The organism is Mesorhizobium sp. B2-3-11 (assembly GCF_006442215.1).
Classification (GTDB): Bacteria; Pseudomonadota; Alphaproteobacteria; order Rhizobiales; family Rhizobiaceae; genus Mesorhizobium; species Mesorhizobium salmacidum.
Window position 1 is genome coordinate 1 of record NZ_VFVS01000008.1, and the last position, 55,303, is coordinate 55,303.

The 55,303-nt window shown below is 60.8% G+C and carries 59 protein-coding genes and 4 pseudogenes (1 of these 63 cut by a window edge); 32 read left to right on the forward strand and 31 right to left on the reverse strand.

What is annotated here, in order from left to right; genetic code table 11:
- Positions 1–983 precede the first annotated feature (983 nt).
- A complete protein-coding gene (locus tag FJ960_RS12840) occupies positions 984–2,450 on the reverse strand; it encodes a winged helix-turn-helix domain-containing tetratricopeptide repeat protein (protein WP_246672751.1) in 1,467 nt (488 codons plus the stop codon).
- Between the two features lie 155 nt (positions 2,451–2,605).
- On the opposite strand from FJ960_RS12840, the gene FJ960_RS12845 reads away from it, so the two are divergent.
- Positions 2,606–2,863 carry a hypothetical protein gene (locus tag FJ960_RS12845; RefSeq protein WP_140714343.1) on the forward strand — a complete coding sequence of 86 codons (258 nt, stop codon included), beginning with the start codon at positions 2,606–2,608 and terminating at the stop codon, positions 2,861–2,863.
- 313 nt (positions 2,864–3,176) lie between these two features.
- Here the strand turns inward: FJ960_RS12845 and FJ960_RS12850 are convergent.
- Positions 3,177–3,582, reverse strand: a pseudogene (locus FJ960_RS12850) (alpha/beta hydrolase); the annotation flags it as partial.
- A gap of 133 nt (positions 3,583–3,715) precedes the next feature.
- Here FJ960_RS12850 and FJ960_RS12855 point away from each other — a divergent pair.
- Positions 3,716–4,486, forward strand: a complete 771-nt coding sequence (locus FJ960_RS12855; RefSeq protein ID WP_246672753.1) for a LysR substrate-binding domain-containing protein — start codon at positions 3,716–3,718, stop codon at positions 4,484–4,486.
- 90 nt (positions 4,487–4,576) lie between these two features.
- Here the strand turns inward: FJ960_RS12855 and FJ960_RS12860 are convergent, their stop codons facing one another.
- Positions 4,577–5,005, reverse strand: a complete 429-nt coding sequence (locus FJ960_RS12860) for a nuclear transport factor 2 family protein (protein ID WP_181174224.1) — start codon at positions 5,003–5,005, stop codon at positions 4,577–4,579.
- 140 nt (positions 5,006–5,145) lie between these two features.
- Here FJ960_RS12860 and FJ960_RS12865 point away from each other — a divergent pair, with 140 nt between their 5' ends.
- Together FJ960_RS12865 and FJ960_RS29475 are read left to right on the forward strand one after the other, a co-directional pair.
- A complete protein-coding gene (locus tag FJ960_RS12865) occupies positions 5,146–6,087 on the forward strand; it encodes a LysR family transcriptional regulator (protein WP_246672797.1) in 942 nt (313 codons plus the stop codon).
- 240 nt (positions 6,088–6,327) lie between these two features.
- On the forward strand, positions 6,328–6,636 hold the full coding sequence (locus FJ960_RS29475; RefSeq protein ID WP_181174225.1) for a hypothetical protein: 309 nt from the start codon (positions 6,328–6,330) through the stop codon (positions 6,634–6,636).
- A 756-nt stretch (positions 6,637–7,392) separates the two neighbouring features.
- Here FJ960_RS29475 and FJ960_RS29480 read toward each other — a convergent pair.
- The 4 genes from FJ960_RS29480 to FJ960_RS12885 all read right to left on the reverse strand — a co-directional run bounded on the left by FJ960_RS29480 (position 7,393) and on the right by FJ960_RS12885 (position 10,423).
- The gene (locus FJ960_RS29480; RefSeq protein ID WP_181174226.1) at positions 7,393–7,623 is read right to left on the reverse strand and encodes a hypothetical protein; all 231 of its coding nucleotides are present in this window, start codon (positions 7,621–7,623) and stop codon (positions 7,393–7,395) included.
- Between the two features lie 585 nt (positions 7,624–8,208).
- Complete coding sequence (locus FJ960_RS29670) at positions 8,209–8,880, reverse strand: prolyl oligopeptidase family serine peptidase (protein WP_246672755.1); 672 nt, start codon at positions 8,878–8,880, stop codon at positions 8,209–8,211.
- Entirely contained in the window at positions 8,877–9,677 is an 801-nt protein-coding gene (locus FJ960_RS29830; RefSeq protein WP_246672756.1) for a hypothetical protein, read from the reverse strand. The genes FJ960_RS29670 and FJ960_RS29830 overlap by 4 nt, the downstream gene beginning before the upstream one ends.
- Complete coding sequence (locus tag FJ960_RS12885; protein ID WP_140714350.1) at positions 9,674–10,423, reverse strand: hypothetical protein; 750 nt, start codon at positions 10,421–10,423, stop codon at positions 9,674–9,676. The genes FJ960_RS29830 and FJ960_RS12885 overlap by 4 nt, the downstream gene beginning before the upstream one ends.
- A gap of 101 nt (positions 10,424–10,524) precedes the next feature.
- Between FJ960_RS12885 and FJ960_RS12890 the strand changes: the two genes are divergently transcribed.
- Positions 10,525–11,181 carry a TetR/AcrR family transcriptional regulator gene (locus tag FJ960_RS12890; RefSeq protein ID WP_181174227.1) on the forward strand — a complete coding sequence of 219 codons (657 nt, stop codon included), beginning with the start codon at positions 10,525–10,527 and terminating at the stop codon, positions 11,179–11,181.
- Positions 11,182–11,856: 675 nt separating this feature from the next.
- Here the strand turns inward: FJ960_RS12890 and FJ960_RS29835 are convergent.
- Positions 11,857–12,075 carry an SRPBCC family protein gene (locus tag FJ960_RS29835; RefSeq protein WP_246672757.1) on the reverse strand — a complete coding sequence of 73 codons (219 nt, stop codon included), beginning with the start codon at positions 12,073–12,075 and terminating at the stop codon, positions 11,857–11,859.
- Positions 12,076–12,482: 407 nt separating this feature from the next.
- Between FJ960_RS29835 and FJ960_RS29675 the strand changes: the two genes are divergently transcribed.
- The 6 genes and pseudogenes from FJ960_RS29675 (at position 12,483) to FJ960_RS12935 (ending at position 15,896) form a co-directional block, all read left to right on the forward strand.
- Positions 12,483–12,662, forward strand: coding sequence for a hypothetical protein (locus FJ960_RS29675; RefSeq protein ID WP_140714358.1), 180 nt, complete (start codon positions 12,483–12,485; stop codon positions 12,660–12,662).
- A gap of 218 nt (positions 12,663–12,880) precedes the next feature.
- A pseudogene (locus FJ960_RS29840) lies at positions 12,881–13,000 on the forward strand (ectoine/hydroxyectoine ABC transporter ATP-binding protein EhuA); the annotation flags it as partial.
- Positions 13,001–13,028: 28 nt separating this feature from the next.
- Positions 13,029–14,051 (forward strand): helix-turn-helix domain-containing protein, encoded by a 1,023-nt coding sequence (locus tag FJ960_RS12920; RefSeq protein ID WP_246672758.1) that lies wholly within the window; start codon positions 13,029–13,031, stop codon positions 14,049–14,051.
- A gap of 130 nt (positions 14,052–14,181) precedes the next feature.
- Positions 14,182–14,931, forward strand: coding sequence for an SDR family oxidoreductase (locus tag FJ960_RS12925; RefSeq protein ID WP_140714362.1), 750 nt, complete (start codon positions 14,182–14,184; stop codon positions 14,929–14,931).
- 68 nt (positions 14,932–14,999) lie between these two features.
- On the forward strand, positions 15,000–15,548 hold the full coding sequence (locus FJ960_RS12930; protein ID WP_140714651.1) for a flavin reductase family protein: 549 nt from the start codon (positions 15,000–15,002) through the stop codon (positions 15,546–15,548).
- Between the two features lie 63 nt (positions 15,549–15,611).
- Positions 15,612–15,896 (forward strand): Atu4866 domain-containing protein, encoded by a 285-nt coding sequence (locus FJ960_RS12935; RefSeq protein WP_140714364.1) that lies wholly within the window; start codon positions 15,612–15,614, stop codon positions 15,894–15,896.
- Positions 15,897–16,079: 183 nt separating this feature from the next.
- On the opposite strand, the gene FJ960_RS12940 is transcribed toward FJ960_RS12935, so the two are convergent.
- Positions 16,080–16,853: an SDR family NAD(P)-dependent oxidoreductase gene (locus FJ960_RS12940; RefSeq protein WP_140714366.1), complete on the reverse strand. Its 774-nt coding sequence runs from the start codon at positions 16,851–16,853 to the stop codon at positions 16,080–16,082.
- 83 nt (positions 16,854–16,936) lie between these two features.
- Entirely contained in the window at positions 16,937–17,545 is a 609-nt protein-coding gene (locus FJ960_RS12945) for an NADPH-dependent F420 reductase (RefSeq protein WP_140714368.1), read from the reverse strand.
- Positions 17,546–17,655: 110 nt separating this feature from the next.
- Here FJ960_RS12945 and FJ960_RS12950 point away from each other — a divergent pair, with 110 nt between their 5' ends.
- The 4 genes from FJ960_RS12950 (at position 17,656) to FJ960_RS12965 (ending at position 21,262) form a co-directional block, all read left to right on the forward strand.
- Positions 17,656–18,678 carry a LysR family transcriptional regulator gene (locus tag FJ960_RS12950; protein ID WP_140714370.1) on the forward strand — a complete coding sequence of 341 codons (1,023 nt, stop codon included), beginning with the start codon at positions 17,656–17,658 and terminating at the stop codon, positions 18,676–18,678.
- A 357-nt stretch (positions 18,679–19,035) separates the two neighbouring features.
- On the forward strand, positions 19,036–19,692 hold the full coding sequence (locus tag FJ960_RS12955) for a hydrolase (RefSeq protein WP_140607946.1): 657 nt from the start codon (positions 19,036–19,038) through the stop codon (positions 19,690–19,692).
- 121 nt (positions 19,693–19,813) lie between these two features.
- A complete protein-coding gene (locus FJ960_RS12960; RefSeq protein ID WP_140714372.1) occupies positions 19,814–20,782 on the forward strand; it encodes a zinc-binding alcohol dehydrogenase family protein in 969 nt (322 codons plus the stop codon).
- Between the two features lie 30 nt (positions 20,783–20,812).
- A complete protein-coding gene (locus tag FJ960_RS12965) occupies positions 20,813–21,262 on the forward strand; it encodes an ester cyclase (RefSeq protein ID WP_140714374.1) in 450 nt (149 codons plus the stop codon).
- 312 nt (positions 21,263–21,574) lie between these two features.
- Here the strand turns inward: FJ960_RS12965 and FJ960_RS12970 are convergent, their stop codons facing one another.
- Complete coding sequence (locus tag FJ960_RS12970) at positions 21,575–22,282, reverse strand: SMP-30/gluconolactonase/LRE family protein (protein WP_140714376.1); 708 nt, start codon at positions 22,280–22,282, stop codon at positions 21,575–21,577.
- Between the two features lie 36 nt (positions 22,283–22,318).
- Here FJ960_RS12970 and FJ960_RS12975 point away from each other — a divergent pair, with 36 nt between their 5' ends.
- Entirely contained in the window at positions 22,319–22,852 is a 534-nt protein-coding gene (locus FJ960_RS12975) for an ABC transporter permease subunit (RefSeq protein ID WP_140714379.1), read from the forward strand.
- A 110-nt stretch (positions 22,853–22,962) separates the two neighbouring features.
- On the opposite strand, the gene FJ960_RS12980 is transcribed toward FJ960_RS12975, so the two are convergent.
- Positions 22,963–23,994 (reverse strand): alcohol dehydrogenase catalytic domain-containing protein, encoded by a 1,032-nt coding sequence (locus FJ960_RS12980; RefSeq protein WP_140714381.1) that lies wholly within the window; start codon positions 23,992–23,994, stop codon positions 22,963–22,965.
- Entirely contained in the window at positions 23,995–24,924 is a 930-nt protein-coding gene (choX, locus tag FJ960_RS12985; protein ID WP_140714383.1) for a choline ABC transporter substrate-binding protein, read from the reverse strand.
- Positions 24,925–25,041: 117 nt separating this feature from the next.
- Here choX and betI point away from each other — a divergent pair, with 117 nt between their 5' ends.
- Complete coding sequence (gene betI, locus FJ960_RS12990) at positions 25,042–25,662, forward strand: transcriptional regulator BetI (protein ID WP_181166117.1); 621 nt, start codon at positions 25,042–25,044, stop codon at positions 25,660–25,662.
- A gap of 867 nt (positions 25,663–26,529) precedes the next feature.
- The gene (locus FJ960_RS13000; RefSeq protein WP_140714653.1) at positions 26,530–27,312 is read left to right on the forward strand and encodes an alpha/beta hydrolase; all 783 of its coding nucleotides are present in this window, start codon (positions 26,530–26,532) and stop codon (positions 27,310–27,312) included.
- Between the two features lie 661 nt (positions 27,313–27,973).
- Here FJ960_RS13000 and FJ960_RS30265 read toward each other — a convergent pair.
- From FJ960_RS30265 to FJ960_RS13025, 5 genes and pseudogenes are all read right to left on the reverse strand, one after another.
- Positions 27,974–28,400 (reverse strand): annotated as a pseudogene (locus tag FJ960_RS30265) (aminotransferase class I/II-fold pyridoxal phosphate-dependent enzyme); the annotation flags it as partial.
- A gap of 119 nt (positions 28,401–28,519) precedes the next feature.
- Entirely contained in the window at positions 28,520–28,693 is a 174-nt protein-coding gene (locus tag FJ960_RS29485; protein ID WP_181166115.1) for a hypothetical protein, read from the reverse strand.
- A gap of 32 nt (positions 28,694–28,725) precedes the next feature.
- Positions 28,726–29,853: a WD40 repeat domain-containing protein gene (locus tag FJ960_RS13015; RefSeq protein WP_140714389.1), complete on the reverse strand. Its 1,128-nt coding sequence runs from the start codon at positions 29,851–29,853 to the stop codon at positions 28,726–28,728.
- Between the two features lie 13 nt (positions 29,854–29,866).
- Positions 29,867–30,193: a hypothetical protein gene (locus FJ960_RS13020; RefSeq protein WP_140714391.1), complete on the reverse strand. Its 327-nt coding sequence runs from the start codon at positions 30,191–30,193 to the stop codon at positions 29,867–29,869.
- Entirely contained in the window at positions 30,190–30,666 is a 477-nt protein-coding gene (locus FJ960_RS13025; protein ID WP_140714393.1) for a hypothetical protein, read from the reverse strand. The genes FJ960_RS13020 and FJ960_RS13025 overlap by 4 nt, the downstream gene beginning before the upstream one ends.
- 564 nt (positions 30,667–31,230) lie before the next feature.
- Here FJ960_RS13025 and FJ960_RS13030 point away from each other — a divergent pair.
- The 10 genes from FJ960_RS13030 (at position 31,231) to FJ960_RS13075 (ending at position 41,589) form a co-directional block, all read left to right on the forward strand.
- Entirely contained in the window at positions 31,231–32,898 is a 1,668-nt protein-coding gene (locus tag FJ960_RS13030) for an aromatic/alkene/methane monooxygenase hydroxylase/oxygenase subunit alpha (protein WP_140714395.1), read from the forward strand.
- A gap of 52 nt (positions 32,899–32,950) precedes the next feature.
- A complete protein-coding gene (locus tag FJ960_RS13035; protein WP_140714397.1) occupies positions 32,951–34,012 on the forward strand; it encodes a 2Fe-2S iron-sulfur cluster binding domain-containing protein in 1,062 nt (353 codons plus the stop codon).
- A 50-nt stretch (positions 34,013–34,062) separates the two neighbouring features.
- Positions 34,063–35,121, forward strand: coding sequence for an aromatic/alkene monooxygenase hydroxylase subunit beta (locus FJ960_RS13040; protein ID WP_140714399.1), 1,059 nt, complete (start codon positions 34,063–34,065; stop codon positions 35,119–35,121).
- Between the two features lie 17 nt (positions 35,122–35,138).
- Complete coding sequence (locus tag FJ960_RS13045; protein ID WP_140714401.1) at positions 35,139–35,510, forward strand: MmoB/DmpM family protein; 372 nt, start codon at positions 35,139–35,141, stop codon at positions 35,508–35,510.
- A 72-nt stretch (positions 35,511–35,582) separates the two neighbouring features.
- Positions 35,583–36,605, forward strand: a complete 1,023-nt coding sequence (locus tag FJ960_RS13050; protein WP_140714403.1) for an amidohydrolase family protein — start codon at positions 35,583–35,585, stop codon at positions 36,603–36,605.
- Between the two features lie 5 nt (positions 36,606–36,610).
- Positions 36,611–37,408, forward strand: a complete 798-nt coding sequence (locus FJ960_RS13055) for an iron-sulfur cluster assembly protein (RefSeq protein WP_140714404.1) — start codon at positions 36,611–36,613, stop codon at positions 37,406–37,408.
- A gap of 78 nt (positions 37,409–37,486) precedes the next feature.
- Positions 37,487–39,118: a molecular chaperone GroEL gene (locus FJ960_RS13060; protein WP_140714406.1), complete on the forward strand. Its 1,632-nt coding sequence runs from the start codon at positions 37,487–37,489 to the stop codon at positions 39,116–39,118.
- Positions 39,119–39,149: 31 nt separating this feature from the next.
- Positions 39,150–40,193, forward strand: coding sequence for an NAD(P)-dependent alcohol dehydrogenase (locus tag FJ960_RS13065; protein ID WP_140714408.1), 1,044 nt, complete (start codon positions 39,150–39,152; stop codon positions 40,191–40,193).
- A 70-nt stretch (positions 40,194–40,263) separates the two neighbouring features.
- A complete protein-coding gene (locus FJ960_RS13070; protein WP_140714410.1) occupies positions 40,264–40,953 on the forward strand; it encodes an MIP family channel protein in 690 nt (229 codons plus the stop codon).
- Positions 40,954–41,091: 138 nt separating this feature from the next.
- Positions 41,092–41,589: a DUF1097 domain-containing protein gene (locus tag FJ960_RS13075; protein ID WP_140714412.1), complete on the forward strand. Its 498-nt coding sequence runs from the start codon at positions 41,092–41,094 to the stop codon at positions 41,587–41,589.
- A 102-nt stretch (positions 41,590–41,691) separates the two neighbouring features.
- On the opposite strand, the gene FJ960_RS13080 is transcribed toward FJ960_RS13075, so the two are convergent.
- The 3 genes from FJ960_RS13080 to FJ960_RS13090 form a co-directional block, all read right to left on the reverse strand.
- Positions 41,692–43,770, reverse strand: a complete 2,079-nt coding sequence (locus tag FJ960_RS13080; protein WP_140714414.1) for a sigma-54-dependent Fis family transcriptional regulator — start codon at positions 43,768–43,770, stop codon at positions 41,692–41,694.
- Between the two features lie 102 nt (positions 43,771–43,872).
- A complete protein-coding gene (locus FJ960_RS13085; RefSeq protein WP_140714415.1) occupies positions 43,873–44,346 on the reverse strand; it encodes a hypothetical protein in 474 nt (157 codons plus the stop codon).
- 189 nt (positions 44,347–44,535) lie between these two features.
- Positions 44,536–44,841: a ribbon-helix-helix domain-containing protein gene (locus FJ960_RS13090; protein ID WP_140714417.1), complete on the reverse strand. Its 306-nt coding sequence runs from the start codon at positions 44,839–44,841 to the stop codon at positions 44,536–44,538.
- 224 nt (positions 44,842–45,065) lie between these two features.
- Here FJ960_RS13090 and FJ960_RS13095 point away from each other — a divergent pair.
- Positions 45,066–45,462: pseudogene (locus tag FJ960_RS13095) on the forward strand (VOC family protein).
- A gap of 91 nt (positions 45,463–45,553) precedes the next feature.
- On the opposite strand, the gene FJ960_RS13100 reads toward FJ960_RS13095, so the two are convergent.
- The 10 genes from FJ960_RS13100 to FJ960_RS13140 all read right to left on the reverse strand — a co-directional run bounded on the left by FJ960_RS13100 (position 45,554) and on the right by FJ960_RS13140 (position 52,382).
- Positions 45,554–46,231 carry a hypothetical protein gene (locus FJ960_RS13100; RefSeq protein WP_140714419.1) on the reverse strand — a complete coding sequence of 226 codons (678 nt, stop codon included), beginning with the start codon at positions 46,229–46,231 and terminating at the stop codon, positions 45,554–45,556.
- A 157-nt stretch (positions 46,232–46,388) separates the two neighbouring features.
- Positions 46,389–46,838: an ATP-binding protein gene (locus tag FJ960_RS13105; protein ID WP_181174229.1), complete on the reverse strand. Its 450-nt coding sequence runs from the start codon at positions 46,836–46,838 to the stop codon at positions 46,389–46,391.
- Positions 46,835–47,032, reverse strand: a complete 198-nt coding sequence (locus FJ960_RS29855; protein WP_246672762.1) for a hypothetical protein — start codon at positions 47,030–47,032, stop codon at positions 46,835–46,837. The genes FJ960_RS13105 and FJ960_RS29855 overlap by 4 nt, the downstream gene beginning before the upstream one ends.
- Before the next feature lie 17 nt (positions 47,033–47,049).
- On the reverse strand, positions 47,050–47,700 hold the full coding sequence (locus FJ960_RS13110; protein WP_246672764.1) for a hypothetical protein: 651 nt from the start codon (positions 47,698–47,700) through the stop codon (positions 47,050–47,052).
- A complete protein-coding gene (locus FJ960_RS13115) occupies positions 47,688–48,818 on the reverse strand; it encodes a type IV toxin-antitoxin system AbiEi family antitoxin (protein WP_246672766.1) in 1,131 nt (376 codons plus the stop codon). Before FJ960_RS13115 ends, FJ960_RS13110 begins: the two co-directional genes overlap by 13 nt.
- A 58-nt stretch (positions 48,819–48,876) precedes the next feature.
- Positions 48,877–49,449, reverse strand: coding sequence for an HD domain-containing phosphohydrolase (locus FJ960_RS13120; RefSeq protein ID WP_246672767.1), 573 nt, complete (start codon positions 49,447–49,449; stop codon positions 48,877–48,879).
- Positions 49,450–49,899: 450 nt separating this feature from the next.
- A complete protein-coding gene (locus FJ960_RS13125) occupies positions 49,900–50,241 on the reverse strand; it encodes a hypothetical protein (protein WP_140714422.1) in 342 nt (113 codons plus the stop codon).
- Entirely contained in the window at positions 50,238–51,125 is an 888-nt protein-coding gene (locus FJ960_RS13130; RefSeq protein WP_140714424.1) for an NAD(P)-dependent oxidoreductase, read from the reverse strand. Before FJ960_RS13130 ends, FJ960_RS13125 begins: the two co-directional genes overlap by 4 nt.
- A complete protein-coding gene (locus FJ960_RS13135; RefSeq protein WP_246672769.1) occupies positions 51,122–51,604 on the reverse strand; it encodes a gluconokinase in 483 nt (160 codons plus the stop codon). Before FJ960_RS13135 ends, FJ960_RS13130 begins: the two co-directional genes overlap by 4 nt.
- A 22-nt stretch (positions 51,605–51,626) precedes the next feature.
- Complete coding sequence (locus FJ960_RS13140; RefSeq protein WP_140714427.1) at positions 51,627–52,382, reverse strand: SDR family oxidoreductase; 756 nt, start codon at positions 52,380–52,382, stop codon at positions 51,627–51,629.
- A gap of 77 nt (positions 52,383–52,459) precedes the next feature.
- On the opposite strand from FJ960_RS13140, the gene FJ960_RS13145 reads away from it, so the two are divergent.
- The 3 genes from FJ960_RS13145 to FJ960_RS13155 form a co-directional block, all read left to right on the forward strand.
- Positions 52,460–53,407: a 2-hydroxyacid dehydrogenase gene (locus FJ960_RS13145; protein ID WP_140714429.1), complete on the forward strand. Its 948-nt coding sequence runs from the start codon at positions 52,460–52,462 to the stop codon at positions 53,405–53,407.
- 73 nt (positions 53,408–53,480) lie between these two features.
- Positions 53,481–54,515, forward strand: coding sequence for an L-idonate 5-dehydrogenase (locus FJ960_RS13150; RefSeq protein WP_140714431.1), 1,035 nt, complete (start codon positions 53,481–53,483; stop codon positions 54,513–54,515).
- A 48-nt stretch (positions 54,516–54,563) separates the two neighbouring features.
- Positions 54,564–55,303, forward strand: partial view of a LacI family DNA-binding transcriptional regulator gene (locus FJ960_RS13155; RefSeq protein WP_181166113.1) — the 5' portion only. Its footprint extends 280 nt past the window's final position; the window shows 740 of its 1,020 coding nt (coding positions 1–740); the start codon lies at positions 54,564–54,566; its stop codon lies off the right edge, out of view.

Here is a 55,303-nt window from a genome sequence, read left to right on the forward strand (position 1 = left end):
TCGCTACAGCGCTCCTAACGGCGCGCTCGTGAGCGGCTTCGTAACCGCCGAGCTACACCACCTGATGGGACACGACCCCGATTGGCGTAAACTATCACCCCGTCAGTATTGAAAAGGAACGTCGGGATCGTTGTGTTTTCTACGAAATTGCGCAGCACCGCCGCGCCCCTGCCGAAACGGAAGGGTGTCACATCCGAATCATTCGAGTTAGTTTCTGTTGTTTCATTCACACCAAAACCATGTCTTATAAATCTTAAGAATGACTCACTTCCAACAGCCAATAGTTGGCGTTATACCGGTCGGCTGCGATGGTTTGGGTAAGACTCGCTTAGAAAGGTACTACGCCTGCCTGCAGCAGCCCTGCCGACCTTTGGCATGCAGCCTGCGCTCGCATTGCTGCCACACCCCGAAGCCCATAGCTCACCGCTTGCGGCCCGCCGGGTCCTGAACCTTTACCACCTGATCAACCGTGAGGAGGAGCGGGGAGATGCTGCCGCTGTGTCTGCGGAAGGAGTGGGAGCCATTCCCTGGTCGCCGCTCGCGCGTGGGCGCCTAACGCGCCCCTGGGCCGATGAACCTACGGTCGGATTTTCGGTGGGTATGAGCCCGCATCGCAATTCAGCCGCGAGTACAAACGCTTATTCGGGCGCGGACATGGTTCAGCCGATCGTTGACCCCGGACCTTAATGGCTGCTAAGGGCCTATGGGGTGCCAGAAGCCGACATTCTCTTGCCGGCCCCCAACGTGCCGGACCGCAATGGGCCCTCTTGTCGGACGTTGGGCAACTTTACTTTCGCTCGAAATCGGACGGTTTGCCGAAGGTAACATGAGTGCGTTGCACGACGATGGGCCTGATCCAGCAATGACCCCGCATGTCAGGTTCCTACAGTATGGCAGGTTGTCATGTCGATGATCATCGCCACCGTGTTCTTACTGCTCACATGCACCCAAATGCAGCGATGAGTTCTCGGACCGACTGGATCCTATAAAAAGCCGGCCTTTCTGAAGCCGGAGAGGAAGAGCTCGAAGGATGACGGGTCTGCGAAGGGAAGGTGGGCAAGGTAGCCAAGCGAGAGGTCCGGTTGCCGGCTCAGTGTGGCCTCGACTGCGACACGCGCGTTTTCCATCTCGCCCAGATGTGCGTAGGCCGCCGCAAGAAAGGCATGGATGAAGAACTGGTCGCCGGCCTTCCGATAAGCGTCGATGGCCTCGGCATATCGGCCCAGCAGGAAGAACGCGCTGCCCTTCACCTCCCAGAACCAGACCGGGGGCAACGGGTCGAGCAGTATGGCCCTTTCGAGGACCGCCAAGGACTGCTGAGGCTGGCCGCCGTAGTTGAGCCAGCTTGCATAGTCTCCGGCAATGTTGACGTCGTGCGGATTGAGCGTGCGGGCCTGCTGGAAATGCAGTCCGGCATCCCCATGCTGGCGCATATGTACAAGCACGAGACCCATGCTCTGGTTGCAGATGCCGTCATTCCGGTCGAGCAGGAGCGCCGTGCGCGCAGACTGCAAGGCACTTTGCAGCGTGCGAGGATCGCGGTCGTACCAGAATCGCGCAACCAGGCACTGCGCCAGATAGGCATGACCTTGAGCAAAAGCCGGATCGAGTTCGGCGCTCCGGGCGAACATGGATTCGCCCTTGTCCATTTCATACTGATGGTAGTGCGCGCGACCCTGCAAGTAGTAGTCGTAGGCGGCCCAATCGGCCGGCGGCGTTCGCCGCGAGCGGCTAGTCGCATCTGCCTCGGCGGCGCCTTGGACGGTTGAAGCCACGAGGGCCGCCACCTCCTCCTGAACCGAAAAGATGTCCTCAAGCGCCCTGTCGTAGCGTTGAGCCCACAAATGGAAGCCGCTGGCGCCATCGATCAGTTGCGCCGTGATCCGGATGCGGTTCCCGAGCCGTCGAACGCTGCCCTCGACGAGGTAGCGCGCGCCGAGTTGCCGGTGGACTTCCGCAGGGTCCAGCGCTGGCCCACGAAACTGAAAAGATGAATTGCGCGCGATCAACACGAGCGACCGGTATCGCGCCAGTTCGGTGATGATATCTTCGGTGATGCCGTCGCTCAGATATTGTTGGTCTTGATCGCCGCTCAAATTGGCGAAGGGCAGCACGGCAATGGTGGGTTTTCCGGACGGCGCGATCGGTCGCTGCACTGAACCTTCCACGCGCTCGACAGGAGCGGTGAAGCGGTAGCCGACGCGAGGCACGGTGGCGATCCAGTCGCCACCATGGTCGGTAGGGCCGAGCGCCTTCCTGAGCGTCGCAATCTGGACGGTAAGATTGCTTTCCTCGACCGCCAGGCCCGGCCAGGCGGCTTCCATCAGCTCGGCCTTGGTCAGGATGTCGCCGGGCCGGGCCGCAAGCGTGGCGAGCAGCGTGATGCCGCGATGCCCGATGGAGATCGGTATCTCTTGCCGCAGGAGCGTCCCCTTCTCAGGGTCGAGCACGAACGGACCAAAGGCGAGGTGAACCCGTTGCATCCCGCCATATTAGACGTTTCGGAATTTTTCGGAACAGTTTCGGCCGCGCTTTAGTACGCAGGTCCGCGCATCCGCCAAAGTAGCGTCATCGATTTTAGCAGCACCAACAAAGGACGAGCCAAATGAGCGCGCAGATTTTTCTTACCTCAAGGTTCTACCAGTCTTTCTGGAGCGAACAGCCGACGTGGACGACTGGACCGGCATCGGTCTGGGCGAGACTCATCGCCTTGCGCGGCCTGGTCGCGGTCTGGCGCGAGCGCATGTACTATCGCGAGGAGCTGAAGCGACTGGCGGAAGATGGGACTCAGCGGATCGACGACATCGGTCTCACCCTGGCTGCCGTCGAGGCGGAACTTCAAAAGCCATTCTGGCAGGCGTGATTTGCATCCATAGTTTGAACTATTATCTACCTGACTGTCAAAGCGCTTGCGGACTTCAAATTCGGGGCGCCGCACTCGAACTGCGGATGACCTCTTCGCGCGACGATATTGTTGTGCTGCGAGTTCGGGCTGGGGGTGACGGGCTGCCAGGTTTCGGGCTGCGAAGCCGCGAAAGCCGCCTTTCACCGAGTCATCGAGCTTCGACGGCAATGCGCCTAATATCGGTCTTAGAAGCCAGTATTCCAACTTCCTTGACCAGCCGTTCACAGCAACACGCGATTCGGTCATCAGTCCTTGAGCGTGGTCGTTTAGACTAGCTGGCCCGTCCTGCAGCTTCCAGGATCAGTTGGGTGATCTCGTGGGGATGAGAGATCAACGACAGATGACTTGACTTCACTTCGAGGTCTTTGCCCCCGTGCGCTTGGCCATGAAGCGTTCGAGGTCGGGATTGATCGTCCGGTCTTCGGTTGAAACGGCGTAGAAACTCGGTTTCGACCGCCAGGCCGCATGCGTGGTCTTGCCCGTGAGCAGAGCCTTTTGGAACGGCTCCTGGACTGCATAGAGCACCTTGGCCTTCGCTTCCGGCAGATCACCGGCGAAATCGCGCAGAAACGCGGCCTCGCTGAGGCGTCCTTCATCGCCATCAAAAACGATGCCGGCGGATGCTGGCGGCGGGGAAACGCCAAGGCCGTGTAGTCCTCGTTCGCATCCGGTGCCCGCATCGGGCAACCACCTCTCAGCCAGCAGATCAAGGATCTTGAGGTCGAGATCGGAACTCAGCTGTTTCACCGCGTCGCCCATGGCGCGGAGCTCACGCCGGCGGGTCAGGCCTTTCTTGAAGGCGTGAGGGAGATGCCGAAGCTCGCTGAATGGGCAGCAAAGGCGGCGCGCCGGGCATCTCGGGGCGAGACCGGCTCGATCCGCGTCGGCTTCATTCCATCTGCGGCTTTTAACGCAGTCGTACCGACGGCTGTCCGGACATTCGGCCGCGCATATCCCGACGTCGAAGTCACGTTGCAGGAGGCCAACACAAACGGGCTGGTGGCAGGACTACAGGACGGGTCGCTGGACGCCGCGTTCCTGAAGCCCAACGTCCCGGAATCGAGGCGTTCCATCTCCACGTTCTTTCCGAGGAGCCAATGCTCGTTGCGCTACCTGCCAGCCACCCTGCCGCCGCTCAGCAAGAGGTCGACCTCAACGTTGAGCAAGGAAACGTTTCTGCTGATGCCGCGCTGGTTCGGTCCGACATTCTATGACAGCATCATTGGCGCTTGCCGCAAGGCTGGCTTCGAGCCCGTGATCGGCGAGGTGGCGCCGGTGATCGGCTCGGTCGTCGTGCTCGTGGCTGCGGAACTCGGCGTGTCGATCGTGCCGGCATCGATGAGCCGGCTACAGGTTGCGGGGATAGCGTATCGACCGATTCGCGGCTGGCGCCCCGATCGACGCAGTAGCTCTGGTGCATCGGCGCCAGGAGATATCGCCGGTCGTGCGCAATTTCGTCGCGCGAACACTCGCATGAGCAGAATTCCCCGAGTTGAATATCTATCTACCCGCGGCAATGCCACCGGCCGGGCACTGCCGGATGTCCTTGAACTCGGAGCTGCTGGCGATTTGAAGTCTTGATTCAGTATCGCTAGAGAGGATGAGACGAGTGTCATGGATTGAGGGGGGCGAGTGGTGCGGCCCGAGGGCCGCCGGCCCGTCGCCGCGAGTTTAGGCCGTCACGATCTTGCCGTCCCACTCGCCACCCGAGGGAACCGAGGCGTGCTCATGGAACAGCTTCCAGCTGCCGCCGCGCCGCTTGAAGCAGTCCGTCTGGCGTACGAGCGCGTGCTTGGCGTCGCCGTTCTTGAGGACAATGTTGACTTCCTGGACCGTGCAGACCACGCCCATATCGCCGCTGATGGTGGCGTCTTCTTGCAGGATATTGATATCGCACGACTTAAACCCTTGGAAGACGCGATCGAACATCTGCATTGCCGGCTGGATGCCACGCGAGGCAAACGGCGGGATGTCGAACCACAGCGCGTCTTCCGCCCAGTGCCGCGTGCTTTGTTCGCCCGTCATGGACGCCGCCATCTCCTTCACGATCGCAATCAGAGCTTCCGTGTCGCCCTGCTGATTTTCAGCAGTCTTGGTCATTTTCATTCTCCTTCATCGAGTTGCTCGGGCTGCCTTCAACCTGATATGGAGAAGCTAGCCATCCCTTAGTGGATGGGTAGAACGGTGAATGGAATAGGATCAATTCCCAAATTGGAATGGTGGAGGTGCATTTGGATCGGATGGAGGCGATCAGGCTCTTCGTTCGGGTAGTCGAGAGTGGCAGCTTTTCGGCCGTAGCCCGCTCGCTCGGCGTCGGCCAGCCGGCCGTCAGCAAGCAAGTTGCAGCGCTCGAGGCGCACCTAGGTGCGCAGCTGCTGCAGCGCACCTCACGCAGCCTCACGCTCACCGAGGCCGGCCGCGACTTCTACGAATCCGGCGTTCGGCTGCTGGGCGACCTCGAAGCCGCTGAATCGCGGGTGGGCCGGGGTCGGGTGGCACCCTCGGGGCTGGTCCGCGCCACGGTTGTCCCGGTCTTTGGTCGCATCTACGTCGTGCCGCGGCTTGAGCAGTTTTTCGCCCGCTATCCCGACGTGTCGGTGGAATTGGTCGTGGCTGACCGGATGATGAATCTGATCGAAAACGGTATCGACCTCGCCGTGCACAACGGCGACCTCTCCGACTCCAGTTTGATTGCCAAGAGGATCGCGCAGACGCCGGTCGTAACCGTGGCGACCCCCGCTTATCTCGAGGCTCACGGCGAGCCGGCAATACCGGCCGAACTGGAACAGCATTCCTGTATCATATACGCGCCGCAGGGTTCGTCCCGCGTATGGGGGTTCCGGGATCGCTTTGGTCCCGTCATGCATAATCCCAAGTGCGCCTTCCGCACCAACGATGCGGAACAAATACGAGCCGCCGTCCTGTCCGGCATCGGAATCGCTCATGCTCCCGGTTGGTTGTTCGGAGCAGAGATAGCATCAGGCGCAGTGCGCGAAATCCTGACGGACTATGCGCCGAGGCCATTAGCAATCACAGCCGTGCGGCCAGCGGGCCGCTTCCTCGCTAGCAAAGTCCGGGTCTTCGCCGATTTCCTCGCCGAACTCTTCGCCCAAGAGCCTAGCCTTGCGCTCAATCGTGCCGGCACGGAGGGTGTGACCTTAAGTTGGTCTAGTCGTGATTAGTCGCTAGTAGACAACCCGTTGATATCGCCAGATTTTGTCGTAGCTATTCAATTGATCTGTCGGACGGCTCCTATTGGTTAGCACGGCACTGGCCAACTAACCAAAGGACCACTCCGCAATGGCAACCAAAATCGACACTCTCAACCGCGAACTCCGCAACCGCGTCAAGGCAGGCAAACCCAACCTTTGGTCGCACGGCAACGGCTTGTGCTTCGCGCTCGCCAAGAACGGAGCGGCGTCATGGTTATCCGCTACACCGTCAACGCCAAGTGCCGCGTGATGACTCGAACCGCATTCCGACCCGATCAGCGAACGCAAGCTGAAAGAACTGGAAATGGTCGCAATCGAGTATCGCGACAAAGTGAAAGCCGGGATCGATCCCCTTGCAAGCGCGAGGCAACCGCGAACCGATCGAAAAGCACTTCGGGCGACACCTTTGAAACTTTCGCCCGCGACTACATTGCGCAGCATGAAAGCGATTGGAAAAACGAGAAGCACCGCCAGCAGTGGGAAACACGCTCACCCAAAACGTTTACGCCAAGGGCGTAGTGACGATTTAACTACCTGAGCCAGATAGCGATAGCGGCAAGTTTGACAAAGCCCATGAAGTTGGCGAGCATCGTAGCCGTCGCTGGCCAGGCGCTCGGCAAAAGCTTTGCCGATTCCAGAGGATGCTCCGGTAATGACAGCGACGCCCAAAGAACTCCCGGTAGGGGTCACCTCCGTCCTCCCAATGTTTCGTGCCGATGAATTGACCCCTGAATGTCCAACAATATCGATCGGTTTTGTACTAACCAAATCTCGTCCTGAGCTCAGAGCGGTGCTGCTCCTTGAAGGCAAGATGCGGCTTTCTAGCGGGCATGCCGAAGGCGGATCGTTCGCTTCAAGCGGTCGAGGGGCCGTGGGGGAATGCCTTTGTGCGGGCAGGCATTAGAAGCTAGCTCCTAAAATGGGAGGGATGTCCTCTATTAGAAGAGTCAACTCACCACATTTCCCGAGTGCACACGCGCGCCTGACAGCACACCCGATCACGTCAAAATCAATTGCGGAATTCACACGCCTGTCGCACTGTCCGGGTTTCGTAGCTTTCGAGGAGGAAAGGCTATGTTGTACCCCGGTCAGTGCTTGGAGCCGTGCGAGATCGACATGCTCTCTCGCGTGTGCCGCATTGTATGCAACGAGAACGGCACTCCCCTTGAATCGCAGCAGGCCCAGCGCATCGCGTCCCATCTGCTCAAGCTGTTTATGAACGGCCTGATAACCGAGGAGGAACTACTGGACGCCGAGAGGAACCGGGCCGGACGGCTAAAGCAGCCGCTCCAGCATCAGCTTCCGCCCCGGAACGTTATGGCCGACAGCCGTTGCACCTCGGCTAGGAAGTTGCCCAGCTCCCCGGCCGGTGCCGCCTGCCTTTTCACAGACGGCGGCGAAGCAATTGAGGCAGAGTTTGTGAATGCTGGAGCAGGCGTTGAAGCCAGCCAGTTCACTGTTGCTGTCCTGAACGAGGCAATTGAGGTTGGTGATCTCGGAGCTCAAGTTCCGCACCCCGTCGAGCGAGAGCAAGGTAGCGCCCAAACTAAAGGTCTGGATGGACGTCCGCTCAGCCTTCCCACTGTTGGCCACGCGGCGCGGTGGTGCCGCGGTGCCCGCGACGGGCCGTAGGCGCCGAGGCTTTCCCCGTGCTATTTGCCTACGATCCAGTCCAACAATCGGGGATCTACGATCGGAGAGCCGGTATATACCCGGACAAGTTCCTCAGCGTATTTTCGCCACTCGCTCTCCGGGATGTTTTCTTCCAAGAGCGATTTTTGAAAGGTCGTCCTCAGAATATCCGCATCGAGTGCTGACAGTCCGTGTTTCGCCATGTTTTCCCTCGTGCCCCACGAGGGCGAAAGTCATTCCTCGTGCGCGGCCGCACGATAGCAATTGGAGATGGTTTGGCGAGTCAAAATCCCGTGCTGGCCTGTCAGTCGGCCCCGCAACGGACTTCCGCTGCAACCCAGCTTTGCGCCTCCATTTAAGACGTTCGGAAACCAAGAACGGGCGTTCGAATGCGGACATTGAACCCATCTGCATGAATGAGTTCCCCATTCGGCTCGGCCTTTGCGTTGCGAAGCAAGCTTACGCCTTCACCTGCTTGAAGAGCCAATCCCTCGCGGCGTTGATGTAGAAAAACTTCCGCGCGGAACCCATGTGGTCGACGCCTTTGAAAGTCAGAAATGTGATGTTGCCGTCTTCCGATAGGTAGCCGTCGATCTGATTGGTCAGCGCTTTCTGGTTATTTATTGGGAATATGAGCGTTGGGTCGAACTGCTCGGCAGGCCGGGTTACCTTGGCTCCGGCTTTTTCCCACACTGGCACGCACTTCTCATTCCAGGGTGTCGCCTTATTGTCGTCCGTGCCCGTGATGATCAGGACCTTCTGCTTGGCAAGGGTGACAACATCGCTGGGTCGCTGCTGGCCGGCGATGATGAGTCCCGCTGCAAAAGTTTCTGGATGTTTTGCCATCAGCCACAGGGAAGTCATGGCGCCCATTGACCACCCCGTGCAGTAAACCCTTTTGGGATCGATCTTCAGGACCTTGTCCCTCCGATCGTCTAGATTCGGGTTGCCATAATTCCAGGTGTTGCTGAGCAACGAATCGACCAGCCGATACGTATTTTCAACGTCGTACGTGTGCTCCCAATAATCGTTCATCGTGGTGCGCTCATAGCGCGGGGTGATAATCACGCACTCATGTTTGTCTTGCTCTTCCGGCAAGCTCCAGATGCTGGCGATGCATTGTTCAGTCAATGTCTGAGCGCAAGTACCGTCGTAGCTGGTTCCCGAATGGGTGATCGCGAGGAGGAGAGGGTAGGCTTTGTTTTCGCCGCCTTTCTCGAGGAACGACTTGGCAGGTAGATACTGTATTCGAGCCAGGCGGAACGCGTATCGTCCCACCACCAGTGGTTCTGTTCCCAGGCGTCCACACCGCGAATGACGACCCTGTTTCCGCGCCGGCCGGCATTGGTCCATACGGTTCCGGTTGCGGCGTAGACCGAGCCGCTTGCCGCTCTGACGCTCTTGTCCTGTGTCAGCGCGACCTTGTCGCTGTCTGCGGTTGGAAGGCTGAGGTCGGGGTCATGCTCGAATTCGGTGATAACGTACCGGCCGGCAACGCTCTTTTGGTCGGGACGCAGCGCAGGCTCGGCGTTGGTATAGATGGTGGCGATCGCCCGTGGCTTGGCGGGGCCGGTCATAGCGTTCTTGTCGGGTTCCTGCGGCATTCCCGGGAAAAATCCTTCGGCAGCCGGGAAGACGGCCGCGCCGTATGTGTCAGTCGCTAAACTGGCGGGATCGATATCGACGTCATACTCAACTGCAATTCCGTAAGCCTTCTCGCCACCACCAGTGACTTCGCAGAGCGCATAAATGTCCTGCAGGCCGGGACCTCTATGACCATCCGAGCTCACCGCATCGTCTGGCGCAGCAGCCGAAAAGCCGTTTCCATTCTCTGCATGGGCCTCCTTGACTCCGAGCGTCGCTACGGAGGCGGCTGCAGCCAAGGTCGTGCCGATTGCCACAAAATCTCGTCTCGATACGTTGGTCATGGAGTGTCCTCACAATGTAAGGCTGTGGCGTCCTGGGAAACGCGGGCCGAGTTGTCGGTTTCGATGGCATAGAAATAGATAAGTATTCCCACGAAAACGGCTCCCGTCAGCAACGTGCTGGGGACTAGACCAATCTTGTGGGCGAGGGCATCGCCAGCGCCGGTGCCGCCGGTGCGGATAAGGGCCAGGGTCGTCCAATAGGGTATCGGCTCGCTCAGCTTGCCGTCCTGCCTCCAAAGGGTCGTTACAAGCGCGACCAGGGCAAAGAACACGATCGCGGTACCAACTGGCGTAAGACCGAGTCTAAAAGATGCCGCGTCTCCGCCGATCGTCCCCAACACGCCCGCCAGAACCATGGTGATCCAGTATATCGGGTTGACGCCTAATGACGCAGACCCCGAACGTAGCCAATAGGTTCGATAAAGCAGCACGCTCACAACGTAGCAAACTAGGACAACGGGAAGCGAAATCGAGAAATCGATCTTGTAATCATGGAATGCGTCTCCGATGTTCGTCGCGCCGGTGCGAATTATGATAATTGCGGCCCAGAAGAAGAGCGCTGTTTTCCAGGGACTGGCACGTTCGGCTATAAATACCAGAACCAGAGCCCCAATAATCCAGGGAAGCCCGGCCACATGCCCAAGGCCAAGGCCGTCTGACATAAGGTCACCGGTGTTGGTTCCGAACGTACTGGCCAGCACCAGCGCGAGCCAGTATCGGCCGTTGAGTCTGGGCAGAGTATGCATGACAGGCGCTGTTCCTTCGTCTGGACAAAAGTGCAATTTATGGTACTGTTAAGTACCATAATTGTGGCGGACGTTCGACGGTTCAATGAGGAGTGGCTTTTTTGAGCGAACGGATCGAGCAGCTTCCAACGCATAAGAGACGAGGGCGCCCACTGACGATCGCGCCACAGGCGCGTCGAGCTCTCGTCATCGACGCGGCCTATCAGGTTTTTCTAGAAAAGGGCTTTGCCGGAACGACCACCGAGATGGTCGCGGCCAGGGCCAGCGTCTCGAAACGATCCCTCTATGAGCATTTCGCGAGCAAGACCGAACTGTTCGGGGCGGTCGTGTTGAAGTACCGGCATCTGCTGCTCGATCTGCCACGCCCACCCGACGATGACCTTCCGATGATTGACAAACTTGTGAAGGTGTTCCGCCTTGATATGGACCGCGGACGCGACCAGGAACGGGAAGCGCTATTGAACCTCATTTTGCACCAGTCCGTTCTGTTTCCTGAACTGTCGGACTATCTTTACCAGCAAAAGATACTCCGGACGCGCGAAGACCTGATCGAATGGCTGGAGGCCGAGCGTGATCGTGGCGCGATCGAGATGGATGATGTCGTCCTGTGTGCGGGCATGCTGATGGATATCGCCTTTGGAGCACTGTTGCCCAGAAGGCGACAGCAGGGCGACGACGCAAGAGACCAGCGCAAGCAAGACATTCGCCAGCGCTTTCAGATATTTCTGAGAGGGATCGCGCACCAAGCTGATCGCTAAAGTCGCTTACTTGGCGATGACCGCTTACCAAATGAACGTCAATAGGCGGGGACGATCGGCTTTCTATGCTCTCATTCGAAAGCCGTCGATCCGCTAGCGGCCCCGTTCCAGCCGTCAAGGGTCCGGCCGGTAAGAGCGCCCGCTAAACTTGGTCGTCAAAGCCGCGTTCGCCGATCTGCTCTCCGCATTGAGCGAGCTCCGATTGCCGCGACGCTCGTAACTCGTCTTACCGTGCCCGCCCTATACCCTCGGCTGGCGGGGGGCTCTTGTGCAGGCGCCGAGCCAGAGCACTATGCGGCGGACAAGGACGCCAGGGGCGCTCACAGCCCAGTGCCGCAGCGACCCGTTCCTGGAAATACTGCACTCCCCGCTCATGCCGCCCCGAGAGCGGGCCGGAGCTATAGGCCCCTGCGGCATAGTTGCGATGCGTATCGGCGCGAGATGGCGTAGTCCTCGCGTACCACGGCCAGAGTGCCTTGCACAGATTTCGCCCTGCTCTCGGATACTTCAGCAGCAATATCGGCAAAGTAGAAATGGTAATGCTGGTCTGTGTGAAGCGGTGAGGTCGGATTGATCCGGCTAACGTTCATGCCGCCATCGAAAAGCGACAGCGTCCAGTTCGGCCACATCCAAAGCCATTCCCGCGATAGAACAGACCGTCTTTCGGCGGTGCGGTCATCCGGACATAACCGGATGGGCGGTGGTCTGGAAAGCTTCGAAGTCGATGGCAGCGTAGAACGAGGGATGCGTGCCAGGGATGTGGTAGCCTTCGACGAAATTGTCGGTGTAGATCTTCCAGTTCGCCGCAAAGCTGACAGTGGCCTGATCGGTGGCGGCATAGGTCTCCAACGGCTCGTCCGCCAGTTCGGCGGGCAGAGAGCCAAGTTGATCCAAAAGACTTTCCTTCGGGTCGAGTGCCGCGAAGAGCAGCCCGCGATTCGGACAACTGCACCGGCTCCAGCGGCCAGTCTTCGGCGATGATCGCGGGATCCTTGCCATACCATGGGGCCTGCACCAGCCGTCCGGTGTCGGCAAAGGACCATTTGTGATAGGGACAAACGATCAGCCCACATTTGCCCGCGCCATCGGCCAGAAGTTTCGCCCCCCGGTGGCGGCAGACGTTCTTAAATCCGCGCAAGGTCCCGTCCCGGCCCCGGATGGCGAAGATCGGCGTGCCGGCGATGTCGATGGCAAGGTATTGACCGGACGTCGCGACCGAGGCGACAGGCCCCAATGCGCCAGCCGGAACCACACTTTCCGGTCCTCGTTCATCCGATGATGCAAGAGAAGGACACACAGTGATGGCTACCAAAGAAGAAAAGAAAGAGGCGAGCCGCGTGGTGAAGGGGCAAGAGCTGGAGGTAGAGCACCTGACGGAAATTGCCGACGTCACGCCGAAACAGGCGCGCGCATTGTTGCGAAAGCATGGTGCCGACTGGACTAGGCTCAAGGACGAAGCCGAAGATTTGAAAGAAAACTGAACTGTCGGCAAGGCTTCTCCGTTTCTGAGGGCATTGCGGGCCGGCGGGTTGACGCCGTTACGGCGAAGCGCTTCCCCTCTTATAAAAAAAGCCGATCCAGCCGGAACGCGCGCTGGCTCCTATTGAAGGCGCAAGGAAGGAACACCCGGACGCGTCAAAGAAAGACATCGCCCGTGCGGCGTTCTTTTCGATTATCGCTAACGCCGACCAGGACCACGGAAAGGGTGCTCTTGGACGAACCTACGAATGGACTCGACCCGGAGTTGGTTGGCGAGGCTGTCGAAGTCATGAAGGAGTTAGCGGTTGGTGGAATGACGATGGTGGTTGTGACACAGCAGTGCGATAGAAATCGCGCAAAAGCGATAATTGCAGCAGTGGCAAAATTTCTTATTCTACAGCGCTCTTGCGGACCTCAGTGAAATGGCGCTGCAACCGTGTGGTAAGCTGGATTACAAACTGGTGAGATGGCCTTCGAAGACGACAAGAAGCCTTGATACACCTCCCGATCGCACATCCCCGCAGAGCCATGAGAAGTACATTGCCGGTCGCACGCTGATCAGTGGCGATGGTCCAGCGTGGACAGACATGTTCGTGCAGGTCTTCTCTCGTCTCACGATACAAGAGCCGTTCCTGGTTCCGGCGGTTGCTGAACCGCTGATCGTGTGGGTGATGTCAGGGGAAGCGCTGGTCGAGGAGCGCGATCTGGGAGGCGAATGGATTGCCAACCGGGTAGCCGTCGGGGATTTCTTCCTCACGCGCTCCGCGACGCCATATGAACTGCGCTGGGTTGCCAACGGCGACGAACCGTTTCAGGTCATGCATCTCTACCTCTCGGTTCCATTGTTTGAACGAGTGGCGGAGGAGGTTTCAGGCAAAGCTACGCTGGGCCTGCGTGACATCTCCGGCGGCCGGGACGAGCAAGTATCTCACCTGCTGGCGCTCATTCACCGCGAGTTGACTGCGGAAGGGGCGGGCAGCGCACTTTTCATCCAGGGATTGGCGCAAAGTCTGGCTGTTCATTTGGTCCGGCACTACACGTCATGGGAAAACAGAGGGCGCCGGCAAAACGCTCTTCCAGGTGCGAAACTGCGCAGGGCAATTGCGTTCATGGAGGCGCACCTGCAGGAGCCGTTTGATCTGGCCCAGGTGGCGCGAGGCGTTGGTATGAGCAAGTTCCACTTCAGCCGCTTGTTCAAGAAGGCGACGGGACTTTCGCCATCTCATCAGTTCATCCGCCTGCGCGTCGCCAGAGCGCAGAGATTGCTACAGGAGACCGATACCAGCATCATCGGGGTTGCAATGGCCGTCGGCTACTCCAGCCCCAGTCACTTCGCCCAGATCTTCCGCCGCGAAACGGGGGTATCGCCCCGGGCCTATCGCCGTGACTGAGACTTTCCCCGACCACAATAGAGCAAAATCCCGACAGTTCGCGCAGGTTGCCGTGAGAAGGCGCCGACCACTCCAACTAAGTTCGTCCTTGTTCCAACGACCCCGCACGGGCCCAACAAGGAGTTGAACAATGACGAACATTTCTGGAAAAGTCGCACTGGTCACCGGTGCATCGAGCGGCATCGGCGCCGCCACTGCCCTGAAGCTTGCCAAGGCCGGCGCCAGGGTCGGTATCGCAGCACGGCGCACCGACAAGCTCGAAGCTCTCAAGAGCGAAATCGCCTCGAAGGGCGGTGAGGCCCTGGTGATCGCGATGGATGTGGTTGATGTTGCCGCAGTCGAGGCTGGCGTGAAGAAGCTGGCCGACGCCTATGGCTCCATCGACATTCTCGTCAACAATGCAGGGTTGATGCCGCTTTCCGACCTCGATCAACTCAAGACCAACGAATGGCACCGCATGGTCGATGTCAATGTGAAGGGCCTGCTGAACGTCACGGCCGCCGTGCTGCCCCGGATGGTCAAGCAGCATTCCGGCCATATCTTCAACATGTCCTCGATCGCTGGTCGCAAGGTCTTCAAGGGCCTGGCGGTCTATTGTGCGACAAAGCATGCCGTTGCCGCCTTGTCCGACGGCCTTCGCATGGAAGTCGGCCAGAAGCACAACATCCGGGTCACCTGCATCCAGCCAGGCGCCGTCGCCACCGAGCTTTACGACCACATTACCGACGCCGGCTACCGGCAGCAGATGGACGATCTCGGCAAGCAGATGACGTTCCTGCAGGGCTCGGACATCGGCGACACCATCGTTTTTGCCGCGCAGGCCCCCGCTCACGTGAATGTTGCGGAGCTTTTCGTTCTGCCGGTTGAACAAGGTTGGTAATTGAAATCAGAAAATCTTTCTGCCTCTCCGCCCGCACACGGAGAGGCATCCTCGAAAAGGAGCTTACGATGAAAGAGATACCTGCTTCTCAGGCCTATCACCTACTCGAACCGGGTCCGATCGTTCTGGTAACGACGAGCTATAAGGGCAAGCCGAATGTGATGACCATGGGTTTCCACATGATGATCCAGCATGCGCCACCGCTGATCGGCTGCGTCGTCGGGCCCTGGGACTACAGCCAGCGGGCGTTGAAAGAAACCGGTGAATGCGTCATCGCCATTCCAACAATCGATCTGGCCGAGACTGTCGTCGACATCGGCAATTGCTCTGGCGATTCCGTAGACAAGTTTCAGCGTTTTGGGCTGAAGACGCGCCCGGCAAAGGAGGTGAAGCCCCCGTTGGTCGCTGAGTGCCTAGCCAACATCGAATGCCGGGTCGCCAACGCGAGCCTTGTCGATACCCACAACCTGTTCATCCTCGAGGCGAAACGGATCTGGATTGACGAAGCCCGGACAGAACGCCGGATGCTACATCACCGCGGTGACGGCAGTTTCATGGTCGACGGCGGCCTGCTTGATCTAAGCGACCGCATGACGAAGTGGCGGCAATTGCCATAAGCCGTCGCTACGCCTTGCAGCCAACCAAATACGCTGATCATCGACTGCAAAGGATTTGCTCAGATGAATAGCCCATATAAGTCAACCTCCGCACCCGACAGAATGCATGCTTATGTCGGTCTATGGATCACCGCAGACGGCCAAATTCGCCACAACCTGCTCCAGAACGGTCGCTATGACGAAGCGCGCGGCTGTCGAGAAAGTGCTTACCAGGGCCGTTACGAGGTCCGTGGCAACCACATCGATTATTGGGATGACACCGGCTTCACAGCCGATGGTGAGTTCAGAGATGGAGTCCTCTACCATGCTGGCATGGTGCTCTATCGAGATCGTAAAATTCCGCGTTAGCGGCGATCCTCGGGCGCGGAGCATCGGCCAGATCGCCTTGCCGCGAAGGAAGAGTAGGACGCAGTTCGTTTTGCTGGCAGATTGGTGCCATAGCAACGGTGGAACGCCTCAGTTTCCTCGGCTCGCCGTTCCGACAGGAGTATGCGTCAGTAGGGATTGACGGGGCAGTCAAGCGGTCTCCGCTCAAAACTCGAAGCCGCCGATGGTCATGCCTCCGTCGACAACCAGCATTTGCCCGAACACATAGCTTGATGCGTCTGAGCAGAGCCAAACGGCGGCCTGCGCAATTTCACTCGGCTTAGCGCCTCGTTTGGCGGGAATGGCGTTCGTCGTCTGTGCCGCAAAAGACGGATTTTGGGCGCTTGCCGTTACGACCATTGGGGTCTCGGTCCACCCCGGCGCCAAGGCGTTCACTCGAATCCCGTGTGCGGCGTTCTCCATCGCCGCGACCCGCGTCAGCCCATGAACGCCATGTTTCGACGCCGCATAGGCACACATCCCGCCTGGGCCAGTCAGTGCCGCTACGGAGGCCGTGTTGCAGATCACACCACCGCCGCCGCGCTTCAGAAGCGGAAGCTCATGCTTCATGCAGAGAAAGACGCTGCGCAGGTTGGTGCGCAAAACTCTGTCGAAATCATCCGTCGGATAGTCTTCGATCCGATGCGCGCCGCCTGTGATCCCGGCGTTGTTGAAGGCGGCGTCCAACCGACCCGCCTCAGTGGCGATGCGCGAGAGAAATACCGCGACGTCCTCCTCCGACGAGACGTCGACCCGAGCGACCTGCGCTTTACCGCCCGCCTTTTCGACGAGAGCCTGGGTTTCCGCGAGGCCCTGCTCATTGACGTCCCCGCCGCAGACAAGGGCGCCGCGAGCGGCGAACGCCAAGGCAGCCTCCCGACCTATCCCCGACCCGGCCCCAGTGACCAAAACCACCTTGCCATCGAAATCATTCAACATGACGTGCTCCTGCCGGAAGCTTCACTCTCGCGGCAGCGGCTTTCACCGTTGCTGCCAATGGCGTTATTCGGTGCGCGGCCAGATTAGGCCAGCTTGATCAGGTCCTGAGCCACGAGGGTGCCGCCAAACTGCTGCAGATGGCTGGCCTGCCGCAGGGTGCCGAGGTCAAGCGCCGCATAGCCGAGTCGCTCGATGAGAGCGGCAACTTGGGACCTGGCGCTGCCGTCATCGCCAGACAGCGCCACAACGCGTCGTCCGCCCGCCTGTGCTGGCGGCGCTTCCAGTTTTGCGGCCGGGACCGTATTGAAGGCCTTTACCACCCGGGCGCCAGGAAACGCCTCCGCGACGATCTCGGTTGAGAGCCGGCCGCCCAGGTCGGCAGGCTTGAACGACGGAAAGTCGATCGCGTTGCTCGCGTCGATCACCAGGCGGTTATCCCAATTTGCACCCGCGGCATCCGCGTCCTCGACGAACGGCCGAATGGCACCAAAGGGAATCGCCAGGATCACCACGTCCGCATGGGCCGCGTCACCGGTGGTGGCGGGCCTGATGTTGAGACCAAGCGCGCGGACCATGTCTGTGAGCGACGACGGTCCTCGACTATTGGCGACCATTACATCGATGCCCTGGCGCGCGAACTGCGTTGCGATGGCATGGCCGATGGCACCAGATCCGATTATCGCATAAGTCATTTTGCTCGCTCCCTCAAACGTCGGTGGAGTGGTCGGTTGCGTAGGCTAGCGCTGCTGACCTAGGGTACGAAAGTTGTAAAATTTCGAGTCTTCTATTCGAGGAAATCGTTATGTCTGATCCCGGCACGCCAACGTTCGATCAGTTGCGAGTGTTTCTGACAGTGATCGATGTTGGAAGTTTCGCGGGCGCGGCCCGCCAGCTCAACCGAGCCACATCGGTTATCAGCTACACGATCACCAATTTGGAAGCCCAGCTTGGCGTTACGCTCTTCGAAAGAGATTCCACCCGCCGGCCCCGACTCACCGACGACGGGAAAGCGCTGCTTTCAGAAGCGCGCAATGTTGCCCTGGGCTTCAATCGATTGCGCGCAAAGGCCAAGGGTCTTCATCAAGGCCTCGAACCGGAAGTTCACGTCGCCCTTGACGTGATGCTGCCGGCGTCGCGAATTGTTGCCGCGCTCAAGAGCTTCCGGGAGGAATTTCCCACCGTACCGCTCAAGTTGAGGGCGGAAGCCTTGGGTGCCGTGACGGAGCTCGTCCTTGATCGCACATCGATGATTGGTGTCCGCGGACCGCCCGACGTGGAAATCGACGGGCTGGAGCGGATCGGCGTCGGAAGTGTCAATTTGGTTCCTGTCGCCTCACCCGACCACCCCCTGGTGTCCCAGGCAAATGGGCTCGGCGCGGGGCGACATCATGTTCAGTTGGTCCTTACCGATCGGACGTCGCGCACCGCCGGTGAGGACCTGGGCGTCATGGGCACCCACACCTGGCGCATCGCCGACCTGGCCACGAAGCACATGCTGCTTCGGGAAGGTATTGGCTGGGGGACGATGCCGGAACCCATGGTCCGCGAAGACCTCGCATGCGGCAAGCTCGTTTTGCTGGACCTGCCGGACTTCAAAGGCGGTCACTATCGCTTCTTTGCGATCCACCGGACGGACATGCCTCCAGGCCCGGCTGGCTCTTTCCTGATCAACCAGTTCGAGTGGCAATCCCATGGTATGAACGGTGGCAGCTTGCATGCCTTAGCATCGGCAGATGCAGGCGCGCCCATCGTTGTCGATGCCCCCGGACATCGCGTGGCACAAATCGAAGGCCCGCTCGTTCACGGGCGGCAGACGTCAAATTGAGCAATGAAACGAGCTAGGCGCCGGCCACTCCAGCGGTCTTAGGGAAGCATCGCCCTGCCGTGGCTATCCAAGAGTCCCCGCTCTTCATCGGTCCGCCAAGCGATCGGCCTTTTCCGGCCTTGCGCGACCGCTCCTCTCATGCAGTGCAAGCCAACGGTAGGTCCGACGGTTCGGACCCCTCGTGATCGCTTGTCGATCGCATCGAACGTCACGCGCGACCGTATCTGGCTGTTCGCCTCAGACGATTACGGTCAAATCTGAGCCCGTACTAGCCAGATATTCGATCACTTTATTTGAAGATCGAACCATCATGCAGATGGGCGCAGGCCGTCTGCGACAACAACAAAAGGAAATTACATGGCCGCTGCAGTATTCCCCAAGGTTGGTCTCGAGGCGATGTTGACACCCGAAAATTGCGTCCTTGTGCTTATCGATCATCAGGCGTTCCAGGTTGCGGGTGTCCGAAACATCGACCCTCAAATCATGATCAACAACACGGTGGCCCTCGCGAAGGTGGCCAAGGCCTTCAATGTCCCGACACTTCTGACAACTGTGATCAAGGATCGGGGTGGTGAGCTTCTCAAGGCGATCCAGGACGTGTTTCCCGATCAGGTGCCGATCGACCGGACCACTATCAACACATGGGAAGACAAGGCCTGCGTCGACTGGGTGAAGAAGACCGGCCGGAAGAAAGTCGTCATCGCGGGCCTGTGGACCGAAATATGCCTCGCTTTTCCCGTGATCCAGGCGCTTGGCGAAGGCTGGGAAGTCTATTTTGTGACCGACGCTTCCGGCGGCGTCAGCACTGAAGCGCATGACCGCGGCGTTCAACGGATGATCCAGGCCGGCGGCGTGCCGCTGACCTGGATAGTGTTCGCATCGGAACTCCAGCGCGATTGGGCGCGGGAATCGACCGTTCCCGCGTTAGCGCAGGTGCTCCTGGATCACGGTGGAGCGACCGGCACCAGTTTGGCGTGGGAGTGGCAATTGCTCGGCTCGCACGGCGGAGCCTGATGGCACGGCGACGCCAGCTGTTAAGCTGCCGCGGGCTTCGCCTTCTGGACCTCAAGGATTTCGATCGGACGTAACCCGGCGGGGTTCGCATTCCTGAAGACTTATCCCTGGAGCCTTGGCGATGACCACGATGCGCGCCGTTCGTTTCTCGGCCTATGGTCCGCCCTCGGTCCTGAGCGTCGAGGACATTGCCAGGCCTGTCCCGCAAACTGGCGAGGCGCTGGTGAAAGTGGATGCTTCCGCGATCAACCCCAGCGACGTGAAGTTTGTCTCCGGCGTGTCCAGTCCGACGCTGCCGCGCACGCCTGGCCGGGACTACGCGGGGACGATCGTCGCAGCTTCGGGCCCTTGGGCGGGCAAGTCGGTATGGGGCAACGGCGCGGGCTTCGGTATCGGCCGCGACGGCTCCCACGCCCAGTTCGTCGCCGTGCCGGAAGATTGGCTTTCGGAGATGCCGGCGAACCTCTCGATGGAACAGGCCGCCACCGTCGGCGTCCCCTTTGTCACGGCGTGGTCCGCGCTTGTCGTGGCAGGTGATATCCGGGCCGGCGAAACGGTGCTCATCACCGGTGCGTCCGGCGCCGTCGGCCGCGCGGCGATCCAGATTGCGCACTGGAAGAAGGCTCGTGTGATCGGTGCCGACATCAACATGAGCCATGATTCTGAAGCGGATGTTTTCATCAACACAAAGACCAAAGACCTGCCCGCGATGGTGGCGGCGCTGACCGACAACAAAGGTGTGAACCTTGTGCTGGACGCCGTCGGCGGGCCGGTCTTCGAGCCAGCGATGAAGTCGATGGGGCTGGACGGCCGCCAGGTGGCGATCACAAGCGTCGGCTCGCGCCGCGTCGAATTCGATCTGATGGATTTCTATCACAACCGGCAACGTTTAATCGGCGTTGATACCGCCAAGCTCACAGGCGCCGAAATTGCGGCGATCCTGAACGCGCTTCGCCCGGGTTTCGAGAGCGGCGCGTTGCGACCGTCGCCGGTCAATACCTGGCCACTCGATGATGCGGTGCAGGCTTATGAGGCGGTCGCCGCCGGCGATGCCTCGGCAAAACATGTCCTAAATCCACAAAGCGCTTAGCCGCCTCACCGTTACAAGAAGGATCCGACGATGTCCGACTCCGAAGCCAACAAAGCCATCGTGCGTCGCTATTTCGAGATGTTCAATTCCGGCAGCCTCGGTCAACTCGCCGAGATTGTGTCGGAGGACTATGGCGACAAGCTCGAAGGGCAAACGTCAGGCATCGAAGTCATCAGGAGCTACCTCCAGGGGCTGAAGGTCAGTTTCCCCGACTTCACATGGACCATTGAGCAGATCATCGGCGAAGGCGATCGGGTGGCGGTGATGAACCGCGTCAGCGGCACTCAGGTGAATGATTTCGGGGATATCAAGGCGACCGGGAATCGGGTCGATTTCGCCGCCTTCCAGTTCTACCGAATCGCCGATGGCAAACTCGCGGAGCACTGGGAAGTCGCTGACTTCGCCAGATTCCAGCAGCAACTCACCGCCAAGCCGGCCGCGTCGGCCTTCAAGTCCTTCCAAAACACCCTGAAGGACTGATCTCCAAACGGCGCGCAGATACGCCGATGATTCCGTGGTCGGCAGTGCCGGTGAGTACACGGTTCGTTGTCTTCTTGGGGTACGTCAAAGGCGCGCTCAGCCGCCGTCTCGACGGTCGCGGTGATCGCGCGGGATTGCTGACCACCGCGCGAAGGGCGGCTTGCTAGCAGACGATGCCTCAAGCGGACGGTCCGCTACCAGGCCCCCAGTCTGCCGGTCAGGAATCCGCCTTATTCCGGTCGTTGGACCTGCCCTATGTGTGTCCCGGAAGCAGCCGGTCCGTTGACCCGATCCGCAAAGGCCACTGCCAGGCTAGAGCGCTAAAATAGGTTCTGGTAATCCAGCAATGTCAACAGGCCGCATGAAGACTGCGCCGCCGACATCGCTTGCCTTTGTCAGCTCCGTCGTGCTGCTGCCCCAACCGGTAGTGACGCATAAGGCCTTGAGCTCTGGTCCCGCGAAACATAGGCTCGTGACGAAAGCGGCTGGCAAATAGAGTGACCGACGGAGTGTCCCCTTAGGGTCGATGCATACGACCTTGCTGCCGCCAAAAAGTGCACACCACACATTGCCTGCACTATCAACCGCAAGGCCGTCCGGCATTCCATCGATGTTGGCAAAAGCGAAGAACACCCGGCGGCCTGATATCGATCCGGCATCGTCAAGATCGTAGGAGAAGATACGACGACCGACTGTGTCGCTGAAATAAAGCTTGCGATTGTCCGGCGAGAAAGTTGGGCCATTGCAGATGACGAAGCCTTTGTCGCCGACTGCCCAACCAGAGCCAGGGACCATGCGATAGAAGAGAGCGTTTGGAACTCTTTCAGACACATCGTAGGTCCCCACCCAATAGCGCCCGGCGCGGTCAACCTTCCCGTCGTTGTAAACAAGGTTCATTTTTCCTTGCTTGGGATCCGCAAAAAATCGCGTTTTCCCAGTACGTGTGTCGAGGAGATGGAGTGCATGATCTACAGCGAGAAGCAGGCCCTTGTCTGTTAGGACGAGCGACCCGATGGTCAGTCACTCTATCTGTGTCTTCTTGCCGTGCTGATATGCATGCTTGTCGGTGGACTTCTGGGTGTCGCAGCAGCCAAGAGCGATCGCTTTTCAGCTGTTTTGAAGCCTGTATGTGATGCTCTTCAGACCATGCCTCAGTTTATATTTCTCATCCCCGCCCTGATGTTTTTTCAGGTGGGCGAGCTCACCGGCCTGATTGCCACTGCGTTGTATGCGATCGTCCCGCCCATTCGCTATGTGGAATACGGGATAAGAAGCGTGCCAGCCGATCTGGTTGAGACATCGCGGCAGATCGGGTGCACCGCATGGCAGCGTTTGCTCCATGTTGAGCTGCCTGTCGCCAAGCCAGTCGTTGTACTTGGGGTAAACCAGACGATCATGGCCGCCTTGTCGATGCTTCCGGTGGCGGCTCTGGTCGGTACGAAGGACCTCGGACAGCAGGTCTATATCGCACTGAGCAAAGCCGATGCAGGCCAAGGCCTAGTCGCAGGCCTCTCGATCGCATTGGTCGCCATGATTTCGGATCGTATCATGCGGGCGACTGTCTCAAACGCGGACGGCGTGTTGGATTAAATTGCGACGCCGGAATCAACTGCTTCTACCGGTCGGCACTATGCACTGTTGCAGGAGTATCCGCTGGTGTGACGTTGGCATTGACCAACGGTTGAGTTGCGGCAAGAACGTCAGATCTCGCCACGAAAGACAATCGCCTGTCTCCCTTCAGCTTTTCCGTTTTTCAACCGGTCCAGTGCGCTCGTCGCCTCGGCGAGCGTGACGCGCTGCACCTGTGCCTCGAACGGCTGCGTCTGGTGCAGTTGAATGAGTTCATGCATTTGCGCGCGCGTGCCGACGCTGGTACCTGTTATCCACACGCCAGTCGCGGTGAGCCACTCTTGGCTGAGTGGCACCGGTTGCGAGACCATCGCAGCTGCGATGATCCTGCCACGCGGACGGATTGCTGCGATCATAGCGTCCCAGGTTGCTGGCGTGGGCGCAAAATTGATGCAGACGTGGGCGCGCAGGTTCACCGGCCACTTGCCAGCCAGAGCGGGCGAGGCAAGCAAGATGTGTTCGGCGCCAAGGGAGGATGCAAGGCGGAGCTTGGCCTCATCGGTATCGACGGCGACGACAGTTGCACCCAGCCGCCGGGCGATCTGGACCGCATAGAGGCCCAGGCCGCCGCAGCCGAATATCGCGCAGGTGTCTCCGGCAACAACTCCCCCGCGCTTCACGGCGCCAAAGGCGGTCAGGCCTGCGCACATCAATGGCGCCAGCGCTGCGGCATCGCCGTCTCCGGGCATTCGCGCGGCAAAACGCGCATCGGCAACGACATATTCGGCGAAAGTGCCCGCAACATCGAAGCCATGCGCCCGCTGGTGTTGGCAGAACGACTCCATGTCCGAACGGCATTCATCGCAGCCGCCGCATGTATCGTGAAGCCAGGCGATACCGGCGCGCTCGCCAAGGCGCCAATCCGCGACCCCGGCGCCTATCTGCGCCACCTTGCCAATGCCCTCATGGCCGAGAATTGCGGTCTGTTGCCCTGACGCCGGCCGCAGATGTCCTTGCCACACATGCACATCGGTATGGCATATGCCGCTCGCCTCCAGACGAACCAATATCTCTCCCGGACCCGGTTCCGGCCGCGGCACACTCATGATGCGCAACGGCTGGCCAGCGCCTTCCAGCACGGCTGCAAGCATGTTGTGGCCCATCTACAGACCCAAGGCGCTTTTCACGGCCGGCAAGCCCGGTTGGCCGTCAAAGGTCGAGACGCCGTCCAGCCATTTCGCCAGTTTGTCTGGGTTGCGCTTGACCATTCCGAGGGCGGCTTCGTCCGCGGATTTTCCCTCCCCCAGGATCATCCGCATGCCATAGTTTTCATAAGTGAGATCGAATGCCAGATTGGCGAACAGCTTGGCTGCGTTGGGACATTCCGCCGAAAAGCCCTTCCGGGCGATGGTGCGGACAGTGGCGCCGCCGAAATTCGGCCCGAACTCGACGTCCCCGCCCGACAGGTAGGTTATCTTGTAGTCAAGATTCATCGGATGCGGTTCCCAGCCGAGGAAGACGACCCAGCTCTTGTCTGCCACGGAGTTTGCGACCTGCGTCAGCATCGCTGCTTCGCTAGACTCGATAATCTGCCATTCGCCCAGTCCGTGTCGGTTGGCTGCCACCATGTCGAGCAGCGGCTTGTTCGAGCCCGCCTCGATGCCATAGATCTTGGCGCCGAACTTGTCGGCGTGGGCAGCGAGGTCGTCGAAGCTTTTGACGCCCTGGTCCGCAACATATTGCGGAACGGCGAGCGTGTATTTGGCGCCCTCCAGGTTCACGCCCAACACTTCGACCGATCCCTCATCGAAATAGGACTTGTATTCCTCGTCTTGGACCGGTCGCCAGTTGCCCAGAAAGACATCCATGTCGTTCTCCTTCAGCGCCGAATAGGCAACGCCAAGGCCGAGCAGGGTCTGCGAGGCGTCATACCCCAGTGAGTTGAGGATCACCTGCGCAGTGGTGTTGGTCAGGGCGATGTCGGTCCAGCCAAGATCCGCCATGCGGACCTTCTGGCACTGAGCCGCGTCGGCGGCCAGGGCAGGCGAGGCGATGAGTCCTGAAAGCAAAGCGAAAACGAATGTGGTGCGCATTGAGGTTCCTCATTTTCTTGGTCAGACGGACTGGCCGTGGACCGTATGATACTCGCGCTATATGTCAATACAGAATCCTGTACATGCATACAAAAATCTTTTCTGCTAGAAAAAGTAATGACGACTCAGAGCAAGCGAACGAAAATCGAGGACATCCGGCGTGTCGAACTGGTCGCTGCCGCGCACCGTGTGTTCCTCGAGCATGGGCTGCAAGGCATGACTTCGGCCCGCATATGCCGCGAAGCCGGCATGTCGCCGGGCATCCTGGCTTATTATTTCAAAGGCAAGGACGAGGTTCTCTTCGGGATGGTGCGGCACAACAACCGGATCCTGATGGAGGACATCGTCGCGAAATTGAGGGCAGCGAAGACACCCTGGCAGCGGTTCATCGCCGTGGTCGAGGGAAACTTCCCCGAGAATGCATTCGAACCGAACGTGGCGAAGGCTTGGCTGTCCGTCTGCGCGGCGGCTGCCAGCAGTTCTCAATTCGCGCTTTTGCAGGCGATCTTTTATCGGCGCCTGAAGTCAAACCTGAGTTCGGCGTTCGCGGGTGTGCTTGATCCCCCGAGCCTGCGCGCAGCTTCCTTGGCGGTCGGTGCGCTGATTGATGGCATGTGGCTCCGCAAGGCTGCGGGTGACGACGTTTCCCGCGATGAGGCCATCGAGATAATCGTGGCGCATATTAAAGGCACTTTGACCGGCGAGGCGCTGGAATGCCTCACCAGTGCCGAAGGTTGAACGAGTTTCGGTCAAGGTCGTCCAAGCGGGGATATCTTCGGCGCGAAAATCGTGCGTAGCCACTTCACCTTCTTTCAACCGGGCGGCAATGGCCAGTCGACGGCATCTGCACTGGCGCGGATCTACGGCATGATGGCGGCTGTGCGACCTGGGAGGGCAAGCCTCTAGTCGGCCGCGCGGCGATCGAGGAAGCAGCGCGGCCTCGGTTTCGTGGCATGGATGACAGCTTCGCGGCCCTGGCCGCCTTCGCCGCGGGCTATCAGATCGAGGATCGTGTCCATGCTGGCCGCGCTTCGTCGCAAACGTTCAGGCACACCGGCTAGGGGCGCCATCGGCTTTGCCGACCCGGCCATGTCGGCTGCCAGATCAAATCCGGAGAAGAGCGGCTTTTTGACATCGGCGCCACGGTGCACAGCTCAATCATTTCGCTGGCGAAACCGGACTGGGCCGTTGCCTTTGACGGCGACAAGCCGGAAGCGCAAGCGAGCAGAGCTAAAACACTGACTATTTCGCCAAGGATTACGAGATAATCTTTGCGCCGCACTTCGCGTTTCCAGGCATCGGGTCCATCGAGAAAGATGGCGAGCACTTCAAATGGGTGCCCAGCGACAAGCCCAAGTAGGCATGCCATCAGAACGACATAGCCATAGTCCTTGGCACTTCGCCACCGGCCGTCATCGAAAGTTTCGTGGCACCTTTTCTGGCTGTTAATCCAGGAGATGATGTCATCACGAAGCGGTGACGAGTGTAACGAACACTGGGCGCGCTGCGAAGGCTGGGTATGAGCGGCAAACGTTTGCGGCTCGCCTCGCTCGAAGTTTCGATGCGAGTTGGATTCAACTCAGCTGTCCTCCCAAGGAACCCACAATCATGATCAACAGGCGTACTTTCTCGACCGCTCTCGCCGCTGGAATGGCAACAACTCTGCTGGCCGGCGCCGACAAGGCCCGAGCGCAGACAGGCTCCAAAATTCCCAATGTCGTCCTGGTCCATGGCGCGTATGCCGATGGCTCGTGCTGGTCGGAGGTAATTGGCATTCTTCAGAAGGCCGGCCTCAACGCAACCGCCGTCCAACATCCGCTGACCACTCTGGAGGTCGGTGTCGAGGCAACGCGGCGCGCGATCGCGCTTCAGGACGGACCAACCGTGCTTGTCGCACACTCTTTTGCCGGCATGATCGTCACCGAGGCAGGGGTGGATCCGAAGATCGCTTCACTCGTCTACGTCGCGGCGCGCGCACCCGACGCCGGCGAAGACTATACCGCACTCGCTAAGACTTTTGCGGCGCCGCCGGCCTCTGCCGGCCTCGTCTGGTCCGGAGGCTATGGCAAGCTCAACGAGGAGGCTTTCCTGCGGGATTTCGCCGGCGGTATTCCTCGTGAGAAAGCGCGCATCCTTTATGCCGCCCAGGCACCGATTTCAGACAAGCTTTTCACCGGCAAGACGACGCAGGCGGCCTGGCGCTCGAAGCCGAGCTGGTACGCCGTCTCGACCGAGGATCGCACGATCAATCCGGATCTCGAGCGCTTCATGGCCAAGCGCATGAACGCAAAGACCATCGAAGTGAAGGCAAGCCACTTGTCGCTGATTTCTCATCCGCATGAGATTGCTCAACTCATCCTGGAAGCCGCGGGACGGCAGAGCGCCTGACGGTCTTCAGATAAAGGGCTGCGCGCAAGCCGCCGCCTCCGCGGTGCGTCCTGGTCAGTCAAGCGAACTGGCGGGACCTGCTCGCCAAGGCCGAGACGTCGCTGAGCATCGCTCACGATTCATCACGTCCCCGCGATTGGCCGGTTCAAACAGCAGAAAGACCGACAGCCAGTCGTTTGTTGCCAGAGAAGCCACAAAAATGAAGCCAATGATGTTTCAACGCGACGATGGTATCGCAGCGCCACAATGGATTTCGAGGCGTGGAGAGATACGCTCAGAACGATGTGTGGGCGGTACAATCCGGAAGGCACCGGGCCCTACCCCTTTGCCGGTTGGGTGTCCCCCGTCAATGTCAGTGGGTTCATGGCGCTGAACATGGGCTGCAACGCCGAGCGAATCGAGCGGACCTATCGGGATGCTCGTCTGGACAGCGTAGACCACTACTTCGCCGTCTTTCAGGCCGCTGGCCGCTCTGCGATGAGCCACAACGAACAAGCCGTCGAACTTGCCCCGGGCGATGTCGCATTCGTGGATTCGGCTCGGCCGGCGACCTACTTCGCCAACAATGGCAGCGAGGCCTGGAACACCGTCACGCTCAATTTGCCACGCCAGTCGCTTGTATCCCATCTTGGATTCGAGCCACAGGGCGGAATGTGCATTCGACGACAACTGGCGTGCCGCCGAGCAGCTTCACCATTTCGGGATAGGAGACGAAATAGGGCGCCGGCAGGATCGCCTCGTCACCGGTCTCCAGCGTCGCCATCAGCGCGTTGAAGATGATCTGCTTGGCGCCATTGGCGACGACGATGTCATCAGCCGTGTAGTCCAGCCCGTTCTCGCGCCGCAATTTTTGCGCCACCGCTTCACGAACCTCGGGGCGTGCCGGCAGCACCCGTATAGAGCGTCTGTCCCGCCTTGGCCGCGACATGGGCGGCATTGATGATGTGGCCAGGCGTCGGGAAATCCGGTTCGCCCAGGCCGAGATCGATCACGTCGACGCCCTTGGCGCGCAACGCCTTGGCGGCTTGCGAGGCAGCCATCGAGGCGGAGGGCTTCACCGCCGACAGGCGCGAGGCAATGTAGCTCATTTGTCGTTCTCCGAAATGTATCCCTTGGAGCGGTCGTTGGCGCGTGCGTCGGCGCCGCGCCTGGACGGATCGCCATAGCCGCCGCCGCCCGGCAATTCGAGGATCAAGCGGCGAGCTGCCTAGTTCGTCTTCAACTGGCCAACCCGGCCCTCAGCGATCCAGCGCGCGGCGAGCACCAATGCGCCCATGCTGAAATCCTTGCCATGCTTGGCCACCATCTCTTCCGACAGTTTGGCGAGTTGTTCGAAGAACGCGTCCTTGCTCTCTTCCTCGGTGGTGATTTCGGTCTGCACTCTATCCTCCTGTTTCACGCGGACTGCGCCCGCTATTTGAACATCTGCGCCGGGAAGGTGATGATCGCCACGGTGCCGTCGACCATGCCCGCCGCCAGATGCCGGCCGTCGCCGGACCAGGCCAGCGCCGTTATCCCGCTGCCCAGCGGCCTGACGAGAAGCTCGTCGCGTCCGCCGATCTGGGCGACGGTGATCCGACCGTTGGCGTAACCGGCCGCGACAAGTTTCTTCTGGGGGTGCGCCGCCACCGTCTCGACCAGAACGAGACCGGCGCGACCGGTTTCCAATGCTCCGGCCGTTCCGCCGTCAAGTGGCGGCGCGGTCATCGACCAGCCGGCGATCCGGAACGCGCCCGACGCAAACAGCGCATTCGCAGGCGGGCTCCAACACACCGTGCGTACCGGCGAGGGAAATCCCGCGACGGTATCGGTCAGACCATCGGCAAGGCCGATCAGCGCAAAACCCCCTGCCTCCAACCCGCAAGCCAGCCATGTGCCGTCGCCGCTCCAGCGAATAGATGTCGGGCGCGCCGGAAAGGAAAAGTCCCGTATCAGGTTAGCAGGCCCTTCGATCGCCCAGATCGACAGCCCATTGCTTGAGCCGCAGGCTAGGCGGCGTCCGTCCGGCGAGAAGGCCAGTGCACCCGTCAACGATGTCGCAGCGTGTCCCAGTCTCGCCACATCGCCGCGGTTGCGCGACAGGAAGACATCGTGGCCGTCACTGACCGCCATCACGGTCGTCCGGGCACTATGATCGATGGCGACGAGGGGCCCTTCGATCTTGATAAGCGTTTCCGCAACGTCGCCGTCAGCTGTCAGATGCACTGCTTCGCCGGCCGCCGTTCCGATAAGGAAGCCTGAATGCAGGTAGGCGGCGAGGGGGGCATCGCCGTCGCCAAATGCCGCGGAAGCGATCAACGGCACCGGCGGCTTCTCGCGCGGGCGGATCGTCGTCTGGCCGAGGTCGCCGCTCACCCGGATCCGCGATTCCGGTGGTTCCTGGTCGGCGAGCGCGGCAATTGCGACGGTTCCATCCACGGATGTGAAAGCAACGGTCGAACCATCGGCGCTGAAGCAGAGGTCGGCGATCGCCGACGGGCGTCGCCAGCTGCGTGCCAGCAGGTCGAACAGGGTCAGGTTTTGCATCGTTTGCTGGTTCATTGTGCCTCTCCCGTCAGTCCTCGTTCACCGTCGCCGCAAGCTCGCGATCGACATCCGCGACCTCGCCTTCGGCAGCGGCGATATGGTCCTCGCACGCCGCGCGCGCGTTCACGATCGCCTCAGCGCTCTCCTCCGCCTCATGCAAATCCTGCACCAGTTGCGGGCTGGTGCCGCTCTTGCCGATCTCGAGTTCCACGCGCAGCACCTCCATCTCGAGGCCGGCGAGCTTCTGATTGAGCCGCAATGCCTCGGCGGTGAGTGCCGAGACATTGCCGACAAGTGCCAGCCGGCGGTCGAGCAGCACCTCACGCGTAGCGGCTTTCACTGAAGTCGCCATCATTTTTCCTCCTGGGCTGTCGGCCCGGTCGGGTTTTCGAAGGCCGAGAGCAGCTTGGGCAGCGTGTGGGCCTGCGACTGGAATTGCTTCTCGGCCGTTTCGATGTGGCTCTTGAGCTGATCCCAGATATCGACGCGGATCATCGATGTGGTGTCGCCGGTGAGGCGCTCGATCTCGTCGACGTGGAACTGGCGCGTCAGCGAAACGCCGGAAAACACGAAGTCGCGCAGCAGGATTGCATGGTTCTCGATGAACAGATGGATCATCGGATGGGTTTGCGTTGTGACGCCGCCGGCGGCGAGCTCGGCGCGGATGAAGTCCTGGAAATGGCTCTGCAGCCGGTACTGGCTTTCGCCCATGAACCGCATGACGAAAACCAGGTCGCGCGGCATCAGCCTGACCAGGTCGCCGGTCACCCCATCGGCCTGGTTGGACATTGGCTGGGCCGGACCCCGGTTGTCTTTATCGTTCGGCATCATCTTCTCCGGAATTGAACCGTCTAAGGCTTGCCTCATAGATATTAGAGAAGAAAGAGAAAATGAATAGATGTCGACAGAGTTGATTATATTGCGTAAGCGAACCATTTATATTGCACTGCAAAAATGCTTAAATGTTACAGTCGTAATATACATTTGTAAATTAACGTTACAGTTGCGCCAGCGTTTATGGGCGGAATGCCCGAGGTTTCGCTTTGAACGGTGGTCAGAGGCTCCGTTTTTCAAACTGGCACGGCGATTGCTTTACCTATTTGCATAAGAAGCCCATCGCTTGAGCGGTGCCAAAAGAACGAAGGACCGGAGGAAGCAGGGGCAGGGTACATTCGCTTTGATACGCCAGCGCACATGCGGTCGGCGTCTCGCGGCTCCCTGCCGGACGCCTCGAAAACCTTTGCCGCGATCCACTTGAATGGCCGGACCACGAGTCGCGCCTGAATGCGCAACCCTTTGTCGTGCCGTTCGCAATTTCACTGGCGGTGCCGTGCGCCGCTCCATGCCGGGGTCAAGGGACCTTTGGCTCAAACCTGGTGGAGGCTTATGACGATGACGTCTCTGACGCTCAACAAGATCACCTCGCAACGCGGCATCTCCGTGGGCGAGGCGACCAAGAAGATTGCCGACCTCGGCTGGAATCCTTCCTACGTCCAGGAAGCGATGACGTTTCCGACCGACTACAAGATCAACAAGACGCCGCGCGACCCGATGAAGCAGGTCCTGCGGTCCTATTTCCCGATGCAGGAAGAGAAGGACAACCGCGTCTACGGCGCGCTCGATGCGGCTCTGCGCGGCGACATGTTCCGCAATGTCGAGCCGCGTTGGGTCGAGTGGATGAAACTCTTCCTCGCCATCATTCCCTTCCCGGAAATCTCGGCCGCTCGTTCGATGGCGATGGTCGCGCGCATCGCCCCCGGCGAGGAACTTCGGACCGGCTTCACCATGCAGATGATCGACGAGTTCCGTCACTCGACGATCCAGATGAATCTGAAGAAGTGGTACATGGAGAACTACATCGATCCGGCCGGCTTCGACATCACCGAAGAGGCCTTCGGCAAGTGCTACGCCACCACCATCGGCCGCCAGTTCGCCGAGGGCTTCATCACCGGCGACACCATGACTGCCGCCTGCATGTACCTGACCGTGGTCGCCGAGACCGCTTTCACCAACACGCTGTTCGTCGCCATGCCTTCGGAAGCCGCCCGCAACGGCGACTATGCGCTGCCCACCGTCTTCCTGTCGGTGCAGTCCGATGAGAGCCGGCATATCGGTAATGGCCACTCGCTGCTGATGGCAGCGCTTAAGGAGCCGGAGAACCACCTGCTGCTCGAGCGCGACCTGCGCTACGCCTTCTGGCAGAACCACGCGATCGTCGATGCGGCAATCGGCACCTTCATCGAATACGGCACCACCAACCGCGACAAGAACAAGGAGTCCTACGCGGAAATGTGGCACCGCTGGATCTATGAGGACTATTACCGCACCTACATGCTGCCGCTCGAGAAATACGGCATCAAGGTCCATCACGATGACGTCCAGGCGGCCTGGGAGCGCATCACCAAGAAGAACTACGTCCACAAGGTCGGACAGTTCTTCGCGGTCGGCTGGCCGGTCAATTTCTGGCGGATCGAAGCCCAGACCGACAAGGACTTCGAGTGGTTCGAGCACAAGTATCCGGGCTGGTACGCCGAATTCGGCGAGTTCTGGAAGTGGTATGCCAAGCTCAGCCACAAGGGCGAGAAGGTGCTCCTGTTCAACAGCGACGTCGGCTACGTCTATCCGCACCGCTGCTGGTCCTGCCTCGTACCCTGCCTGATCCGCGAGGATATGGTTGTCGGCGAGATCGATGGTCAGCTGCACACCTTCGCCCACGAGCTCGACAAGTGGACTGCCACCGTGGCGTTCGCCGACGAGTATCAGGGCCGTCCGACGCCCGCGATGGGCCGCTTCAGCGGCAAGCGCGAGTGGGAGACGCTCTATGACGGCTGGGATCTGGCCGATGCCATCAAGGACCTGAACTTCGTCCGCTCCGATGGCAAGACGCTCGTCCCGCAGCCGCATATGCGCTTCGACGACAAGGAGATGTGGACGCTGGACGATGTGCGCGGCAACACGCTCGGATCGCCGTTGAACGCGCTGCGAGGCATGTCGGCAGCGGACCGTGAGAAGCACCTGGCCGAATACCGGGCCGGCTTCACCATCAATCCCTGCAACTGATCAGGCCAGAGGGGCGGGTTAGTCCCGCCCCTTCCTTTCACTGGAGGTCCGTATGTCGGAAACCCACACGGTCAGGCTCAGCCCGGTCGGCGTCGAATTCGACGTCGAAAATGGCGAAACGGTGCTCAACGCCGCGTTCCGCCAGGGCATCGCGCTGCCGCACGGTTGCAAGGAAGGGCAATGCTCGGCCTGCAAGAGCGTGTTGCTCGAAGGCGAAGTCGACATGCTCAAGTACTCGACCTTCGCGCTGAACGATATGGAGAAGGAGAGCGGCCACGTCCTTTTATGCCGCTGCATCGCCTACTCCGATCTGGAAGTCGAGCTTCTCAACTACGACGAGGAGATTTTGGCAAAAGCGATCGCCGTGAAGACGTTCAGGGGCCGGATTGCTCGGATTGAGCATCTGACCCACGACATTCGCGGCATCGAGATCGAATTCGGCTCGCCGATAAAGTTCTGGGCGGGGCAATATGTCGACATCACGGTTACCACGCAAAAAGGGGAGACGATTACGCGCTCGTTCTCCATGGCAAATACGCCGGACCAAACCCAAAAACTCTCCTTCATCATCAAAAAGTACCCTGAGGGAAAGTTCTCCGGAGAGCTCGATTCCGGAGGCATCGAGGTCGGGGCCGAAGTCACCGTCGTCGGACCTTACGGAACCTGTTTCCGTCGCGACGAACGGCAAGGACCCCTGATCCTGGTCGGTGCCGGATCAGGCATGTCGCCGATATGGTCGATCCTCAACGACCATCTGAAAAGCGGCGAGAAACGTCCGGTCTATTTCTTCTACGGTGCCCGGACGCGCAGCGACCTGTTCTATCTCGACAGGATCGCCGAGCTGGTCGGTCAGCATTCGGAAGTCACGTTCATTCCCGTGCTGTCGCACGCGACTGATGACGTCGAATGGGAAGGCGAGCGCGGCTTCGTACACCAGAGTGTCGACGCCAAGCTCAAGCAATTGGCGGTCGACGGGCAGGGCGATGTCCATGCCTGCGGCCCGCCGCCGATGATCGACGCGCTTCAGCCGGTTCTGTTCATGAACGGGTTCGAGACGGAGCGGATCTTCTTCGACAAGTTCACCACATCGGCAGGTGCAACGCCGGCCCACTGAGACGGCGGCCACGCAACTGCACCCACAACTGCAACAAGGGAGTGAAGACTATGCCAGCTACCTCGAGTTCAGTCGGATCCGGAGCCGCCGGCGCGGCGATCTTTGCCGACTCCGACAGCCGGAAGTACCGGTATTTCGACCCGAAGGGCCAGCGTGCCACCCACTATGAGGACATGACGGTCGACGTGCAGCCTGACCCGGAGCGCTACCTGATCCAGGACTGGATCATCTCCTTCGCCGACGGCAAGGGCGCCTATGTCAAGCAGAACACCGCCGCGCAGAGCTCCAACTGGCATGCCTTCCGCGCGCCCGACCAGGAATGGGAGCGCACGCACTACCAGCGCCAGTCGAAGATCGAGACGATGGTGCAGAGCGTCATCAACAATGCCCGCAAGTCTGGGGCACCCAAGACCTTCGACAAGGCCTGGGTTAAGATTTTGCAGACGCAGCTCGGCGCCTGGAAACACGCCGAATTCGGGCTCGGCACCTCGCTGATGCAGGCGCAGCGCTACGGCTACACCCAGATGATCAACAACGCGACGCTGACCAACTCGTCCTACAAGCTGCGACTTGCGCAGGACATCACGCTCTACCTTGCCGAGATCGGCATGGACCTTCCCGGCTGGGACGATGAACTCGGCAAGAAGACCTGGCTCGAAGATAAGAACTGGCAAGGCACCCGCGAAGCGGTCGAGACCATCATGGGCGCGACCGACTATCTCGAACAGTACTTTGCCATCAACATCGTTTTCGAACCGCTGGTCGGGGAAGTGTTCCGCTCGGGCTTCCTGATGCAGATCGCCGCCGCCAACCACGACTTCATCACGCCTGCGGTGATCTCGGCAGCCGAGGCCGACTACGAGCGCAACCTCGCCAACACGATCGACCTCATGCACTTGCTCGCCAACGACGAGAAGCACGGCGCGGCGAACAAGAAGCTCTTCCAGGGTTGGGTCAAGAAGCACGGCGCGCTCGCCGACAAGGCAGCCATCGGCCTGCAGCCGGTCTGGTCGATGCCGCATTCCAAGCCGGTCGCGTTCGCCGACGTCCGCGCCAAATCCGAGGAACGGATTGGCCAGATCCTCGGCGAACTCGGTCTCAAGCGCTGACACAAGGAGAAATTGTCATGTCACTAGCAGCACGGGACGCAACGCATTCCAACATCTTCAAGGAGATGAAGGACATCACCTTCGAGCAGACGATTTCGCATCAGTGCGGCGTCACCATGAACGACTCCGTGGAAGCAAGGGCCATCGCTGAATTTATGGGCCTGAAGCCGAACGTGACCGTCACCTACCAGCCGGCGATGATCCGCATCGATGGCAGCGGCAAGCTGATCTTCAAGATGGACGAGATCAGCGAATATCTCGGCCGCGAGATGACGGCGGAAACCTTCGAGGTTAACAGCTCCACCCACTACGGGCGAATGGTGCGCATCGACGACAACACCGTGATCCTGTTCGGCAACATGGACGAGATGTTCGAATACATCGAATAAACGCGAAAAAACCGGCGCGTCGCCTGGTGGCGGCGCGCCAAGCCGATCAACAACCATCTCGCGGAGGGAAGAATGTTTAGGACACCGGAAGGCAAGGATATTTTCGTGGTCGACGGCCACACCCATTTCTGGGACGGCAGCCCCGAGAACCAGAAAAATGTCCACGGCAAGCAGTTCATCGAGTGCTTCTATGCCTATCACACGGGACTCAGTCCCAAAGAGCAGCTGTGGGAGAAGAGCAAGTTCGAAAAGTACAGCGCTGACGATCTCTACCGCGACCTGTTCATCGACGGTCCCGATGACGTGGCGATTGTTCAATCGACCTATCTCAAGGATTTCTACAAGAACGGCTTCAACACGATCGAGCGCAACGCCGAGGTGGCCAAACGCTATCCCGAGCGTTTCATCGTCAATGGCGCCTTCGATCCGCGCGATGGCGGAAAGGCGCTTGAGTACATCCACTTCCTCAAGGAGACCTACAACGTCAAGGGCGTGAAGATGTACACGGCCGAGTGGAATGGCGATTCCAAAGGCTGGAAGCTCACTGATCCGGATGCCTACAAATGCTTCGAGCTTTGCGACAAGCTCGGTATCAAGAACATCCACGTCCACAAGGGCCCGACCATCATCCCGCTCAGCAAGGACGCTTTCGACGTCCATGACGTCGACCACGCGGCGACGGATTTCCAGAACCTCAACTGGATCATCGAGCATTGCGGCCTGCCGCGCCTTGACGATTTCTGCTGGATCGCGACGCAGGAAACCAACGTCTATGGTGGGCTGGCGGTGGCGCTGCCCTTCATCCATTCCCGCCCGCGCTATTTCGGCGAAGTCATTGCCGAACTTCTGTTCTGGATCGGGCCGGAAAAGATCCTGTTCGGTTCCGACTACGCGATCTGGACGCCGCGCTGGCTGGTCGAGAAATTCTGGGCCTACCAGATTCCCCAGGATATCGCCGCGGAAAGCGGTGTGCAGCTGACCGACGAGATCAAGGAGAAGATTCTCGGCCTCAACGCCGCGCGCCTCTACAACATCGACATCGAAGCCAAGAAGAAGGCGCTCGCCAGTTCGCCCTTCAGCATCGCGGCGGAGTAGCAACCATGGCAACCGCCAGCGTTTCCAGCAGCCGCGAGAAGGAACTCTGGCGGCGCCTTGGTGAGGTCAACGACCCGGAACTCGACGAACCGATCACCGAGATGGGCTTCGTCGAGCGGGCCACGATGACCAGCGACGGCAGCGTCGAAGTCGACTTCCGCTTGCCGACCTACTGGTGCTCGCCCAACTTCGCTTTCCTCATGCTGGACGGCGTCCGCCAGGCGCTCGAACAGCTGTCCTGGTCGCCTGCCTATTGCGTCAAGCTGCACGACCACATGTTTGCGGAAGAGGTCAATCGCGGCATGGAAGCGGGCAAATCTTTCGGCGACATCTTCGCCGAACTTGCGGAGGATCAGGACCTCAGTGCCTTGCGCGAAACCTTCCGGATGAAGGCATTCAAGCGGCGCCAGGAGGCAGTCCTGCGCGGCCTCAAGGCGCAAGGTCTGACCGATGGAGAAATCCTCGGCATGGGCTTGCCTGCGTACGACGTCGCACGGATCGAACCGGGCGAAGCGGCCAAGCAAAAGCCGAGATACAGGGCCGTCCTGCTTGAGCGTTTTCCCGACCGCCGGGCAGGAGATCCGGTCTTCGTGACATGGGATGGGCAGCAGATTCCGCCCACGGCATTAACGGCCTATCTCGGCGAACTGCGCGGAGTGCGCATCAACATGGAGTTCAACGGCGCGCTTTGCCGGGGGCTCAAACACACAAGATACAAGGAACTGGATGTGGTCGACGGCGAACCGACGCTGGTCGATTTCATCATGGATCGCGTGCCTGCTCGAGCCGCGCCGGCTGCCTGAAGCAGAACTGACAAGCAACGGCCTCCCTCGCACGAGGCCCCCAACCAACAACCCGCCCGTAAGGCGGAAGGAGGAATCATGCCTAAAACAATGCTTCACAATTCCGACGCCCGTCGTGCTCTGGCCCGCGGCGTCTTCCGCTTGGCGGCCGCCGTCGAGCCGACGCTCGGCCCCAAAGGCATGAACGCTATGATCGACCGGCCGATCGGGACACCCATGGTGACCCGCGACGGCGTCAGCATCGCCTCAGAGATCGAACTGCACGACCGTTTCGAGAACATGGGCGCGCAAGTGGTCCGCGAAGTGTCGATGCAGACCAACGAGGTCGCCGGCGACGGCACCACGACGGCCATCGTGCTGGCCAACGCGCTCATCCAGGCCGGCATCGGAGCCAATGAGCGTGGTGCCAAATCCGTCGATCTCTGCAAGGGTATTGACCTTGCCGTGGCGGCTGTGGTGGCAGCGCTCAAGGCTTCGGCCAAGCCGGCAAAGGGCAATGGCATCCTGGCTGCTGTCGCCAACATCGCCGCGACCAACAGCAAGCTTGGCGCACTGGTGGCGGAAGCGCATCAGCGAGTCGGCGCCGAGGGCGTCATCACCACCGACTTCAGCGTAACCACGGAGACCACGCTCGACGTGGTCGAGGGCATGTCCTTCGAACGCGGCTATCTCTCGCACCATATGGTGACCGACCAGGAGAAGATGGAGGTTATTCTCGATCGCCCCTATATCCTGATGACCGATCTCAAGATCAAAGAGCCCGAGGCGCTCGATGCGGCGCGCCGCATCGCCGACGAGGATGGGCGGCCTTTGCTGATCGTGTCCGAGGAAATGTCGCCGGAAGTGGTGGTGACGCTGCTCGGCAAGCAAGGACCGGGAAAATACCTCGTCGTCCATCCGCCGGAATATGGCCATTGGCGCAAGGCGATGATGGAGGATTTGGCCATCATCACCGGCGGCAAGGTGATCGCACGCGATCTCGGCGGCCGGCTGGAGGATATCACCGCCGAAGACCTCGGCACGGCCGACCGGGTGAAAACCAGTTCGTCCTATACGTCGATCATTCGCGGCGGCGGCGACCATGCTGCAATCGCCTCGCGTCGCGCCCAGGTGCAGCGACAGTATGAAGCCTCGCCCCCGAACATCGACCAGGACAAGCTGCGCGAACGCCTGGCCAAGCTCTCCGGCGGAACCGCGATCCTCTATGCCGGCGGTGTCACGCCGGTCGAGCAGAAGCGGACCATCCAGCTCATCGAGGATTCGCTGAATGCGGTGCGCGCCGCATCCGAAGAGGGCGTGGTCGCCGGCGGCGGCTCGGCACTTGCCCAGATCGCGCCGCTGCTCGACAAAGTGTCGGCCGCCGTCGACGGCGATGTCGCCGAAGGCGTGCGTCTGGTGCGGTCGGTGCTGTCGCGGCCGCTCTGGCGTATCGCCGCCAATGCCGGCGCCGATCCCGAAGCGGTCGTGGCGGAAGTCACCCGCATCAACGGCGGCTACGGCTACAACGCGTCCGCCGGCAGCTACCAGAACATGTTCGAGGCAGGGATTATCGATCCGGTCCGCGTCACCTACACGGCACTCGCCAACGCAGCTTCGGTGGCAACGCTGATCCTGACCACCGAAACGCTGATCGGCCATCTCGCCGAGGACGAGGACCCGACGGCCGGACCGGCTCGCGGCGGCGGCTCCGAGAAACTCGGCCGCGCCTAAGCAAACAATCCCGACTTGAAAGGATACGACGATGAAAGCTGCCAGACTATACGAATACGATCCACACATGAACGTCCAGCTCAGGATCGAGGAGGTCAAGGCGCCGACGATCACCGCCCCCGACGAGGTGATCGTGCGGGTGGGTGCTGCCGGCCTGTGCCGCACCGACCTGCACATCATTGAAGGCGTGTGGAAGCCGACCATGGACCCCGAAGGCAGGCTGTTGCCCTACATCATGGGCCATGAGAATGCTGGCTGGGTCGAGGAGGTCGGCAGCGGCGTCAGGTCGGTCAAGCGCGGCGACGCGGTGATCTGCCATCCCTTTCGCTCGTGCGGCATTTGCCTCAACTGCCGGCACGGCGAGGACATGTACTGCGACAACGGCCAGTTCCCCGGCCTTGGCATGAATGGCGGCTTCGCCGAGTACTTCATCACCAGCGAACGCTCGCTGATCAAACTGAACGCCAATGTGACGCCGATCGAGGTGGCGCCGCTCGCGGATGCCGGTATCACTGCCTACCGCGCCGCCAAGCGGGCCGCCAAGCTGCTGAGGCCAGGGAGTTACTGCGTTCTGCTGGGCATAGGCGGGCTCGGTCATATCGCCCTGCAATCGCTTCACGCGATCTCGGGCTGCCGGATCATTGCTGTCGACCGCGAGCCGGCGGCGCGCGTGCTGGCCAAGGATCTTGGCGCCGACTTCGTCCTCGATGGCGGGCCGAACGTTGCTGAGGAGGTCATTCAGATCACCGGCGGCGGCGCGCATGTGGTCATCGACTTCGTCGGTGAACTTGGCGTCGAAAACATCTGCTGGAAGATGGTGCGCAAGGGTGGCCAATTGTTCGTCGTCGGCTATGGCGGTACCGTCAACGTGCCGACCGCGCACCTCGTCATCGAGGAGATCAACATCGGCGGCAGCCTGGTCGGCAATTTCACCGAGCTCGTCGAACTGATGGAGTTGAACGCCGACGGCAAGGTGAAGATGCACTACACCGAATACAACCTCGCCAGCATCAACACCGCGCTCGACGATTTCAAGAACCGGCGGTTCACCGGCCGCGGCGTGATCGTGCCCTGAAACATTTGGACCGGATTTCGCGCGCACGAGTGCGTCCGGTCCCCACTATCGTCCAGAGGGAGAGAAAAATATGAACAAATACATCTGTGAATTCGTCGGAACCTTCGCGCTGGTCTTCTTCGGCTGCGCGACGGTCCTGTTCATGCGCTCCGAGGTCGGTCTGCTCGGCGTCGCCATGGCCTTTGGCCTGTCGGTGGTGGCGATGGCGTATTCGATCGGACCGATTTCGGGCGCCCATCTCAACCCGGCGGTGAGCCTCGGCTTCTTCGTCTCAGGCCGGATGAAAGCCAATGATCTCATCGGCTATGTGGTCGCGCAATGCGCGGGCGCGATCGTCGCATCGGCGGTGCTCTACGTGATCGTGCAAGGCAAGGGGGGCGGCTACGACGTGGCGGCAAATGGCTTCGCCCAGAACGGCTGGTCGGCCTATTCGGCAACTTCGGCCTTCCTGTTCGAGGCGGTAGCAACCTTCCTGTTTCTGCTCATCATCCTTCGCGCCACCGCCGAAGGCGGTGCCGGCCCCCTAGCCGGCCTGGCGATCGGGCTGACGCTTGTCATGATCCATCTCGCCGGCATTGCGGTTTCCGGATCGTCGGTCAATCCGGCCCGCTCGCTTGGTCCGGCGCTCTTTGCCGGCGGAGCGGCGCTGTCGCAGCTCTGGCTTTATATCGTGGCGCCGTGCCTCGGCGCGACCGCTGCCGGGCTGGCGTTGCGCGTTGGCGTTATCGGCGCGGGTGAACCGGCGGCTCAGCCAGCCTGACTGCTTGCCGGATCCGGCAGGCTTTTCCTCTTGAACCCCGTGGTTGATGCCATGGCGTTCTGGTGTCGGGACGTCAGGCGAAGCGCGATCCTGAAATGAGCTTCTTTGCTTCGGGCTTTGAAAAAACGGGAGGACAATATGGATCTTATCACAGGGTTGGCCGTCGTCATCGGCATTATGGGCGGCATTGCAACGTGGGCAGCGATCACCATCGGCAACCCCTATTTGCTGATCTGGGCGGTGTTTGTCGGCTGGGGGAGTTTCTATCACTGTGGCGGCAAGGAAGCCGGGTTCAAGAATTCGGCGGTCGCAAACCTCTGGGGAGCGGTCTGCGCCGCCGGCGCACTGATTGCACTGACATCTATCGGGGTTACGGCCATCATGGCCGGCATTTGCGTCGGCATTTCTATCGTCGTCCTGATTCTCGCCGCCAAGCTGCCATTGCTGAGCGCCATCCCGTCGGCGGTTTATGGCTATGCGACAACTGCCGCGCTTTTTCTGCTTGGTGCCGCCGCCTATGGCGAAGGCATCGGCGCCATCACCAAGGTCGCGACCGCTGTGGTTGTCTCGCTGATCATCGGCAACATCCTCGGCTACGTCTCGGAGAAAGTGACCGGTGCCGTCGTAAAGGCCTGATGATCCCCAGGACCGCGGCCTGAAGGCAGCGGGTGACGAACTTCCCCCAATCCGCGGCGCCAATGCCGCGGTGTTTTTTCGTGCCGGAAAACGGGTCTCGGTCTAGAGGAAGCCGCGTCGGATGCCGTACTGGCCGAGCTTGCGATAGAGCGTCGGCCGCGAAATACCGAGCCTCAGGGCGACCTTGCTGAGATTGCCGCCCTCTGCGGCAAGCGCATTCTTGATCGCCTGGCATTCCGCATCCTCGAATGTGCACACCGGTGCTTCGAGCACGGTTGCGGGGTGATCGCTGTGAATGGTGCGATTGCCGGCGCTGATTTCCCCCGGAAGATCCTGCAGCTCGACAGTGCCGCCGCGCGCCAGGATGTGCAACCGCCCAACCAGGTTCTTCAGTTCGCGCACATTGCCTGGCCAATGATAGGCGAGCAGGGCCTCGAGCGCTTTGTGCGAGAATTCCAGCGGTTCCTCGCCGGCCGCGGTTGCGATCTGCCGGTTGAAATGTTCGATCAGCAGCAGCACATCCTCGCCGCGCTCGCGCAGCGGTGGGACAGTGATCGATACCGCGCCAATTCGATAGTAGAGATCGCGGCGGAAGCGGCCTGAGGCAACCTCCTGCTTGAGATCGCGATTGGTAGAGGCGACCAGGCGCACGTCGACCGGGCGACCTCGGCTGTCGCCAATGCGGTTGACCACGCGCTCTTCCAGCACACGCAGCAGGAACGGCTGGATCTCGAGCGGCAATTCGCCGATCTCGTCGAGACTGAGGACGCCGCCATTGGCGAGCTCGAAAACGCCCGGTTTTCCCTCACGCGAGGCGCCGGTAAAGGCGCCGGCGACATGGCCGAACAATTCGCTGCCGAACAGGTCCCTGGTGATTGCCCCGCAATTCATCGCGATGAACGGATCGTTCGCCGTACGCCGGCTGCTGGCATGGACGAGCCGCGCAAACAGCTCCTTCCCGGTCCCCGTTTCACCTTCGACCAACAGCGATGTGACGCTGCCCGACCGGGCGACGCGGCAGGCGACGTCGATTGCGGCCTGCAGCGCTTCGCTTTCGCCGACAATCATGGCGACAGCATCCTGAAGATGCTTGTTCACTTCCCGGCGGACCACCGCCACGCCGGAGGCTACCGGCACGGGGGGGAATACCAGCGCCGCGCCGCGGAGGTCGCCGTCGAGCTTGAGAGGCGTGATGTGGCAGGATCGCAGATGGGCCGGCAGCGCCTTGGCAAGGTCGGCGTCGGAGCCGGAGGACGGAAGGTTCATCAGCCAGCGGCCACGACCTGGCTCCATCGGGCCGTCCATCATCTCTGTGGTCTCGCCGTCAGGCACGTTTTTGCAGAAGATAGCGCGGCCGCGATGGTCGACGATCACCAGCCCGTCTTTCTGGCGGTAGCTGGGAGCCGACGAGATGAAAGCTTCGAGCAGGCGGGTGCGCTGTTCCTGCTGCTGTTCGGCCAATGCCTTTTCGATCTGCCGGGCTGTGGCGGCGACGAGCGCGGTGTTGTGCGGCCGAAAGATCGGCGAATAGCCTGACAGGTCGACCACACCGATGATCTTGCCGTCGAGCGGATCGCGGATCGGCGCGCCGGCGCATGTCCAGGATTTGATGCCGGCGCAGAAATGCTCGGCCGCATGGACGAAAGTCGGCTCTCCGGTCCACAGCGCGGTGCCGATGCCGTTGGTGCCGACGGCGCCCTCGTTCCATTTGCCGCCGATGGCGAGATGGATATCCATGCCGTCATGCAGCGTTTTCTTGTCGCCGATGGCGTCGATCAGCACGCCGTCGCTGTCGGCCAGAACCAGCATTGCACCTGTCCCGTCCAGCAACTGGCCAAGAGAGGCGAACGACCGGCGCGCCGCCGAAAGCAGTTCTGCATTGGCGCGGGTCAGATATTCGATCTCGTCGCGATCACTGCTTAGCGGCGCTTCAATCCCTTGAGCGTTGATGCCGCCGGTGGCGCTGCGGTACCAGGACTCGTGAATGAGGGAGCGGACGTTGCCTGGGTGGACCGGGTCGCGGGCACATTTGGGCTCGTCGGCCAGAAAATCTTCCCAGGCGCGCATGGTGGCGCGCTCGTCATAATCGATGTTCCCCAGAAGCATTTGCCCGGCAGCAGCCGTCGCACGCGCCGGAAGAGCATCGATCTTCATATGATTGGGGCCTATCTCGCGTTTCATTCAGTCATCACGGAACCTTCGAGGCATGCCATTTCTGTATGCTGTCGCGTTCGTATGCTGTCGCGGCTGGACGTGAAGAGCACGCCCGGGCCGTCTGCCTGATCAGTCGATGCCAAGTTTCACGCCGATGTCGGCGGCAAGCTGTTCTTCGGTATAGGTGGTGGCGAGACGTGATCCGTCCAGGCCGGCAAGCGCCGCGGCGACGGTTTCGTCGACCGGCGAGAAGAAGCCATTCTGCTTTGTCGCCAGCACGAAGATTTGCTCCCCGCCGCGGTTGCGGATGTCGCCGATGTGATGAAGTTGGCGGCCTGTGTTCTGATCCTTCGAAATCACACGGCCGTTCATGGTGACCTGGATGGACGGCCTGGCTCCGGCCGCGGGCGCGGCACTGCCGCCGACATGGATGATCAGACCTTCCGCCTTTGGTTGCTGGCGTGGCTTCCTGCAAGCCGAATAGCCGCCGCCGCTGATCTGGTCGGCGAGGCGCACTATGGTCGAGCGGTTCTGCTCGATCAGTCTTTTGACCTGCGTGTCCTCGCGCCGCGGGCCATCCCGCTTCGAGATGATCTCGACCATGAATCCTCCCAGATTCGCGAAGCGTTGCCGTCGATACAGCTTATTTCTTCTTTTGAGGTGAACCCTACACCGCCTCGGTGAAGTTCGCCATTCATATCACACACATAGCGCCAAAATTCGCATCGGTGGTAGCAGGCGGCTGCTACACTGGATTTCCGCCATTTGGGCGAATTGAGCAATGCCATCGGATCAGGCTGCCTTGTTCGTAAACTCCGATGGTTCGCTGTCAAGTGGTTGCCTGTCGCGCAGGTAGAGTGCACATGTGGTGCGCAGCATGGAGGCAAAGTTCGGGATATGGCCGTTCATCTCCAGCGCTTCATCGTAAAGCGTCGAGAGGAATTTTGGCGCCGTCATTCCCTGTCCCTGGGCGATCTCGTCCAACAGCGTCCAAAAAGTAGCCTCGAGTTGAATGCTCGTCGAATGGCCGCCTATTCGAACTGAGCGGTTGACCACCCGATACCCTTCCGGATCCTGCTTGGCAAAGACCTTACACATGCGAAGACCCCCCGTTTGTTTTTCCTTGTGAGCGACGCGCGGCTTCTGGGCCCGTTCGCCGCAATGATACCAACCCGAAGCGCATTTTTTCGCTCAATTCACAGTGACTACCTTAGCGCGTGAATCAGCCTCACGCCAATTTTCAGACGTGGTAACCGGCTGCCACCCCTTTTTGCAGCCAATAGGCACGGTATCCGAGACCACGCGGCAGACTGGAGACTCCCTTGGCGAAAGCAATTCATTCGATGAATCGGGTGGTGGATGAGAACCTTTCGGTCAGTTTCTACAAAAGCGCATTCGGACTCGATATTGCTGACCGGTTGGATTTCGACACGTTCACACTGGTCTATCTGCGCAATGCGGAAGCCGATTTCGAGCTGGAACTGACGATCAACAAGGGCAGGAGAGAGTCCTACGCGCCTGGCGACGGCTATGGACACCTGGCTCTTTGCGTCGACGATCTCGACGCAGAGCACAGGCGTTTGGCGGCCGCAGGGTTCAGTCCGCGGAAAATTGTCGAGCTCAACCGTGAAGGCGCGCTGCTTGCGCGGTTCTTTTTTCGTGGCGGACCCCGACGGCTATCAGATCGAGGTTCTGCAGCGCCACGGGCGCTACAAATAGCGCGTTTGGGGACCTGATTCCCGCCGATAGCCCGCTGCCAGCACCGCCGGCAGCGGGTAGCGCACCAACGGGCTCCGGGCGCCAGGGGCGCCTAATTCTCCGCGTGGCTGAAGACGACAGTCCCGTTGTCCTTGCGAACCTCGACCGACAAAACCCCATCGTCGCCCTTTCGGGTCTGGAACATGGAGGTCGCATAGTCCTTCGCAGCCTTCTCGGCGTCGAAAGTATGCTTGTCGACGATGCCCCGTCGTCCGTACCAGATGACAGTGTAAGCGAGCAACGAGTGGATCGCTACAAGCGTCCAAAGCGGCGTCAAATGTTTGGGTGGTGGTGGTTGGCCCTCTCTTGACCAGTTGTCGCGAAACGATTCCACGCTGACGGCGATGCCGCATTCGTAGATCCGCCAGTAGTCGAAGGCGCTTGAGATCAATGCGGTGTTTTCCACTCGCATGCCCTCAAGATAGGTGGTTTCCTTGCCAGCCAATGTTGACATGCGTACCTGCGGCGCGCGTTCCGGCACGGTGAGGGGAAGGAACGAACCCCATCCGTAGTAGGCATTGCGATGCATCGCCACGGAGACGCGCTCGTTGAGATCCCGCGCATTCTCAATATTGATCGGGTCACCGTCGGCATCGACTAACGCATAGCCCATGGCTGAAAAGCTATCGCCTGCTTCAAGTATCTGCGGTTGATATTTGGAGTCCACCCGCCCTGCCAGGACGCGGGTCTGCGCGGTGAAGTCAGCGGCCGTCTCCGATACTCCCGCCACGAGCAACTCGACTAGTTGGACGTCTGGTTGCGACCGTCCTCCGAGCGACTGACGCAGGATTTTTCCCAAGAGGTCCGCGCGATGCGAGAGGCATCTTTCCAGAAGGGCGTTCCAATCATCGGCGCCTCGGATGGGCACGCTCTCGGGACCGGCCGCCCTAGACCGTGCCTTGAGATATCCTGATCGGCCTGCCATTTGCGCCTTGCGGGCCATCTGCAATGGCGACGACAGGGCGCGACCCATGCGATGGCACCACAACGACCGGATAGTTCGCTCCGTCAAACTCGGCTCCTTGGACCAGCAGCTGCAATCGTGGATCGAGATACTTCTTCACGATACTGGACAGAGCGTCTTGCCCGAACGAAGAAAGCGGCAGGTCGGTAGCGCCGAGGGGCTTGCGAGTCTTGTCGTCGACGCCGAACACAAGATAGCCCCCTCCATGATTGGCAAGGGCCGCGATATGGCGAGCGAGTTTGGCCTTGTGCTCGGCTTCTCCCGTGTCCATCCAGGCCTTGAATTCGACGCCCAGGTTCTCATTGGCGCCGGCAATGAGATCGGACAGGTCTGAAACGGCGATCTTGTCAGCCTCTCGGGCAGCCGCCATCATCTCAACGCGAGCGCTCGGAGCCAGGCGTCGACCTGACCAAACGCGTCCTGTTGCCATTGGTCGGCTGTGCGATCGCCCAAGATGTCCGTCTCTTCGACGAACTTGCGAACACAAGTCGGACCATAACCGTCGATCGTATCGAATTTCTCGGCAATGAAGCCGAAGCCTTTCGCGCCGCTGGCGTGATCCAGCAATGGCCGACAGACTTCGGCTAGCGCCTCGCTACCCTCAGGGTAGTTCCAGCGCAGTAATAGATGTCGTAGGCATCTTTCTGCTTATAGCGGCCGTTGAGAGCATGACCCTTCATGGCGAGTAACGCTGGAATCGAGCAGACGGCGATTTCGACGCGGTTCGTTCCGCCCCCTGGCATTGGCCCGGTGATCGCCACCATCTGATAGAAACGCAACGCCAGATCGGCGCCGTCGGCGCATTGCACTGCGAACTCGCTGATCAGAGGCGGCACGTTTTTGACGATTGCTGCGTCCCGCGGCATGAGGAAATCGACGATGATGTCGATCGGACCTCCGCCATCGCCAGCCGGGACTTGCCGAACGAGTTGGAAGCGCCTCAACTCGGCGCGCTGTTCATACCCGTGGCCGAGGAGCGCGCCGATCAGCGTCGTGTATTCGCCATCACCCAGGGCTTCGGCGTCAAGACTGAGATCGACGTCCAGTGTTCCGACATGCGGCATGTCTTCATTTCCGAGCAAGAGCCACGGCACGGCCCCGCCGATAACCGCGAACTTGCCTTGGAAACTTCCCAGAATTTGGCCGATCTCGACCAGGACCGTCTTCACAGCCGCTGTGGTGCGATCGTCATAATCCGCTGCCGATTGTGGCTCTGCAGGAGTCAGTGGTGCCATATGAGCTTCTCCTGACGCAAATGGTCGGCGGCTTCGCGCCCTCGCTCACCTGCCGCCGCCAGATCGAGATACGTTTGCACCGGCCCCGTGCACATAATGCCCGGCACGGGCTCGATGGCATCCCGGAAAACGCCGATGTCCTTGGGCAATGTGACCAGCACATTTTCACCTTTGGATGCGGAAGACAGCTTCATTGCATCGCTCAGCCGTGCGAGCCCGTCGTCGTCGGCATAAATGTACTGCGTGCCGCTTCGCCCGTATGGTGACAACCATTGCGCCGCCGAGAATGACGCGAGGATCGCTAGTCCGGCTTCCGGCCTCGCGCTAAGGGCGCCGCGCACGGCTGTCTGAAAGCCAGCTCCGTGGAGTGGCGAATAGAAGCGCAAGCGCCTCCCGGCGGGCGGCTCATAAGCTTCGCGCCAAGCGTCGAGTAATGCATCGGGCTCGATCAGCGCCAGGCCATCGGAAGATGCTTTTGCCCATTCCCGGTCGATAAGGGCGCTACGGACGTTACTGACATGACCGAGGCTGACCGCCGAAGCTTCGGCGAGTTCAGCAACGCGCCACGGCCTGTCCGGATCTCGCAACAACGCGCGCAGCACCTGCGCAGATTTGGGTTTGAAAAGGGATTTGAGTTCCCTCCGTTCCGCGCTTGGCTTGCTTTCGACATGCCGCTCTATGAAGATGCTGTCAAAGACAATACTGGCGTTGCCCGCCAGATCAAGAAATCCGACCTGGTAGTCCCTACACAACGACTGAGCCTCTGGAGAGAGGTACGGCGCGACGAAGATCGGTACTGCGCTCCCATCGAAATGGGCAGCGTAGTTGCGCAGTTGGAGCAACCCCATACGAACGTAGCGCGGCTGGCCGCTCGACTTGACCTCGCAGACGAGCGTATGCCGGCGATCAGCAACGACCACATGCGCCAAGATATCAACTCCGCGGTCGGGGCAGCCGACAGGCTCGATCTCGATATGGTCAACGACAAGCGCTGGGACGCGTTGCAGAAGCGCGGTGAGCGCGTCTGCCGCCTGCTGTTCCAGATTTTTCATCGATTCAGTTGTTTTCAACATCTGTTGAAAATGGCATATCGAATGAAATCCCACAAGCCATTTCAACCAAACTGCCTCGTTCAGCGGACGCTGAAAACCGTGATCCTAGTGAAATCGGCCGCTATCAGGATGTAATCAGGCGCACGGCGGGCAAGACATCCTCGCCGCTCAGTCCACGCGGCAGGCCCTTGCCGTCCCAGCGTTCGTATATCTGTCCAAGGTTGCGCCGGATCTCGTCGGACAGGCCGAGCCGCTCGCCGATCCGCTGCGCGACCTCGCAATGGGCAGTGAGTACCGGGCGGGCCACGGCGAGCGCTTGCGACATCGCGGCGTCGATCGCCTTGGCCTGCGCGTCGGGGTCGAGATCGTAATAGAGCCGCTTGAAGGCCTGGACGAAGACCCGGCCCAGTTCGGCGCGGTTGCTCATGTCCAGACCGACAAGGTCCTGGCGGAGCGCAATTTCGTCGCCGAAAGTGGCCGACAGAAGATCGGTGTCCGCATTGCAGCCGACATAGCGCAGCATCGACTGGTGGTAGGCATTGCGCCGGTCCAGCTCGGAAACACCAGCAAGATCCGCGATCCGCATAGCGAGCACGCAGGACTTCAGCGCGAAATAGCGCGAATGGCCGGTGGCGAGGTCCGAAGCATAGGCGAGGACCACCATGAAATCCGCCCGGCGGATCGAGACATTGGTCATCGCCACCTCCCAAGTGGATGCTAGTCCCGCGTCACGCAAATACTAGCGAAAGATTTCATGCCCTACGCGCCTTGTCGAGAAGCGCCCGTTTTTGAATCGGAAGCAGACCTTTGCCAGGGGCAAATAGACTGAGTGTCAGTAAAGCGCCTCAACCTCGGTCATTCAATCGGCTATTGCCGTCGTCCAAAAGCCGACATCGCTACGTCAGCCGCTGAAGGCCAATTTGGGACCGATCGAAGCGTCCGTCGAACGCGTCGACAACGGAAAGTTCGGCAAAATAGGTGCGGAGGAGTGCTCGCCAGCAATGGGGCCATACTTTCGCGTTGCCGGCGGTGTTCGGCATGACTTGGCATGCTTACTCAAAAGATTGCACCAAACCGACCTCACTGCGTTCTATACTGCGTCTCCTATCGAGCGCTGATAAGTATCGAATCTTCGTCCTGATATTGGTCAATCTCCGGCCAATGAAAACTCGTTGGCGATGGTGACGTGGTGGTGAATGCGACCCTCGAAGTACCTGGACAACACTGCCTCTGTCGCGGCACGCGATTCAGCGCGTGCGGGGCTGGCCAAAGCCGCGTCGACGGCCGCCATATCTGGGTAGTTGATCGCCAGGATCATCGGAAATTCAGGCGCACCATCGTCGCGTTTTTCCGCGAAGCTGACTCGAATGTCGAGCGCGCCCGGGAAGGCCTTCCACTTCGGCAGAACCGTCTCAATCACGTCCTTGCGGAACGCTTCGATCTGACCTTCCTTCACTTTGCCTTCAAACAACGCATAGCGCGTGATCATCTGCTCGGTTCCTCATCCTTGCGTTGGAAAAATTCCATCAGTGCGGCCTGGTCCTCGCCGCCCAGCCCTGCGGCCGTCAATAGCCGGTGCACCTCGGCGCAGACGGCCGTCAGCGGCATTGCGGTGTGCGTGCGCCGCGCCAGGTCCTGGGCGGCGTTGAGGTCCTTCACCATGTTGTCGATGCGGCCGGTTCGCCGGTAGTCGCGGGTGGCGAAGCGCGGCAGGTATTCCTGCAGGATGGCGCTGTCGGCGCGGCCGCCTTTCAGCGCCTGCGGGATCTTGAGCGCGTCGACGCCGGCGTCGAGCGCCAGCTTGGTCGCTTCGGCGACGGCCATGAAGTTCAGCGCGCAAAGCACCTGGTTGATCAGCTTGGTCGTCTGGCCGGCTCCGGCCGGGCCCATATGCGTGTAGTTGGTAGCGATGTGGCGTAGCACCTTTTGGGCGGCGGCAACGTCCTCGGCTTCGCCGCCGGCCATCAGCGTCAATTCTCCGGTCAGCGCCTTGGGCGCGCCGCCAGACAGCGGACTGTCGACCCAGCGCAAATCCTTCTCGCTGGCGTCGGCGGCGAGTTGGCGCGTCGCGTCGGGGTCGATAGACGACATGTCGATGATCAGCGTGCCGGGCTTCGCTCCAGCCGCCACGCCGGCATCGCCGAACACGGCGCGGCGCACGATCGCCGCCGAATTGAGGCTGAGGATCACGTAGTCGGACGCGCCGGCGGCCTCGGCCGCGCTCGCCATGGCGGTCGCGCCTCTGGCAACCAGCGCCTCCACCTTGGCCTTGTCGAGATCGAACACGGCGAGGCGATTGCCGGTGGCAAGCAGGCGCTCGCCGATGGCACCGCCCACGGCGCCGGCGCCGATCAATGAGACTTTGTGGGTCATGACGATCGCTCCCCGAATTTCGTTGTTATGTCCGCGACAATCTCATCGAGCGGCGCGTCGATCGGCACGGCGATCGCATTCTCGTCCTTGTCCGGCACTTCCAGTGTCGCGAACTGGCTGTCGAGAAGGCTGGTCGGCATGAAGTGGCCGGTGCGCTCATGCATGCGCTTCGAGATCAGCTCGCGCGAGCCGTCGAGATGGATGAACAGCACCGGCGCACCCGCCTGCTCGGTGATGAAATCGCGATAGGCGCGCTTCAGCGCCGAGCAGCCGACGATGACCGGCGCGGGCGCTAGCCGCAGCATTTCGCCGACCTTGGACAGCCATGGCCACCGATCGGCATCTTCCAGCGGAATGCCGGCGCTCATCTTGGCGATGTTGGCCTCAGGGTGCAGCTTGTCGCCGTCCACGAATGTCGCCGCGATCGCGCGGGCGAGCGCCTCGCCGATCGTCGTCTTGCCCGAACCGGTAACGCCCATGACCACTATGCGCGGCGGCCCGTCAGATCGAAGCTGTGATGCCGCCATCGACATAGAGAATGTGTCCGTTGACAAAGGATGATGCGTCGGAGGCCAGGAAGACGCAGGCGCCGACCAGTTCCTCGACCTTGCCCCAGCGGCCGGCCGGCGTGCGCTTTTCGAGCCAGGCGCTGAAGGCCGGGTCGGCGACGAGTGCCGCGTTGAGCGGCGTGTCGAAATAGCCCGGCGCGATCGCATTGCATTGCAAGCCATGTTTTGCCCAGTCGGTCGCCATGCCCTTGGTCAGGTTGCCGACCGCGCCCTTGGTCGCCGTGTAGGGCGCTATGCCCGGCCGGGCGAGTGCCGTCTGCACGCTGGCGATGTTGATGATCTTGCCGCGACCGCGCTTGATCATGTGCCGGGCCACCGCCTGGCCGACATGGAAGACGCTGGCGACATTGGTCTGCAGCAGGCGTTCGAACGCATCGGCGGGAAAATCCTCCAGCGGCGTGCGGAACTGCATGCCGGCATTGTTGACGAGAACGTCGATCGGCTCGCTGGCTTGCTCGAAGGCGTCGATTGCGGCCCTGACGGCGTCGTGGTCGGTCGCGTCGAAGGCAAGCGTCGCAGCGCCTGGAATCTGCCCAGCCGCAACCGTGAGCTTCGCCTCGTCACGGCCGTTGAGCACCACTCTGGCGCCGGCCTCGGCTAGCCCTTTGGCCAAAGCAAATCCAATGCCCTGAGAGGAGCCGGTCACGAGCGCGGTGCGCCCGCCGAGATTGAACAGATTGGATGACATTTTCCGATTGCCTCTTGTCGCCGAGCGTCTTATGTTATCGATAACATCATCTGTCAAGTCAAGTGGAGAGAATAGCGATGCAGCGGCCTCACATCCTTCAGGTTGGACCCTATCCGGCATGGGACGAGGAGCCGCTCAACGAAGCCTTCACGGTGCACCGCTATTTCGCGGCCGACGACAAGCAGGCTTTCCTCGCCGGGATCGGGTCGCAAGTGCGCGGCATAGCCACGCGTGGCGAGCTCGGCGTGAACCGCGCCATGATCGAGGCGTGCCCTTCGCTTGAGGTTGTTTCCGTCTACGGCGTCGGTTTCGATGCGGTCGATCTCGCGGCATGCCGGGAGCGAGGCGTGCGCGTCACCAACACGCCGGACGTGCTGACCAACGACGTCGCCGATCTCGGCATCGCCATGATGCTGTGCCTGTCGCGCGGCATGATCGGCGCCGAACGGTGGGTGCGCGACGGCAGCTGGGCGGCGAAGGGGCTCTACCCGCTCAAGCGCCGCGTCTGGGGTCGGCGGGCCGGCGTTCTCGGTCTTGGGCGCATCGGCTACGAGGTAGCCAAGCGTCTCGCCGGCTTCGACATGGACATCGCCTACAGCGACGTCGCGCAGAAGGATTTCGCCCCGGATTGGACGTTCCTCGCCAATCCGGTCGAGCTGGCGAGGCGTTCGGACTTCCTGTTCGTGACGCTTGCCGCGTCGGCCGCGACGCGCCACATCGTCAACAAGGATGTGCTTGCGGCACTCGGCGAGGACGGCATGCTGATCAACATCTCGCGCGCATCCAACATTGACGAATATGCGCTGCTCGACGCGCTCGAGGCAAAGGTGCTCGGCTCCGCCGCGCTCGATGTGTTCGAGGGGGAGCCGAAGCTCAATCCGCGCTTCCTGACGCTCGACAATGTGTTGCTGCAGCCGCACCATGCGTCGGGCACGATCGAAACGCGCAAGGCCATGGGCAAACTGGTGCGCGACAATCTTACCGCCCATTTCGCCGGCCAGCCGCTGCTCACGCCGGTGCTTTAGGCTCGTCCTGCGCGGATTCGGATGGAAAACCGCTGCACATTGTTCCTGGAATTGCCCGAGGAGTTCACTGACCATGAAGTCGATCGTCATCCACGCCGCGAAGGACCTGCGCATCGAGGACCGTCCGGTTGAGGCGCCGGGCCAGGGGCAGGTGCTGTTGCGTCTCGCCGCCGGCGGCATATGCGGCAGCGACCTGCACTACTACAATCATGGCGGCTTCGGAACGGTGCGCCTGAAAGAGCCGATGATTCTCGGCCATGAGGTCTCCGGCGTCATCGAAAAGCTCGGCCCCGGCGTCGACGGGCTGCGGCCTGGCCAGCTGGTCGCGGTCTCGCCGTCGCGGCCCTGCTACGGCTGCCGCTACTGCCGCGAAGGGATGCACAACCAGTGCCTCAACATGCGCTTCTACGGCAGCGCCATGCCATTTCCGCACATCCAGGGCGCGTTCCGCGAAATGCTTGTGGCGGACGCGCTGCAATGCGTGCCGGCCGACGGATTGAGCGCTGGCGAGGCGGCGATGGCCGAACCGCTGGCGGTTTGTCTCCACGCCACACGCCGGGCCGGCGAAATACTCGGCAAGCGCGTGCTGGTGACCGGCTGCGGACCGATCGGCCTCTTGTCGATCCTCAGCGCGCGGCGGGCGGGCGCTGCCGAGATCGTCGCGGTCGACATCACCGATTTCACCCTGGCGATGGCAATGCGCGCCGGCGCCGACAAGACCATCAACACAAAAACCGATCCGGAAGGGCTGGCGCCGTATCTCGCCAACAAGGGGACGTTCGACATCCTCTATGAATGCTCGGGTGCCGCGGCGGCACTGGCGCAGGGCATCGCGGCGCTGCGTCCTCGCGGTACGATAGTCCAGCTCGGCCTCGGTGGTGCCGAGATGGCGCTGCCGATGTCGGCAGTCACCGCCAAGGAACTGACGATCAACGGTTCGTTTCGCTTCCATCCCGAATTCGCCGTCGGAGTCGAGCTGATGCGCAAGGGGCTGATCGACGTGAAGCCGCTGATCACGCATACGGTGGCATTCAGCGAGGCGCTTTCCGGCTTCGAACTCGCCAACGACCGCAGCCAGGCGATGAAGGTCCAGATTGCCTTCGCCTGAGCTGCAACGACGCGTTGCATTCCGCTGTGATATCGATAACGTACGGCCATGCAGCCTTCGCCAAAACGCCCGACCATGGCCGATGTCGCGCATCGCGCCAACGTCTCGACGATGACCGTGTCACGCGCCTTCAAACGCGACGCTTCGGTCAGCGCCGACACGCGCGACCGCATCCTGAAGGCGGCCGAAGAGCTCGGTTACGTCTTCGACAGCATCGCCGCCAACCTGTCGTCGCGGCGCTCCGGCTTCGTAGCGGCCACAATCCCCTCGATCAACAACGCCAACTTCGCCGACACCGTGCGCGGCATGACTGAGGGCCTGCGCGACAGCGGGCTGGAGATACTGCTCGGCTTCACCGACTATAATGTCGAGGAGGAGGAGCGCCTGGTCGGGCAGTTGCTGCAGCGGCGGCCGGAGGCGATCATCGTCACCGGCGGCCGGCACACGCAGCGCTGCCGCAAGATGCTGGCCAATGCCGGCGTGCCGGTGGTGGAGACGTGGGACCTGCCGAGCGAGCCGATCGGCCATGTCGTCGGCTTTTCCAATGCCGAGGCCGGGCGGCTGATGGTCGACCACTTCGTCGCGCGCGGCTATTCGAGGCTGGGCTTTATCGGCGGCGATACTTCGCGCGACACGCGCGGCCTCGACCGCCGGCGCGGCTTCGTCGCGGCGCTGCAGGACCGCGGCCTCGATGCCTCGCGCGTGATCGCCTCCGGCGTGCCGCCGATCTCGATGCGCGAGGGTGCCGCCGCCATGGTCGAGATGATCTCGCGCTGGCCGGACACGCA

Coding starts and splice junctions, on each gene's coding strand:
- FJ960_RS12965 (WP_140714374.1), top strand. CDS start 20,813: ATGTCCGACTCCGAAGCCAACAAAGCCATCGTGCGTCGCTATTTCGAG.
- FJ960_RS13105 (WP_181174229.1), bottom strand. CDS start 46,838: ATGATGGCGGCTGCCCGAGAGGCTGACAAGATCGCCGTTTCAGACCTG.
- FJ960_RS13030 (WP_140714395.1), top strand. CDS start 31,231: ATGACGTCTCTGACGCTCAACAAGATCACCTCGCAACGCGGCATCTCC.
- FJ960_RS29675 (WP_140714358.1), top strand. CDS start 12,483: ATGGCTACCAAAGAAGAAAAGAAAGAGGCGAGCCGCGTGGTGAAGGGG.
- FJ960_RS13025 (WP_140714393.1), bottom strand. CDS start 30,666: ATGCCGAACGATAAAGACAACCGGGGTCCGGCCCAGCCAATGTCCAAC.
- FJ960_RS12930 (WP_140714651.1), top strand. CDS start 15,000: ATGAAAGAGATACCTGCTTCTCAGGCCTATCACCTACTCGAACCGGGT.
- FJ960_RS13090 (WP_140714417.1), bottom strand. CDS start 44,841: ATGTGTAAGGTCTTTGCCAAGCAGGATCCGGAAGGGTATCGGGTGGTC.
- FJ960_RS13015 (WP_140714389.1), bottom strand. CDS start 29,853: ATGAACCAGCAAACGATGCAAAACCTGACCCTGTTCGACCTGCTGGCA.
- FJ960_RS13110 (WP_246672764.1), bottom strand. CDS start 47,700: ATGGCACCACTGACTCCTGCAGAGCCACAATCGGCAGCGGATTATGAC.
- FJ960_RS12945 (WP_140714368.1), bottom strand. CDS start 17,545: ATGACTTATGCGATAATCGGATCTGGTGCCATCGGCCATGCCATCGCA.
- FJ960_RS13140 (WP_140714427.1), bottom strand. CDS start 52,382: ATGTCATCCAATCTGTTCAATCTCGGCGGGCGCACCGCGCTCGTGACC.
- FJ960_RS13070 (WP_140714410.1), top strand. CDS start 40,264: ATGAACAAATACATCTGTGAATTCGTCGGAACCTTCGCGCTGGTCTTC.
- FJ960_RS12960 (WP_140714372.1), top strand. CDS start 19,814: ATGACCACGATGCGCGCCGTTCGTTTCTCGGCCTATGGTCCGCCCTCG.
- FJ960_RS12940 (WP_140714366.1), bottom strand. CDS start 16,853: ATGTTGAATGATTTCGATGGCAAGGTGGTTTTGGTCACTGGGGCCGGG.
- FJ960_RS12865 (WP_246672797.1), top strand. CDS start 5,146: ATGGAGGCGATCAGGCTCTTCGTTCGGGTAGTCGAGAGTGGCAGCTTT.
- FJ960_RS13080 (WP_140714414.1), bottom strand. CDS start 43,770: ATGAAACGCGAGATAGGCCCCAATCATATGAAGATCGATGCTCTTCCG.
- FJ960_RS12955 (WP_140607946.1), top strand. CDS start 19,036: ATGGCCGCTGCAGTATTCCCCAAGGTTGGTCTCGAGGCGATGTTGACA.
- FJ960_RS13075 (WP_140714412.1), top strand. CDS start 41,092: ATGGATCTTATCACAGGGTTGGCCGTCGTCATCGGCATTATGGGCGGC.
- FJ960_RS13120 (WP_246672767.1), bottom strand. CDS start 49,449: ATGACCAATGTCTCGATCCGCCGGGCGGATTTCATGGTGGTCCTCGCC.
- FJ960_RS13060 (WP_140714406.1), top strand. CDS start 37,487: ATGCCTAAAACAATGCTTCACAATTCCGACGCCCGTCGTGCTCTGGCC.
- FJ960_RS13035 (WP_140714397.1), top strand. CDS start 32,951: ATGTCGGAAACCCACACGGTCAGGCTCAGCCCGGTCGGCGTCGAATTC.
- FJ960_RS13145 (WP_140714429.1), top strand. CDS start 52,460: ATGCAGCGGCCTCACATCCTTCAGGTTGGACCCTATCCGGCATGGGAC.
- FJ960_RS29475 (WP_181174225.1), top strand. CDS start 6,328: ATGGTTATCCGCTACACCGTCAACGCCAAGTGCCGCGTGATGACTCGA.
- FJ960_RS12855 (WP_246672753.1), top strand. CDS start 3,716: ATGCCGAAGCTCGCTGAATGGGCAGCAAAGGCGGCGCGCCGGGCATCT.
- FJ960_RS13050 (WP_140714403.1), top strand. CDS start 35,583: ATGTTTAGGACACCGGAAGGCAAGGATATTTTCGTGGTCGACGGCCAC.
- FJ960_RS13125 (WP_140714422.1), bottom strand. CDS start 50,241: ATGATCACGCGCTATGCGTTGTTTGAAGGCAAAGTGAAGGAAGGTCAG.
- FJ960_RS13055 (WP_140714404.1), top strand. CDS start 36,611: ATGGCAACCGCCAGCGTTTCCAGCAGCCGCGAGAAGGAACTCTGGCGG.
- FJ960_RS13020 (WP_140714391.1), bottom strand. CDS start 30,193: ATGATGGCGACTTCAGTGAAAGCCGCTACGCGTGAGGTGCTGCTCGAC.
- FJ960_RS13150 (WP_140714431.1), top strand. CDS start 53,481: ATGAAGTCGATCGTCATCCACGCCGCGAAGGACCTGCGCATCGAGGAC.
- FJ960_RS12935 (WP_140714364.1), top strand. CDS start 15,612: ATGAATAGCCCATATAAGTCAACCTCCGCACCCGACAGAATGCATGCT.
- FJ960_RS13065 (WP_140714408.1), top strand. CDS start 39,150: ATGAAAGCTGCCAGACTATACGAATACGATCCACACATGAACGTCCAG.
- FJ960_RS12980 (WP_140714381.1), bottom strand. CDS start 23,994: ATGGGCCACAACATGCTTGCAGCCGTGCTGGAAGGCGCTGGCCAGCCG.
- FJ960_RS13045 (WP_140714401.1), top strand. CDS start 35,139: ATGTCACTAGCAGCACGGGACGCAACGCATTCCAACATCTTCAAGGAG.
- FJ960_RS13040 (WP_140714399.1), top strand. CDS start 34,063: ATGCCAGCTACCTCGAGTTCAGTCGGATCCGGAGCCGCCGGCGCGGCG.
- FJ960_RS12925 (WP_140714362.1), top strand. CDS start 14,182: ATGACGAACATTTCTGGAAAAGTCGCACTGGTCACCGGTGCATCGAGC.
- choX (WP_140714383.1), bottom strand. CDS start 24,924: ATGCGCACCACATTCGTTTTCGCTTTGCTTTCAGGACTCATCGCCTCG.
- FJ960_RS13135 (WP_246672769.1), bottom strand. CDS start 51,604: ATGGGCGTTACCGGTTCGGGCAAGACGACGATCGGCGAGGCGCTCGCC.
- FJ960_RS13130 (WP_140714424.1), bottom strand. CDS start 51,125: ATGACCCACAAAGTCTCATTGATCGGCGCCGGCGCCGTGGGCGGTGCC.
- FJ960_RS12950 (WP_140714370.1), top strand. CDS start 17,656: ATGTCTGATCCCGGCACGCCAACGTTCGATCAGTTGCGAGTGTTTCTG.
- FJ960_RS29830 (WP_246672756.1), bottom strand. CDS start 9,677: ATGACCAACGTATCGAGACGAGATTTTGTGGCAATCGGCACGACCTTG.
- FJ960_RS12860 (WP_181174224.1), bottom strand. CDS start 5,005: ATGACCAAGACTGCTGAAAATCAGCAGGGCGACACGGAAGCTCTGATT.
- FJ960_RS12845 (WP_140714343.1), top strand. CDS start 2,606: ATGAGCGCGCAGATTTTTCTTACCTCAAGGTTCTACCAGTCTTTCTGG.
- betI (WP_181166117.1), top strand. CDS start 25,042: ATGACGACTCAGAGCAAGCGAACGAAAATCGAGGACATCCGGCGTGTC.
- FJ960_RS12975 (WP_140714379.1), top strand. CDS start 22,319: ATGCTTGTCGGTGGACTTCTGGGTGTCGCAGCAGCCAAGAGCGATCGC.
- FJ960_RS12885 (WP_140714350.1), bottom strand. CDS start 10,423: ATGCATACTCTGCCCAGACTCAACGGCCGATACTGGCTCGCGCTGGTG.
- FJ960_RS13085 (WP_140714415.1), bottom strand. CDS start 44,346: ATGGTCGAGATCATCTCGAAGCGGGATGGCCCGCGGCGCGAGGACACG.